This window comes from Alphaproteobacteria bacterium 33-17, from assembly GCA_001897445.1.
GTDB lineage: Bacteria > Pseudomonadota > Alphaproteobacteria > Rickettsiales > 33-17 > 33-17.
This window is the reverse complement of sequence record MKSX01000014.1, coordinates 1-57,671: the sequence shown is the minus strand read 5'-3', so window position 1 is coordinate 57,671 and position 57,671 is coordinate 1. Positions and strand designations below refer to the sequence as shown.

General features: G+C 33.0%; 40 protein-coding genes and 2 tRNA genes (1 of these 42 running past the window's edge). 10 read left to right on the top strand and 32 right to left on the bottom strand.

The features are described from left to right. Positions 1 to 1,054 carry the 3' portion of a hypothetical protein gene (locus BGO27_06665; protein OJV15103.1) on the top strand. The gene continues 62 nt to the left of window position 1, outside the view, so the window shows 1,054 of its 1,116 coding nt (coding positions 63–1,116); its start codon lies beyond the left edge, outside the window; it ends in the stop codon at positions 1,052 to 1,054. 77 nt (positions 1,055 to 1,131) lie between these two features. On the opposite strand, the gene BGO27_06660 is transcribed toward BGO27_06665, so the two are convergent. The 3 genes from BGO27_06660 to BGO27_06650 form a co-directional block, all read right to left on the bottom strand. After that, complete coding sequence (locus BGO27_06660; GenBank protein ID OJV15102.1) at positions 1,132 to 4,530, bottom strand: hypothetical protein; 3,399 nt, start codon at positions 4,528 to 4,530, stop codon at positions 1,132 to 1,134. 112 nt (positions 4,531 to 4,642) lie between these two features. Beyond that, complete coding sequence (locus tag BGO27_06655; protein ID OJV15101.1) at positions 4,643 to 5,389, bottom strand: hypothetical protein; 747 nt, start codon at positions 5,387 to 5,389, stop codon at positions 4,643 to 4,645. A 1,013-nt stretch (positions 5,390 to 6,402) separates the two neighbouring features. Further along, positions 6,403 to 11,067, bottom strand: coding sequence for a hypothetical protein (locus BGO27_06650; protein ID OJV15100.1), 4,665 nt, complete (start codon positions 11,065 to 11,067; stop codon positions 6,403 to 6,405). A gap of 78 nt (positions 11,068 to 11,145) precedes the next feature. Here BGO27_06650 and BGO27_06645 point away from each other — a divergent pair, with 78 nt between their 5' ends. Next, on the top strand, positions 11,146 to 12,444 hold the full coding sequence (locus tag BGO27_06645) for a tRNA uridine-5-carboxymethylaminomethyl(34) synthesis GTPase MnmE (protein OJV15099.1): 1,299 nt from the start codon (positions 11,146 to 11,148) through the stop codon (positions 12,442 to 12,444). Positions 12,445 to 12,940: 496 nt separating this feature from the next. Here BGO27_06645 and BGO27_06640 read toward each other — a convergent pair whose 3' ends face one another. The 10 genes from BGO27_06640 to BGO27_06595 form a co-directional block, all read right to left on the bottom strand. Continuing rightward, positions 12,941 to 14,740, bottom strand: coding sequence for an elongation factor 4 (locus BGO27_06640; protein OJV15098.1), 1,800 nt, complete (start codon positions 14,738 to 14,740; stop codon positions 12,941 to 12,943). Positions 14,741 to 14,775: 35 nt separating this feature from the next. After that, entirely contained in the window at positions 14,776 to 15,219 is a 444-nt protein-coding gene (locus BGO27_06635; GenBank protein ID OJV15097.1) for a hypothetical protein, read from the bottom strand. A 21-nt stretch (positions 15,220 to 15,240) separates the two neighbouring features. Continuing rightward, a complete protein-coding gene (locus BGO27_06630) occupies positions 15,241 to 17,181 on the bottom strand; it encodes a hypothetical protein (GenBank protein ID OJV15096.1) in 1,941 nt (646 codons plus the stop codon). 1 nt (position 17,182) lies between these two features. Beyond that, positions 17,183 to 19,168, bottom strand: a complete 1,986-nt coding sequence (locus BGO27_06625; GenBank protein OJV15095.1) for a hypothetical protein — start codon at positions 19,166 to 19,168, stop codon at positions 17,183 to 17,185. Between the two features lie 365 nt (positions 19,169 to 19,533). Further along, positions 19,534 to 20,001, bottom strand: a complete 468-nt coding sequence (locus tag BGO27_06620; protein OJV15094.1) for a hypothetical protein — start codon at positions 19,999 to 20,001, stop codon at positions 19,534 to 19,536. 171 nt (positions 20,002 to 20,172) lie between these two features. Next, positions 20,173 to 20,985 carry a hypothetical protein gene (locus BGO27_06615; GenBank protein OJV15093.1) on the bottom strand — a complete coding sequence of 271 codons (813 nt, stop codon included), beginning with the start codon at positions 20,983 to 20,985 and terminating at the stop codon, positions 20,173 to 20,175. Next, entirely contained in the window at positions 20,985 to 22,136 is a 1,152-nt protein-coding gene (locus tag BGO27_06610) for a hypothetical protein (GenBank protein ID OJV15092.1), read from the bottom strand. Before BGO27_06610 ends, BGO27_06615 begins: the two co-directional genes overlap by 1 nt. An 8-nt stretch (positions 22,137 to 22,144) precedes the next feature. Next, positions 22,145 to 22,516, bottom strand: coding sequence for a two-component system response regulator (locus tag BGO27_06605; GenBank protein OJV15091.1), 372 nt, complete (start codon positions 22,514 to 22,516; stop codon positions 22,145 to 22,147). Positions 22,517 to 22,547: 31 nt separating this feature from the next. Continuing rightward, the gene (locus BGO27_06600; protein ID OJV15090.1) at positions 22,548 to 23,033 is read right to left on the bottom strand and encodes a hypothetical protein; all 486 of its coding nucleotides are present in this window, start codon (positions 23,031 to 23,033) and stop codon (positions 22,548 to 22,550) included. Between the two features lie 4 nt (positions 23,034 to 23,037). Next, complete coding sequence (locus tag BGO27_06595) at positions 23,038 to 25,728, bottom strand: hypothetical protein (GenBank protein OJV15089.1); 2,691 nt, start codon at positions 25,726 to 25,728, stop codon at positions 23,038 to 23,040. Positions 25,729 to 25,901: 173 nt separating this feature from the next. Here BGO27_06595 and BGO27_06590 point away from each other — a divergent pair, with 173 nt between their 5' ends. Then, the gene (locus BGO27_06590) at positions 25,902 to 26,081 is read left to right on the top strand and encodes a hypothetical protein (protein ID OJV15088.1); all 180 of its coding nucleotides are present in this window, start codon (positions 25,902 to 25,904) and stop codon (positions 26,079 to 26,081) included. Here BGO27_06590 and BGO27_06585 read toward each other — a convergent pair. Both BGO27_06585 and BGO27_06580 read right to left on the bottom strand, forming a co-directional pair. Then, the gene (locus BGO27_06585) at positions 26,076 to 26,519 is read right to left on the bottom strand and encodes a hypothetical protein (GenBank protein OJV15087.1); all 444 of its coding nucleotides are present in this window, start codon (positions 26,517 to 26,519) and stop codon (positions 26,076 to 26,078) included. The genes BGO27_06590 and BGO27_06585 overlap by 6 nt on opposite strands. A gap of 362 nt (positions 26,520 to 26,881) precedes the next feature. After that, entirely contained in the window at positions 26,882 to 27,286 is a 405-nt protein-coding gene (locus BGO27_06580) for a hypothetical protein (GenBank protein ID OJV15086.1), read from the bottom strand. Between the two features lie 114 nt (positions 27,287 to 27,400). Here BGO27_06580 and BGO27_06575 point away from each other — a divergent pair, with 114 nt between their 5' ends. From BGO27_06575 to BGO27_06560, 4 genes are read left to right on the top strand one after another with little or no spacing between them, the layout of a single operon-like run. Continuing rightward, positions 27,401 to 28,357 carry a hypothetical protein gene (locus BGO27_06575; GenBank protein OJV15085.1) on the top strand — a complete coding sequence of 319 codons (957 nt, stop codon included), beginning with the start codon at positions 27,401 to 27,403 and terminating at the stop codon, positions 28,355 to 28,357. Further along, entirely contained in the window at positions 28,350 to 30,299 is a 1,950-nt protein-coding gene (locus BGO27_06570) for an excinuclease ABC subunit B (GenBank protein OJV15084.1), read from the top strand. Before BGO27_06575 ends, BGO27_06570 begins: the two co-directional genes overlap by 8 nt. 2 nt (positions 30,300 to 30,301) lie before the next feature. After that, positions 30,302 to 31,636, top strand: coding sequence for a hypothetical protein (locus BGO27_06565; GenBank protein ID OJV15083.1), 1,335 nt, complete (start codon positions 30,302 to 30,304; stop codon positions 31,634 to 31,636). 3 nt (positions 31,637 to 31,639) lie between these two features. After that, positions 31,640 to 33,355: a hypothetical protein gene (locus BGO27_06560; GenBank protein OJV15082.1), complete on the top strand. Its 1,716-nt coding sequence runs from the start codon at positions 31,640 to 31,642 to the stop codon at positions 33,353 to 33,355. Positions 33,356 to 33,373: 18 nt separating this feature from the next. On the opposite strand, the gene BGO27_06555 is transcribed toward BGO27_06560, so the two are convergent. From BGO27_06555 to BGO27_06545, 3 genes are all read right to left on the bottom strand, one after another. Further along, positions 33,374 to 35,236, bottom strand: coding sequence for a hypothetical protein (locus tag BGO27_06555; protein ID OJV15081.1), 1,863 nt, complete (start codon positions 35,234 to 35,236; stop codon positions 33,374 to 33,376). A gap of 125 nt (positions 35,237 to 35,361) precedes the next feature. Then, positions 35,362 to 37,473, bottom strand: coding sequence for a hypothetical protein (locus BGO27_06550; GenBank protein OJV15080.1), 2,112 nt, complete (start codon positions 37,471 to 37,473; stop codon positions 35,362 to 35,364). A 9-nt stretch (positions 37,474 to 37,482) separates the two neighbouring features. Beyond that, entirely contained in the window at positions 37,483 to 38,190 is a 708-nt protein-coding gene (locus BGO27_06545; protein OJV15079.1) for a hypothetical protein, read from the bottom strand. 226 nt (positions 38,191 to 38,416) lie between these two features. On the opposite strand from BGO27_06545, the gene BGO27_06540 reads away from it, so the two are divergent. Continuing rightward, positions 38,417 to 39,448 (top strand): hypothetical protein, encoded by a 1,032-nt coding sequence (locus tag BGO27_06540; GenBank protein ID OJV15078.1) that lies wholly within the window; start codon positions 38,417 to 38,419, stop codon positions 39,446 to 39,448. Beyond that, the gene (locus tag BGO27_06535) at positions 39,426 to 40,994 is read left to right on the top strand and encodes an MFS transporter (protein ID OJV15077.1); all 1,569 of its coding nucleotides are present in this window, start codon (positions 39,426 to 39,428) and stop codon (positions 40,992 to 40,994) included. Before BGO27_06540 ends, BGO27_06535 begins: the two co-directional genes overlap by 23 nt. Before the next feature lie 225 nt (positions 40,995 to 41,219). Here the strand turns inward: BGO27_06535 and BGO27_06530 are convergent, their stop codons facing one another. The 14 genes from BGO27_06530 to BGO27_06465 form a co-directional block, all read right to left on the bottom strand. Next, positions 41,220 to 42,923 (bottom strand): hypothetical protein, encoded by a 1,704-nt coding sequence (locus BGO27_06530; protein OJV15076.1) that lies wholly within the window; start codon positions 42,921 to 42,923, stop codon positions 41,220 to 41,222. Between the two features lie 60 nt (positions 42,924 to 42,983). Further along, positions 42,984 to 43,853 (bottom strand): hypothetical protein, encoded by an 870-nt coding sequence (locus tag BGO27_06525; protein ID OJV15075.1) that lies wholly within the window; start codon positions 43,851 to 43,853, stop codon positions 42,984 to 42,986. 4 nt (positions 43,854 to 43,857) lie between these two features. Next, positions 43,858 to 44,946 carry a phospho-N-acetylmuramoyl-pentapeptide-transferase gene (locus tag BGO27_06520; GenBank protein OJV15074.1) on the bottom strand — a complete coding sequence of 363 codons (1,089 nt, stop codon included), beginning with the start codon at positions 44,944 to 44,946 and terminating at the stop codon, positions 43,858 to 43,860. A 23-nt stretch (positions 44,947 to 44,969) separates the two neighbouring features. Next, a complete protein-coding gene (locus tag BGO27_06515) occupies positions 44,970 to 46,343 on the bottom strand; it encodes a hypothetical protein (GenBank protein OJV15073.1) in 1,374 nt (457 codons plus the stop codon). A gap of 2 nt (positions 46,344 to 46,345) precedes the next feature. Beyond that, the gene (locus BGO27_06510) at positions 46,346 to 47,776 is read right to left on the bottom strand and encodes a hypothetical protein (GenBank protein ID OJV15072.1); all 1,431 of its coding nucleotides are present in this window, start codon (positions 47,774 to 47,776) and stop codon (positions 46,346 to 46,348) included. Beyond that, positions 47,754 to 49,436: a hypothetical protein gene (locus tag BGO27_06505; GenBank protein ID OJV15139.1), complete on the bottom strand. Its 1,683-nt coding sequence runs from the start codon at positions 49,434 to 49,436 to the stop codon at positions 47,754 to 47,756. Before BGO27_06505 ends, BGO27_06510 begins: the two co-directional genes overlap by 23 nt. Positions 49,437 to 49,548: 112 nt before the next feature. Then, the gene (locus BGO27_06500) at positions 49,549 to 49,923 is read right to left on the bottom strand and encodes a hypothetical protein (protein OJV15071.1); all 375 of its coding nucleotides are present in this window, start codon (positions 49,921 to 49,923) and stop codon (positions 49,549 to 49,551) included. Next, positions 49,924 to 50,814, bottom strand: coding sequence for a 16S rRNA (cytosine(1402)-N(4))-methyltransferase (locus BGO27_06495; protein OJV15070.1), 891 nt, complete (start codon positions 50,812 to 50,814; stop codon positions 49,924 to 49,926). A gap of 4 nt (positions 50,815 to 50,818) precedes the next feature. Continuing rightward, positions 50,819 to 51,274 carry a cell division/cell wall cluster transcriptional repressor MraZ gene (locus BGO27_06490; protein OJV15069.1) on the bottom strand — a complete coding sequence of 152 codons (456 nt, stop codon included), beginning with the start codon at positions 51,272 to 51,274 and terminating at the stop codon, positions 50,819 to 50,821. A gap of 176 nt (positions 51,275 to 51,450) precedes the next feature. Beyond that, positions 51,451 to 52,734, bottom strand: a complete 1,284-nt coding sequence (locus tag BGO27_06485) for a hypothetical protein (GenBank protein ID OJV15068.1) — start codon at positions 52,732 to 52,734, stop codon at positions 51,451 to 51,453. Between the two features lie 117 nt (positions 52,735 to 52,851). Then, complete coding sequence (locus BGO27_06480; protein OJV15067.1) at positions 52,852 to 54,132, bottom strand: hypothetical protein; 1,281 nt, start codon at positions 54,130 to 54,132, stop codon at positions 52,852 to 52,854. 169 nt (positions 54,133 to 54,301) lie between these two features. After that, a complete protein-coding gene (locus tag BGO27_06475) occupies positions 54,302 to 55,534 on the bottom strand; it encodes an MFS transporter (protein ID OJV15066.1) in 1,233 nt (410 codons plus the stop codon). A gap of 197 nt (positions 55,535 to 55,731) precedes the next feature. Continuing rightward, complete coding sequence (locus tag BGO27_06470) at positions 55,732 to 56,502, bottom strand: hypothetical protein (protein OJV15065.1); 771 nt, start codon at positions 56,500 to 56,502, stop codon at positions 55,732 to 55,734. A 709-nt stretch (positions 56,503 to 57,211) separates the two neighbouring features. Then, positions 57,212 to 57,288, bottom strand: a tRNA-Arg gene (locus tag BGO27_06465). Positions 57,289 to 57,428: 140 nt separating this feature from the next. Between BGO27_06465 and BGO27_06460 the strand changes: the two genes are divergently transcribed. Beyond that, positions 57,429 to 57,505, top strand: a tRNA-Asp gene (locus BGO27_06460). Positions 57,506 to 57,671: the final 166 nt, after the last annotated feature.

Below are 57,671 nucleotides of genomic sequence, written 5' to 3'. Positions count from 1 at the left end.
CAGTAAATTTTTTAAAAATGTAAGTAACACACTTGAAATATTATCTTTATTTGGCTTTACTAATACTTTAAAAACTTTCTTTAGTCCTTCTGCAGATAAGTTTATATGCGAAGTTATCTATGAACTTCAAAGCGCTTTTGATAAAAATCCAGATAATATAAATAATTATCTTAAAGAATCTCCAGACGTACCCATAAAAAGCATGTTATCCGGACAATTTGAAATATTACTTGAAACCTACATGGGGATTACTAAAAAAAATAAGTTCATATCCAAGATTAATAGCTGGCTTTATGAAAATGGCAAATCACAAAGTTCATTGTACACGCTAGTAAATGCTACTTTATATTCCTATCAGCAAGCCTTAAAAGCAAAAGATCGTAAAGATAGAGAAGAACTTACGGTATCATTTCAGAACTTAAATTTTCTTTCAATGTGCTGTATGTCGTACATATATTTTGGCTCTGAAAAATTTGATCGATATACCAGGAAAAATAATACTGTGAGAGTGGAAACAATAATCAAGTTTTTTCCTCAAATTTATAACTTTATTCAGATTAAGATTGCCGAGGCATCTTTGCACACCTTCGTTTTAGATTACAAACTAGAGCAACAATTTGATAAAACATCACCAAATATAGTATTATCAGTAGCTGAAAAAAATTGCCTTCCGGGCTTTTTATCATCCAGGACTATTCTAACATTTAAGATGTACTGGGCAACAGAATATAAAGACAAAGTTATAGATATTGGCAAAAGCTGGATTAATGAACCCATAAATAGTGCAATAGAATCCGTAAAAGGCACAGTTGCATCCAATCTCAATAAACTTACTGGGCTATCATACTATACAGCTTACGCATATTGCTATTTACAATCATTTCTTGGATCTACCTTTAAAATGGATCACTATGAGAAAAAATTTGAAGATCACCAAAAATGTTTCCAGGAAATTAAGACAGCATACTCAGACTACCAGGATCCCTCATATAGGTTTTTAGATGAGGATTTACTTGCTAGCAAAAGTTCACAAAATATACAAATGAAATTTTAAATAAATAAGCCCTGATTTGCACTTTTAAGCTTAATGATTTAAGCTGCAAAATATGCAAACCAGGGCTTTTACTTCAACTACATACTGCGTTTAGTGTGTCCAAGTCCCTTTTCTAATCTGTCGGCAATAAATACTCTAACAGTATGCCCTTTAATATCTACAAATTCGTAGTGTTCAGATGAATAAAGTCTAGCATCACCCTTAATTTTTACGTAAGGTCCCTGAAGATTTCTTTTTGCTTTTTTACCTTCATCAAGAAGTTTAATTCCATTTGATCCAAACTCACGCTTTGAGAAACCTTTCTCAACTGCGCCGTGTAAAGCAGTTAAAGTGTCGTTTGATTTTATTCTTGACTCATCAACATAAACATAAGTTGGCTCAGGACAAAATATACTGTCAATTTGGATAAGATTTTCAGGATTAAACTCCCAGTTAGGTCTTCTATTACCCCACCTTCTTACCATTATTTCAGCAATTTGCTCCGAAGTTTGAAGCTGAAATTCAGGATCGTTATAATTATACTGCTCTGAAACTGGCATCCAGTCATTACGATGCACTTTCATTCTAACCTGAGAAGATCTTTCATGTTTCTTTTTATTTTTAAGTTGTGAGGTAGTCACTATTTTACCTTTTGCAACTTTTTTAGGCTTGTTCTTTTTGGATGAATTTGCTTTTTCAGAAGCTTTTAAATCCTCGTAAGACAAATTATCATTTTGCTTTGCTCTGTTTTTTGGTCTATGATCTTTTTCGTCATCTTTTTCCTCATCTTTTTCAGGCAATGGTTCTATACCACGAGAAACTGTTTCTACAGGGTCAATATTATTATTAGGACCCCTATTAGACTCTGCTTTCTCTCTTTCAATCCTTTCGCGTATACTTTCTGCTTTTGCCTTTTCTAATTCAATTTCCCTGTTTAATCTTTCGATTTCAATCTGATAACGATTTATTAAATCCTGACTTAACAGCGGCGATCCATTAAGTCTTTCGTTTCTATTACGACTAAAATCAATAACACCTATATTATGATATTTTCTTCTATCAACATACACACCACTTTGAGATATAAAATTAAAAATAGCTTCAACAATTTTATGCTCATCAATATTATCTTTGTTAGCTATTTTAAAAAACTCTTCAAACTGCTCAGCAAATTCTTCGTCCATTTGAAAATAGAATTGCCTTGTATTTGCGTTAGATTGCTTAAATTCTTTTTGCAGAGCTAGCATAAATTTTTCTAAAGCTTCTTGCTTGTATGCGGCTTTTTTACGTAAGTATAGCTTGTTAAATTGTGCAATATGCTCATGAAGTCTAAAGGTTAAACAATTACTTATAAGATGGTTTGCATCTACTTGCTGATTTTCCGGATTTACCGCTTTATTTTTTAAATCATTTAAATTTAAAAGCATTCCCTCAGCTTTATTTGCTGCTGCACCATAATCACCCATTGTAAATAACAAGCAATTATACATATTCATAGTAATTAAAGAAGTTGAGTTTTCGGGAACAAGATCATACTTCATGAAAGCTTTAAATTTATCAATATTAGCGTAAACTTTTAAAAACTTAGGAGTTGCAACTTTATGATCAAGAACTGCATTTTGATCTTCAGCTTTAACTTCAGATTTTTCTGTATTTTGATTGCTATCCTTTTTATCTTCTGGCTTTTCTTTATTTTTATCATCAACTACAGGATTACGCTGAATATACTGCATTGTCTGCATTAGCAATACATACTTTAGCCTATAGTACATAATTGCTTCGTAAGCTCTGTATGCACCGTAGTTTCCAAATCCATAGAATCTGTCATTAACTTTTTTAAAATCACTTTTTTCAAGAGACTGTTGAAGAGCATCTTGCTGTTTTGGTGTTTTGGCAGAGAATATTTCAAATGCAGTTTTTTCATCATCATTTGATAATATTCTAAATTTTTTGCCTGTAACTTTTGAAGCAGCTTTCTCAAGTAACGAAGGTTTTGTTTCTGCTATATAAGAATCTTTATCACTTGACATAGCATCTATAAAACGCTCCCATTGTTTTATTTTATGTACAAAATACTTATTGAAATTTAGCATTGTACCAAATTTCTCTATATTAAATAAGTTTTCATTAAACCATTCTATTCCTGAAACTGGAACAAACTTTTTTGATAAATTATTTTTTTCGATATATTCCTGCAAGTGCTTAAAGTTTGCAGGTGGCTCAAAGCACATAAATTCGAGTAAATCATATATTGTGCCATATCTTTGGGTAAATTTAACTATTGTTTCGGTATGCTTTTGCATTGTTTCAGGAGTATCTTTGTTTTGAAGCAATCCTATCGCTGCATCGCATACATTTATAAACTTTTCAAGTTCCTTAGCATCTAGATTTATTGAGTTTATATTTAAAAACTTAGGACCAATATTTTTTGGTTTATTTCTAAAGTTAAGTTCTTTTTCTAATTTGTCCTTAAAATGTGTTAAAACACTTAAATCCGAACTTGCATATGTATAAAGCACAACTAACTGCATATTTTTTGACACATTTTCTAAGCTAAATTCCATACTATTAATATGTTTTTTTAGCTTGTCCCTTATAACTTTAAACTGCCTCATATCTTCTTCATCCAGCTGATCTTTATTAGCAAGTGAGAATATACGTGCTTCAATTGATTTTGTCTCAAGATGCGTTTTTCTACCTTCATTTTTACTAATTTCATCATCAAGCTCATTAAAAAACTTAATATCAGGATTAGCAATATTATCCTTTACAAGACATCCCTCAAGACTCTCTATAATATTCATACATTTCTTGTAGAGCTGCGGACTATAATGTTTATCAACATATTTTAAAACATGCTTTTTATAATCATCTAAAACAGCTTCAGCATTATAATCATCATTACCCATCATCATTCGAGATATATTAAAAGCATTAGTCATTGAAATAATATGCGCTTCAAAAGTCTCTTTCCTGTTAGAAAGCTGATCATTTAGTTCAATGGCTACATTTTCAGAAAAGTTTGCCAGATTTTCAGGAGTATCTTTACCAAAACAACTTATAAAACCCATATAATATTGTGTAATACTCAAATGAAGATATGGCGTACCTATCATAGATGTATTTTGCTTTAATAAAGGTAGCATTTTTAAAATATTAGCATTTAATTCCTGAATGCGTTCCAGTAGTCTGCTATCTTTTTCACATAATGAGTTTAAATTAGAAGCAGTAAGGATCTGTAGCATCATAAACATAGATTTACAGTATGCTTCACTTTTTAAATGATTTTCGTCAATATCTCGTGTTAGCTGCACTAAGAGATTAATTGCCATGGTCATTTTAGCAGATGAAATATTTCTAAGTTTCTCAAACTTATCTATGCTAAAATCTTTTATATCAAAGTTTTGTAATAAAGCTTCATTTATACGTTTAGCTTTATTTTCCATTTCTGCGTTAGTTTGATTGTTTATTCTACCGTTATTATCATTATGCATCATGATAAATACCCTTTCATTACGTTAATACATTAATTATAACATAACGATCATTTATTCGAATAATAATCAAGTAAAAAATATTAACAAATGGTTAATACACGCAATAAATTAACTATTTCAAAGAGATATTATCTAGGAAAGTGTTTCTTGCTATGATTTTGCCTTGTCTATCCTCTACAACCCCACCAGATTCCCTAATGGCTGTTAAAAATGGCTCATAAGCCTTATCATGCATTACTAAAACGTCAAATTTACCATTTGCGCAGTAAAGAATATCTAAAAGTGGTGAGCGACTAATAAAGCTCGATATTTTAAAGTCTTTAACATATACATTTGATGCATTTGTGAGTAATTCATCAGGAAGTTTACGCTCTGAAACTCTAAGCCTTGTTGGCTTTGTATTGCCTTCAGTGTATGTCTCACGCCATGCAGCAGATCCCTTTTCACAGTAATAGAATTCACGCTGAACAGGAACGTCTATTACTATTGATAAAGTCTCGTACTCATCTTTATAGTTAAGTTTTTGATATGCAATAGCGGTAGCAAACATAGGTATGCCGTGCATAAAATTGTCAAAGTTATCAACAGGAATAATTAAAAATCTGTTTTCACTGTCTTTTTCGCCGTAAATACTATTTCCTTCATTATCAAATACATAGCACTCACTTTTAGCTTTAATAATTTCCTCAACCAGTATTTTTCTAATACGGTTTACAGAGTTTGTAGCAAATCTTAAGGTTCCAGCTTTTGAGTTTTGAAGTAGGTCAATTTCAGAAAAATCCCTGTGAACAGACTTTGTAGCAGCTCTTACAGCTCTCATCATAATATTGGTTACGGGAGAATGTATATCCAAAGACATGAAATTACCTATTTACGAAAAATTATAGATAGGATTACCCTACCTAAGATATTGATTATTGTTAAAAAATAGTTACTATAACTAAAATATTATAAATTTGAACTGCTTTTATAGCATAAATTGATGGATTGGTCTAGTATATTCAATACTTAATTAAAAAAATATACCTTAATAAATTGTATATTAAAATATAAAATAGCTTTTATATCAGAATCAGTAACTTGTTTGCAGTATAGCACTGCAAAGTTTACATATATTGACGCACCAATTTCTTAGCAATATAGATTAACTCTAAAAATAACAACAGCATAATTTAATTAATATGGCAAAATTTTGGGATCAAGTTCAAATTACCCTTGATAGATATCACTTTTACCATGATATTTCATAATTTAAAAAATATGCAAAGTTCAATTGTAATATCCAGCCCTGCCTTTATTTTAATTTTCATATAAGAATTATTATCTTGTTTTAAATTCAGCAGATTGCTGCTCAGCAATTTCTCTAAAATTATTAAAGTTTGAACCTACTAAATTACTGAAAATAATACCTTTAATCTCACTTGGTAGATGCGTTAGGTTTCCGTCTAAAATAACCTCAGGATTAGGTTTAACAAAATACCTAGATACTAAATTATTCCTTAAAGTGTTTTAGTGGAATATCTGGAAGGTTAATTTGGGCAAGAAACTCAGTAAAATTCTTATCGTCAATTATATGGTTTTTTCTAAATTTATAATCAAAACTATTATATTTAATTTGAAGGTTAGATACATACCAAATCACCTTTTTTTACAGCTTCAAACAGCCGTTGTTCTTTACTCATTTGTTATTACTTGATAAGTTGTTAAATTTTATAATAATAAGTGTATGGTTATGAAAAGCTCGCTTTGCAATGTAATTTGCACGCTTAATTAAGATCATCCCAATAAATCTAAGTAAAAAATAGCCGCCCTACCCTAGGGTGGTTGGCTATTTTTCTATCTTTACTTTATGACTGGTAAGCAATGATTATTTTACACCTCAAACAGCTTTTTAATCCTCTTCGCCATTACGTAGAAGCCAGAAATATCAATACTCGACTTTTTAATAAATATAATCTGGTCGTGGTAAAGCTGAATTGCCTGCTCGTATTTCATAACCCATGCATTAAACTTATGCTCAATTGCATCGCCTGTGAAGTTCATAGCCTTTAAGCAAATCTCAAGCTGTATGCTGTCAATTTCGTATGAAAGTGTTTTTATAGCGCTTCTGTCCCAATATGAGTGCATATTAAGTGTGCCAAGTTTACTTTTAAGCCACACACCTTCAATTGCTTCATCGATAAGGAAGTACATTTTAAGCAGCTGCGAAATGTTATATTGCGTTTTCTTAGCAAACTTAATAATGGTAAAGCATTTAGACATTGCATCAAGCATTGCAATTTCAGATGCAATACCGTTATGAACACCAATATTTTCAAGCTCTTGCATGCTGTTTGTATAAAAATCATGTGCTTTTGATTCTTTATCGCTGGTAATCGAGTTTTTAACATCTACAATCACGCCTGCAAAATTTTCAATAATGCTCTCAATCTGACTACTTGAATCCATATTATGAATAAACCATGAAATTGCTAGCTGAATAAAGCTTTGAAGCTTATCAAATAACTTGGTTTTTTGTTCATATATATCTTTATGGAATTCCATGTGGTCAATTTTATCCCAAATGCTATCTATATTAAATATCTTAAACGTAGCTTCAAAAGCTTTAACAAAAGTGTCTACAGAACATTCAGTTTCCGCTGAAATTAAGTGATAAAAACTTACACCACATTTGTTAATAACTTTATTTGTAACAACTGTAGCAATAATTTCTTTTCTTAACTGATGCGATAGTAACTTCTCGCCATAAAGCCTTACCATTTCCTTAGGGAAATAATCCATAAAATAGTGGTTAAAATATGGATTTATAAATACATTTGACGCACAGCTTTTGTTAAATAACGACATTTTTGCATAAGCAAGCATTACCGCAATTTCAGGACGGGTTAAGCCTAAATTATTAGTAGTACGCATCTCCATTTCTTGATCGCTAGGTAAATACTCTACTGCTCTGTTTAACAAACCTTCTTTTTCCAGAATACTAAGTAGCATTGTATGTTCAATTGCCATATCACTTGAGAACGCATATTCGTTACTAATAGCCAGGCTTTGTGATTTGTTATCAGATAAAACTAATTCCGATACTTCGTCAGTCATTTGCTCTAAGACTTTATTTCTGGTATTTATATCGACATTTCCTGCTCTCATAAGATCAGTAAAGGCAATTTTAATATTAACTTCGTGGTCTGAACAATCTACACCTGCAGAGTTATCAATCGCGTCTGTATTAATTCTTCCGCCTTTAAGTGCATATTCTACACGCCCGCGCTGCGTAAAACCAAGGTTTCCGCCCTCACCCACGATTTTAGCGCGCAAATCTTCACCGTTAATACGTACAGCATCATTGTTTTTATCACCAACGTGTTCTGGGTGTTCTTCCTTTGCCTTAACATACGTTCCAATACCACCATTCCAAAGCAAATCTACTTCAGCCTTGAGAATCTCTCTAATTAAAGCATCTGGTGTTAGAGCATTTTCCTCAACGCCCAATGCTTCTTTGATTTCTGGTGTAAGCTCAATAATCTTAGATTTACGTTCAAATATACCACCACCTTTAGAGATAAGGGCTTTATTATAATCAGCCCAACTTGTACCTGGCGTGGTAAATAAACGTTTTCTTTCTTCAAAGCTTTTTGCAGCATCAGGATTTGGATCAATAAAGATGTGCATATGGTTAAATGCAGCAACAAGCTTTATTTTATTTGATAGTAGCATAAAGTTACCAAATACGTCACCAGCCATGTCACCAATACCAACTACTGAGAACTCATCTTTAAATACATTCACGCCCATTTCTTCAAAGTGACGGATAACGCAAACCCAGCCACCTCTTGCCGTAATACCGATTTTTTTATGGTCATAACCGTTCGAACCACCAGAAGCAAAAGCATCATCAAGCCAGAAACCATAATCCTTAGAAATTGAATTCGCAACGTCTGAGAATGTAGCTGTTCCTTTATCGGCAGCAACTACTAAATATGGATCATCACTATCATGCCTTACCACCTGATTAGGGGCGATAATATGACCGTCCTTAACGTTATCGGTAATATCTAAAATACCACGCAGAAATGTTTTATAAGCTTCAACATTTTCATGGTGAATTTGCTCACGTGTTGCGCCCATAATAACTTTTTTAACAATAAACCCACCCTTAGATCCCACAGGAACAATAATAGAGTTTTTTGTCATTTGGGTTTTCATAAGCCCCAGAACTTCGGTTCTATAGTCATCATGTCTGTCTGAAAGCCTTAATCCTCCACGTGCAACAGAACCACCTCTTAAGTGGATACCTTCCATTGTTGGTGAATACACGAATATTTCGGCAAATGGCTTAGGTAATGGAATTTCAGGAATATCAGACGACCTAATCTTAAACGAGATATAATTCTTTTGCGCACCATCTGGATGAAGTTGATAGAAATTAGTTCTAAGAACAGCTTTTATAAAATAAAAGTAGAATCTTAAGATTTTATCTTCAGAAACATCAGAAATACTAGATAAATCAGCTAAAATTTCATCATCAAGTTCATTATATTTTTCAAGATCAGTAAGCTCTGGATGGAATTTGTATTCAAATAGCCTATAAAGCTTTCCAACAATTTTTGAATGAGTCTCTAACACTGTAGCTAAGAAGCCTAGGTGATAACTTACTCCAATTTGCTTTAAGTATTTTGAAATAGCTTTAGTAAGCAAAATCTGTCTTGGGGAGAAATTGGCTGAAATTGACAGAGCAATAAATCTGTCTTTTTTAATAATGCCTTTAGTAATTTGATCAAGAAGACCTTCGATATTAGCTTTATAGGTTGCAAAATTTTCTGTATTAACTTTATTTGATTTAAGCCTAAAATGGTGCAGAACTAATTGAGCATTATCAGAAGAACGGTTAATATTAAAATAACTACTGTCATCTGTAAAGAAACCCATGTTATCGAACACAGGCATTAAGCTTGAAATTGAAAGCTTCCCATTTGGAGAATAAATTTTAAGATTAAAACAACCCTGCTCTTTCTGGCACATGGCAAGGTCATATACGTGCTTTTGAAGCTTAATAGCATCTTCAATTTTTTCAGCGTCAAACGCAACTGACGTAATACCATAAAATTCCTGATATGATTTAGGGAATGAATCTTTAAATTCAGTAAATAATGCCATACCACGTTCAAAACCAAGTTTTGATACCAGTTCATTTTTGGCATCTTCATCCCAAAATGAAGCAAGTGAAATAATTTTGCGTTCAATATCTTCTACTTTAATATCTGGTATCTTTTTATTATCAAAACTTAAAATCAGGTGATATCTGGCAAGCTTTGATTCGTTTAAATGGAGGTAATCTCTGTCTACATTACAACCAAGCTCACTTTTTAAAATATCCTGAATTTGTGAGCATACTTTATCACTAAAGCGCTCTCTTGGAATAAATACGATGCTACTGATAAAAATATCAGAAAAAGTCTTATGAATGAAAACTTTAGTACGTGGCCTTTCATGAAGAGCTAAAATATTTATAGCTGTATCATATAGAGTATCTGCATCTAAGTGAAGAAGCTCATCCCTTGGGAATGCTTCAATAATAGCAACAAGCTCTTTATAGTTATGCGTTGCCTGCCTAAAGCCTGATTTCTTAAGCACTGCTTTAATTTTACTATCAATAAGCGGGATTTTTAAGGCACTTTGGTAATAAACACCAGATGTAAACAGCCCAACAAAACTGTATATTTTATTATTAATTTTAATTGAAATAAGGTCTAAATTCACAGTTCTATGTACTGGAGAAATATACTTAAGCTTACTAATCACAATACTATCAGGGAGTTTAGAGAAATTGTTATTTTCTCTTTCAATTTCTTTATAAATATCAGGAGACTCTCTAAATATACCAAGGCTATTATGCTCACCTGATGCGTGATATCCTAGTAAAGTAAAGTTATTAGCCTCAACCCACTTTATAAACTCTGCATTTTCTGGGCTTGCAATAGCGGCAATTTCGTTAGCTTTTGCTAGCATTTCTTTCCAGTCGTTTACTGCTGCTCTAACATTATTTAAAATGCGCTCTACCAATGTTTTAAGATCAGCCTTTCCTTTATCATCAAGCTTAATATAAAGTCTAAAATACATTAAACTTTCTTGCGGGTTTGCTATTTCCTGAGAGTTCTCAGAATCAATTGCGGTAATCTTTCCATCTTCTCTTTTTACAAATACAACAGGATGAATTACTTGTGAGAGTTTGTATCCAGCAATGTTCAAACCACCTGTTACAGAATCCACTAAGAAAGGAATATCCTTATGATGTACCATAATATTTGTAGCATCTTGATCGTCATATACTTCTATTTTTAGACCGCTATCTATTGGATTACTTGCAAAAAATTCGTAAGCTTTCTTAGCTATATTAAAATAAAAATCGTTATCTTTACTAACAAGATCATCATTAGGAACATGAAGAAAAAATGACTTAATAAATTTACTAAATAAAACGTCAGAACCAGCAATCGAAGCTATTTTTGAAACAACTTCTGTATTATTGTAAGCGACCATTTAAAACCTTAGAAGAATAGTTGATATACATTTGTTATGTGGTATATTCTATTTCAAATTTAGCAAAAATCAATTAAAATGCGCACATCAGACACTATCTATGCTTTATCAACTCCCTTTGGAAAATCAGGGGTTGCCGTTTTTCGTATCTCAGGACCTAATAGTTTAAATGTTGCAAGCTTTTTAGGGTTAAGTAACGAATTACTATCTGAGAATGGTAAAACTTATGGCAAAATCACCAACCCACTTAATGATATAATCATTGACCACGTGCTTGCATTATATTTCAAATCCCCTAAAAGTTTTACAGGCGATGACGTAATTGAAATCCATACGCATGGGAGCATTGCCGTTATCAAAACTTTACTTGAAGTATTATCTAAATCTGAAGCACGAATGGCAGAGCCAGGTGAGTATAGTCGCAGGGCTTTTTTAAATGGTAAAATTGATTTAACTCAGGCAGAAGGCATTGCCGATATTATTGATGCCGAAACCGAAATTCAATTAGTATCTGCAAACCAAAATCTAGGCGGTCAACTTAAGGATTTATACGAAGGATGGAGGAAGGAACTTCTTGGAACCTTATCACTAATAGAAGCCTTCATAGATTTCCCAGAAGAAGATATCCCAGAAGATATTGTTAATGATATCGTATCATCAGTAGATAACTTAAGGAACGACATTCATGGTCATTTAAATGACAGCAACCGTGGTGAAAAAATCCGCAGCGGTATTAAAGTTGCAATAGTTGGCGAACCTAATGTTGGTAAGTCCACACTTATTAATGCCATTACCAAGCGTGAGGTTGCTATAGTTTCCGATATTGCAGGTACAACGCGTGATGCAATTGACGTTATAATTGATATTGAAGGCTACCCGTTTATTTTTACAGATACAGCAGGAATTCGGGAAACAGATGATACCATTGAAAAAATCGGCGTAGAGATCGCTCGTAAAAAACTTACGGAGGCCGACCTTGTTCTCGAGATCCTCTCGCCTAATAATATACAGCCCATAGCTCAGCACGATAATAAACTTGTTGTGATTAATAAATCAGATACTATTAGCAAAAAAGACAATCCTGACTATATTTATATATCAGCTAAAAATAATGATATTTCAAATTTAATAGAAGCAATTAAAGATTTTGCATCTCAGTTTGAACCTTCAGATGATCCAGTCATCACAAGAGCCAGATATAGGGAGCATTTGCAAAACGCCCTTTATGAGCTTGAAGAATTTACTTTAGATCTACCCATCGAACTTGCGGGCGAGCATCTGCGCAGGGCAATGTATGAGATTGGCAAGATTACAGGCTTAGTAAAAGTAGACGAAATACTGGATATTATATTTAGCAGCTTTTGCATTGGAAAATAGATATATATAATTAAGTCCTTATAATAATTCTGGTATGCGTCACTTCTTTACTTTACCTGGGTTTACCAGGCTTCGCTCATCGTTCCTACATCATAATCAAATACTTTAACTATAGCGCTTTTGGGTATAGGTGCTTTGTCTTCCTGTATAGACTTTGAGTATCGGTGACGGTATTTGCCACATGGTCTATTAGGGAAAAATATGAAATACTGCGAAACAATCTACCTCAGGCTTTTAATTTTAATATAGATTGCCGCGGAATGTTAACATTCCTCGCAATGATCGTTACCGAAACTTTGAACTTATACAGCAGCAATGACGAGAGTACTTACTGGCTGTCATTGCGAAAAATGCAAAGCATTTTGTGGCAATCTATTTGTCTGTAAGTTATTATGTATTGCTTCGAGGTTAAAACCTCTCGTAATGAACGTCACCGATACTTTGAACTTCTACAATCCCGAGAGGCAAGTTTTTTACAAAAATCAAAATACTAAAACTACTCGTCTCTAATCTTCAGCACTTCGATGAATGCGGATTTTGGAATATCAATATTACCAATACTACGCATCTTCTTTTTACCTTCTTTTTGCTTATCCAAAAGCTTACGTTTACGGGATATATCACCACCATAACACTTGGCAAGTACGTCCTTACGCATCGCTTTCACTGTTTCTCTGGCAATAATCTTACCGCCAATAGCAGCCTGAATAGCAACCTGGAACATTTGTCTTGGGATAAGGTCAACAAGTCTCTTACAGAACTCACGTCCTCTATATTCAGCTTTAGTACGGTGTACGATTGTAGATAAGGCATCAACTGGCTCACCGTTTACCAAGATAGTAAGTTTTACAAGGTCTCCCTGACGGTATTCGTCCGATGTCCAGTCAAAGCTTGCATAACCACGTGATACTGATTTCAGTCTATCGTAGAAATCAAAGATAATTTCATTAAGCGGGAACTTATAAATTACCATTACACGGTTACCTACATATGTCATATCAACTTGCTCACCACGCTTTTCTGTACATAATGATAGCACGGCTCCTAAATACTCATCCGGAACCATAATTGTTGATCTAATCCATGGCTCTTCCATATGATCAATTTTTACTGGATCAGGAAGATCAGCAGGGTTATGAATATGTAATATCTCACCATTTGTACAGTGGATATCATAAATTACGCTTGGAGCAGTTGTAATAAGGTCAAGATTAAACTCACGCTCTAATCTTTCCTGAATAATCTCAAGGTGTAACAGCCCAAGGAAACCACATCTAAAACCAAAACCTAATGCAGATGAACTTTCCGCCTCAAACTCAAAACTTGCGTCATTAAGCCTGAGTTTAGCTAAAGACTCTTTAAGGTTTTCAAAGTCAGCCGATTCTGCTGGATATAGTCCACAGAATACAACAGGAAGGTTTGGCTTAAACCCTGCTAAAGCTTCGTCACAGGGGTTTCTTTCATCGGTAATTGTGTCACCCACCTTACAATCTGCTACTTGTTTAATAGATGCGGTAATAAAACCAACTTCACCTGCTTCTAATGTGTCACAGTAAACTTTTTTAGGTGTAAAATAACCCACAGTATCAATTGTGTTAATTGCATTGTTAGACATCATCTTAATTTTCATACCTTTTTTTAGCGATCCGTCAACGACTCTGACTAAAATAATAACGCCAAGATATGTATCATACCAGCTATCTACTAAAAGCGCCTTAAGCTTTCCTGATCTATCGCCTTTTGGCGCAGGAAGTCTATCTACAATTGCCTCAAGCACGGTTTCAATACCTAGACCCGTTTTTGCCGATATCATTAAAGCATCACTTGCGTCAATTCCGATAACGTCTTCAATTTGCTGCTTTACTTTGTCTGGCTCTGCTGCTGGCAGGTCAATTTTGTTTAGAACAGGCACAATCTCATGGTTTGCTTCTATTGCCTGATAAACGTTTGCAAGTGTTTGCGCTTCCACACCCTGACTAGCGTCTACTACTAAAAGCGACCCCTCACAGGCTGCAAGAGATCTACTTACTTCATAGGCAAAATCCACGTGACCTGGAGTATCCATAAGGTTAATAGCATATTCTTTGCCGCCCTTTTTATAATGAAGCCTCACAGTTTGGGCTTTAATAGTAATTCCGCGCTCTTTCTCGATATCCATTGAATCAAGCACCTGAGATGTCATCTCACGCTTTTCAAGCCCGCCACAAAACTCGATAATACGGTCGGCAAGGGTTGATTTCCCATGGTCAATATGGGCAACAATTGAGAAATTTCGGATAAGATTAATGTCTGTCATAAGGAATCGCTAAAAATATATGAATTTGTCGCAGATTACCCTAATTTACCTCTTAAGTCAATTACAGCCTTCATATATTTCTTGTGCCATTCAGGGCAGTTTGGCATGGATATCATTTCCTCATAAGTAAGCCAGAAATATTCTGGAACTTCCCTTTCATTTGGCGTAACATCAAAATTATCAACTTTTGTGTAATATATTACATCGGCACATGCTTTACCTGTTTTAGTATCCATAAAGAAATTAGATGTAACATAATGAATTTCGCCAGCTATTTGAATGCCGACCTCTTCAAAAGCCTCACGAATTGTGGCATTTTTAATAAAATCACCGCCCGCTTCGCTATCAATTTGTTCAACCCCACCACCTGGAAAGGCAAGCAGACCGCCAGCATGTGAGCCACTGGGGCGTTTTATGACCAAAAACTTACCCTCACACTCAATCGCACATTCAGTGATTAACATAAACTCTTTAGCCATAAAACAACCTCTTTAAATAAATTATACTTGTGGCGATGGTAAAGCTAAATTTGAAGCATTAACCACCTGATCTTTGGCATCCCGCCACTTTTCTTTGGGCAAATCTTTACGTAACGTATTATTAACCGCCCTGTACCTTGCCATACTTTCCTGCACTTTCTTGTAGCCTTTGTGATGCATTGATGGTTGCCATCTTGGAACGTCTGCATCATGATGATTTGCTCTAGATAGTAATTTAGGGGCTAAAAGTGCATAACTTATTATCACTCCTCCTAATAATTTTAAGCCATTTTTGAGTACTGTAGAGTTTGCCATTGGTCCATATCCCATTAAACTACCAACGATACTTACTATACTACCTCCACCCACTAAAAGCTTTTTAACAAACTGCCTTGGATTAGACTTGATATTATTAACCTCTTTCTCAACAGCCAACTTCCAGTATGTAATTGGATTTGCAGCGGTTCTGCGAATTGCCTTAGTTGGATCTTCTGTTATTTGAAACTCTTTATCACATCTAATCTGATTATGCGCATGATATAAACCAAGAATTAGCAAAGGCCCTACTATTTCCTTTTCCTCGCTATATACAAAATCGCCAGTTGCCAGCCTAGTTGGATTATTTTTATATAAAACTTTAGGATCAATTGCCATAATATTTTGCAATATATAGTTCATGGAATAAAATGAATTTGCGTATTGGCAATAAAATTGTGACCACCCAAAATGGTTACCTCTAGCTAAAAAATCAACAATTTCATCTGGATATCCTGGTAAAATCTCTTTAGCTATAAATTCTATATAATTATCAAGATAAACACGTTCTACAGGTCTGTCATCTGAATTGTACTCAAATTTATAACTAATAGCATTAATTAAAATCGTTTGAAAATCAAGATTATTAATATTTAAGCCTATTTGCCTATTATAAAACGATATAGGCTTACCTATTTGAGCCATCCCCTCTTCAATAACACGCATTGTATTACTGTATATGTCAGTAAACATATCTTTGTGCTTATTATATACGCCACCTTTTTTAAACCAATACACTTCTTGTGTTTTATCAAAATTATCACAGTACCTGTCTAATACCTCTACAAGACTAGCATCTTGAATATTTTCAACATTGAAATTTTTATTAATATATTTAATTGCATTTTCCAGAACAAACTCTCGACAAAACGGACTAACTGGAACAGGATTACGACTCAAGTCAAAAATTTTTTGCAAATACCATTGAATACTCATATCGTTATAATTAAACAAAAAGAAACTTTCATCGTTTATTAGCTTCAATAACTTTGTTTTAGTAATACTCTCTGGCTCTTTAGATAAAATTTCATTTTTAAAGTGTTCAATTACTTTTTCATACACCCAGTTTTTACATTTAAAAGCAGCAACATTACTCATCATTAAAATGGAATATTTTTCTAGTATGTGCATACCCTCGCCATTTGGGTAACCTAATTGCTCTAAATAAAGATTATAGCCTTTAATAATTTCTTGGAATTGACTCTCATTTAAAGCATCATCTTTACCATCATAATCAACGCTTGTTAAAGACTTTTTCTTACTCATTTTAATACCCTTTTTCTTATTATATAAATACACAAATGTATTTGGAACTATTGTAATAAACTTACATACAAAGTTTTTATAAAAGCTACTTACTGCTCTATCTGCTATGAATATTGGGGCAGCTAAAAGCACCCCAATATCATAATTGCTAACATTAACGCCAAAAATGCCCAAACACTTTCTAGTAAAATTAGCAAGCAGCAAACATACATTAGTAAATAAGCTGGCTAATTTCACGGCAACAAACTTTGTAAATCTTAATACTTTTCCATTGTGAATAGGTTTGCTAAGTTTATTAAAAACTACAAATATTTTTGACATTATAAAATTTATCGCTTTTTCCTGAATATTAACTAACTTTTCTTTACTAACGTATTGCATTTTATAATCCTTTTGCCACTTCTTTGGCTTTACTGTTAATTGAGTTTTCAGCAAAACAATTAATTTTTGACTGCTCTATACTACCCTGTTTATCTAACTGCTCACGCTTTTCATTTAAATAACCACGCGCCACAACTATGGTTTGCCCTGATAAATGCTGATACATTTCAGTCATTTTTCCGTTCATTTCTTCAAGCTCTACACCTTGCTTTTTATGATTGGGATACATATCGATCAACTTACTATGCTGATCATTTTGATTATTTCCTATTACAAACTGTTTCTGACTCACATCAACTTTATACCTCATAAGTATATGCACAAACATAACGGGTCTTTCGAATACTGCTTTCATAATGCTTTTATAAGATGTAAAATTTTGATCATCAGCTAATGTAACTCTACCATCAGCTGTTAAGTCATTGGTATTAGCATTTATAAAATCGTCAACTTTTTCAAGATTTAAATTTCCGTTATCAGCTATATACCTTAAGCGCATATTATTATTTTCAATAATGTTCAATAATTTTGCAAAGTTTCTATATAATTTAGGTTTACTAATTGTCTTAAAAGCATTGATAAATGGGTTTAAAAAATTGACCTGTAATATTTCATAGTTCACCCAAAATTCCTTTTTATACCTCGAACGTAATACATCATATGAGTTTAACCAGTTTGTTACACCCTGACTAGTACTATTAGATAATACATTAGTATTATTTAGTAGCTTTACGGGAGCTTGCGCAATCTTTAAGCCAGCATGCACTATTTCATCAACGGGTCTTATTACTGTTAATGCAACTTCCTTTGCCTTTACAAGGTTAGTATTACTTTCTCTTGTTATATAATCAAAACCCGTAGGAATTTGAGCAACCCCATCCTTAATCCATTCGGTAATTTTTCCTTTTGCTAATGTATCTACAGAACTGTAAATTGTAACTGGAACCTTCATCCAATTTGGCAACATTCCTGTTACCCCTTTTTTAATCAATGTATATGTTGTACCAGCAATAGTAGCACCAGCGGCAACCCTACCAACATTATGACTATTTACCTTTTGATTAACTCCACTTAAAGTTGTCGGAACAGATGTTGGAACTATCGGCTTTCTATCATTCTCAGTTACTTTATACCATCGATCCTCTAATTCTGAAGCCCTTAAAATTTCTTTAGATTGAACTACCTCTTGTCTAGCCAAAGCTAGTTGATTTTGCAAACTTTCAATTTGCCCTAAAACGGCTGCATTAACTTGTTGAACTTGATTTTGAAAACCATTTTCATGAGGATTTGCAGGAGGAGCATTAATTATAACAGCCACAACCTGATTCTGCATAACATTTGTTAATATATTGGAAGCTTCCTCTAATACTGGTATATTAGCAGCTACAACCATATTATTAAACTGCTGTAAGAAATTTACTAACAAAACTTCTTTTTCTTCAATATCACGATATGCCGCTGCTCTGGTATACCTTACTATTTGTTCATATGTTAATCTTATTGATCCATGCTCCCTTACTAACTCCCTTGATGTTTGCACCATATTTCGGTAGTGTGCATTTAAACTTCTTTCAATAACATAATGGCTTTGATTAATTTCACCAGAAACTGCATTTATAAAAGAATACAAAGCGTTAATAATTTCATTTTTAGCCAATGAACCTCTTATTTCCCCCGCACTTTTTATATAGTCAGAATACAGACTGAAAATATTATATAGATTGGCAGCGTATGTTGTGTACAAAGCATTTTTAGCAATTGCATCAACTAAATCTAAATCTACGTTTCTACCATTAATTTGATAAACATGAGCATTTGGATTAGTTCTAAATGTATCCCTAATGGATATTTTTAATGCTTCTAATGTTGTATTAGCATTATTAAAAATATTTGTGTCTATTATTGGTTTTTGACCATGCATAATATAATCAAATGACTTGGACTGTAAAAGATTAACTACTATTCTATTAGTTGGAGACTCTAGCAACCTACTACTTGTTATATAATTAACATCCCTTTCATAAACCTTTAATATATTTAATTTTTCATCTAGTACAGGACCTCTTTTAATATCATATGGCTGACCAAGAGCATAAATTATCGATATATTATTAACAACTAGCTGAGATAGTAAGTTTTGAATACGAGTAAGCTCCTTACTTAAAGAACCTTTTTGCTTTAACGCCTCTAATATAGTATTTAAACTATCAATTTCAGTTGAGAATACAATGCAACTTTCTGCAAACCACTTTTGAACTTCTTGATTTTGAATTTCAGATTTAAATGAAAGAACATTTTCATTAACTTTTATTATAAAACTTTTAATTGCTTTAGCTCTACTTATAGCAAGATCTATACATGATCCATATCTAATACTAATTTATAATACGCTACCTTAACAATCCAAAAAACTGTATTTTTAACATTATATATACTAGTTGTATTAGATTTATATTTAGCTTTAAGCTTATCATAGTTTTCAGATATTAGCGCACTGAGACTATTAAAATGTATACATGCAGCATCAACACCCCCTACATTATATATCTTTAAGTGTCTAATTCTTCTGAGTTCATCTATTAGAGATTTTTCATCTGAAATCTGATCTTCTTTTTTCTTTTTATTTCTACCTTGAATAACAACCTTTGCATGCTCTATCATTGGAAAACTAGCTGTATCAAATTTATTTTTTCCCAATAAGCACTCTTCCATTGCTCTAACTAATTTATCTAATTGATTATAAAGATGCTGTTTCCCTTTATAATATGATTTCTTTTCTTTAGACATTTCTTTTCCTTCAAAAATAGCAAACTTATTCACGAGGTTGAGTTGTATCACAAAAATTAATAAAAAGCAACCTTTACACGAAAAATTAACCTATTGATAAACAAGAAAAAAGAACGTTAAGATGAATATTTTTCTTAACGTTTTATTAAGGGTTTTGGAATATTTGAGATAAGTTATTGATTAGATTTACTAATTAAAATAACCCTAAATTGATTTAAACCAGCATGTGGTGTTTGGTACTGGCTCGAAAAGCGATTCGCAGCCGAATACGTTTTCTGCGGTTCCTACACATATGAACCCACCTTTACGCATTGATTTATGCACGTTATTCAGCACCATAACTTTTGTGGATTTATCAAAATAAATAAGCACGTTGCGCATGAAAACAACATCAAAGTCGCTCCCTATGCTTGCAGCATTTCCAATTAAATTATGCTGCTTAAATGTAATTGGGGCTTTAATATTTTCCTGAATTTTCCAGATTTCTCCAACGTTATCAAAGTATTTCATAAGATAACTAATCGGCATACCGCGCTGAACCTCAAACTGAGTGTACTCACCCTGTTTAGCTTTTGCTATAATCTTTTCTGATATATCACTTGCAACAACCTCATATTTAAAGTCCCTAAGGTTTGCATTTTCCATCATCTGAATCATTACCGAATATATTTCCTGACCACTTGAACAAGCTGCACTCCATACTTTTAACTGCTTTGTTTCAGATTTGTCAGTAATAAGCTTTGGTAAAACTTCACTTTTAAATTGATCAAATACTTTAATATCCCTAAAAAATAATGACTCATGGGTTGTCATAGCCTCAATAAGACCGGCAATCATTTTAGGATTATCATTAGCAAGAAGCTTTTCAGACAAGTTCTCTATAGTTTTTAAACCATAATCCTGCATTAAAGTTTCTAAACGAGAGTCAAAAAGGTAAAATTTATCCTCTTCAATATTTATACCCGAGTGCTTTTTTACAACTTCTGCAATTTTAGCATAATATGCATTTTTACCCATCATGAAGCTCCTATCATTTGAATATAAGAAGGTATTTGATCTAGCGGAATCACCGCATTACATAATCCATTATTAGCAACCGCGCCAGGCATGCCCCATACAACACTTGATGCCTGATCCTGTGCTACTATTATAGCGCCATTTTTAGCGGCGTATCTTGCGCCTTCAAGACCGTCCGAACCCATACCAGTTAAAATTATTACCAGTAATTCTGCTCCATAGATATCTGATAGCGTTTCAATCATAGGATCTGCAGAAGGTCTGCAAAAATTAATTGGTGCTGACTGATCAAGTCTTAGGACTTTATTACCATTTTCAAGCAAAACTATCATATGATGATCACCTGGCGCTACATAAACCTTGCCATTTTCAACAGGCATTTTATCTTTTGCCTCTATGCATTCTCTGCCTGTAACAGCACTTAAATTCACCGCAAAATAGTTAGAAAAATTTTGTGGAATGTGCTGAGTTATAAATATAGGCTGCTCGATTTTCTCGCCTTTTAAATCAATGAAAAGTTTATTCAGAGCCTGAGGCCCACCAGTAGAGGCAGCAATGGCGATAGCTTGTGGTTTGTATATTTTTGAATTTCTAAGTGTAATAGGCAAATTTGAAGGATTAGCATCAAAATCTTGAATAATTAACTTACGCTTTGAAATAGGAATATTTTTATTAGATTTAATGGTGTTTAATTTAAATTCTTCAGGATGTTTTTCTTTATAAATTACAGATAACTGCTCTATAACTTTACTTTCAATAGCTTTAGTTGCTTCAATTTTAACTGGCATAGACGTAGACATTATACTGGGGATTTCTACATAATCATTTGCACCGTTTGAAATTGCCTTAAGAGCTGTAAATGCTTCTGAACTATTATCTTTATCAATCGCAACTATAACTTTAATATGGGAACCTGTATATTTTTTAATCTCAGGGAGTTTTTGGATTAATTGATCTATAACTTTAACGCTGGCTATAACAAGATCAACAGTCTCTTTTTGAATATGATGAGTTAAATCGTTTAGATTTTGGAAAGATAATAAATTACTCACCTCACTAGATTTTTTTAAAACCTGCGCTATAAAATCTCTCGTTACCGAAAGATCATGGATAATTGCCACGCTATAAGTTACATCAATCTTGTGAGTCATATAATTATTTATTGCTCGATTAAACCTAATTGAACAAACTTGCCTTTTACAATTTCTGCATCAAAAGGCTTCATAATATATTCATCCGCACCAGCAGTAACTGCTGTTTTGATTTTTGCGACTTCATTTTCAGTAGTACAGAATATTACACGTGTCTTTACACCTGCATATTTATCTTTAAAGCCTTTTAAAAACTCCATACCATCCATAACTGGCATGTTCCAGTCAAGTAAAATAACGTCAGGAATTGACTTAGAGCAAATTTCTAATGCTTCTTTTCCATCCGCGGCTTCACTAACCTCAAAACCTAATTCCTCTACTATACTTCTAGCGAATTTTCTAATTACCTTAGAATCATCTATTACCAAACAAGATCTCATATCAACTCCCCTTTATAACAATCAATCTAAATTAAACACCTTCTTCATCTTCTGATGGAGCAGTATCTTTAAAAATTTTATCAACATCTAAAATTACAAGCAATTCCTCAGTTAATGGATATATCCCTTGCGCAAGTTGCCTCCATTTTTCTGAAAGATTTTCCTGACTTGTAAGTATTTTACTTGTTGCAATGTTTAGAACATCTCCCACACCGTCAACAATTAAACTATACATATCGTCATGTACTTCTATTACTATATTCATTGCATCCTGAATCTGTACTTTTACTGGCAAATCCAGTACTATTCTAAGATCAATAGCAGTAATAATTCTACCACGCAAATTAAGTGATCCTGCAACCTGATGTGGTGCAAGCGGAATAGGCGTAATCTTCTGTTTTGCCAGAATATCCCTAATTTTATTAACAGCTAAGCCAAATTTTTGACCAGCTATGTTCATAGTTACATATTCATTCACATCTTTTTCAACAGAAGCTTTTAATGATGCATGCCCCATTTTATTATCCTCTATTTGTCATAAGTTTCTGAATTACCATAATAAGTTCCTCATGATTTGTTTTAGAAACATAAGCATCAAGACCACTATCTTTAGGATTTTCAGCCACGCTATTAAAGTTTGACGAAAGTGCAATTATTGGAATGTCTTTATATCTGTCATCGCTTTTACAATTCATACTAAACTGATTACCGCTAATTCCTGGCATATTAATATCAGTTATAATCATTGAAATATTTGAGTTTTTCTCTAAAAGCTTCATTGCAGAATCTGCATTTTCCGCTGTTATAACTTCATATCCTAGTTTATTAATCGTAGGTGGAATAAACTTTCTGAAGAACGGGCTATCATCAACTAGCAAAATTCTTTTAGCATCCTGCGCAATTTTAACCTCGTGATCTATATCATCTGCAAATGTTTTATGGAAAAAGTAATTGATATCTATAATATCTGCTGTTTTACCTTCATGGACAAATGAGCCAATGTATCCTTCGCTATGTACAGCAGTAATTTCATCAACTCTTGTTTCGACAATATCAATTATATCCTCTACCACTAATCCTAAAAATCTATTTTTCTCGGCAAAAACTATTACCTGCTGAAGACCTTCTTTCGCCATTTGATAGCTTGTATCAATTGATGCAATCCTCATAAGGCTTTTACGATATTGAATCACCATTTTATTAATAGACGTCTCAATTTTAGAAACATCTATTTCTTCTAGACGAGATATAAGATCAAGTGGAACTGCGCGTGGTGAAGTACCGCCTGCTCTAAATATCAGGAAGCTAGAACGTTTTTTTGCATCTTCACTATCGCCCATCATAGATCTGTCACGGTTAATAAAGTTATTATCAGAACTAGATGTAGTGTCAGAAAGATATTTAAGCAGTCCTGTAGGGTCAAGTATCATTATAACGCCACCATCACCAAGAAGAGTACTACCTGAATACACGTCTATATGCTTAATAACAGGAGATACTGGCTTTACTACTATTTCTTCCGTATCATAAATTTTATCTACAATAACGCCAAAACTAAATGAACCAACCTGGCAAACAACTACAAAATATTCTTTTTTCTCATCGATCTCTTTTTTATTAGAAGGAAATAATACATCATTTAACGGCACAAGTGGCAATATAGAGTTTCGGAGCCTGATTACCATACGATTATCAATATGCTCTATTTTATGCTCAAGATTACCACCACCCTTTACCATTTCTGTTATAGTGATCTGCGGAATACCAAACTTACCTCCATTGCACTCTACAATTAAAATTGGCATAATAGCTAGTGTAAGTGGTATTTTAATAGTAAATGTTGAACCCTTACCAAATACCGAGTTCATCTCAACTGTACCGCTGATTTTCTCAATATTAGTCTTAACAACGTCCATTCCAACACCCCTGCCTGATACAGCGGTAATTTTTTCTGCAGTAGAAAAACCAGCTCTAAATATAAATTGCTGAACTTGCTGATCTGTCATCGCATCAAGGTCAGCCTGCGTTGCCAAGCCATTTTCTATAACTTTCTTTTTAATTTTATCGATGTGAAGACCTTTACCATCATCACTAATTTCAATAATGATATGACCACCCTGATGATAAGCTTTAAGAGTTACCTTACCAACATCACTTTTACCCGCCATTTTTCTTTCTTCTGGCTTTTCAATACCATGATCGGCTGAATTCCTTACCATATGAGTAAGAGGATCTTTAATAGACTCAATTAATTGCCTATCAAGTTCTGTGTCCTCTCCTATCATTACAAGCTCAATTTTTTTACCAAGTTCAACTGCTAAATCTCTTATAATTCTTGGAAATTGCGCCCATGCATTACCAATTGGCTGCATTCGGGTTTTCATCACTCTTTCTTGCAGCTCTGATGTAATATGATTAAGCCTTTGTAATGGCATTGTAAATTCACTATCTCTGTTTCTACGTGAAATTTGTAGCAACTGGTTACGGGTAAGTACAAGCTCACTTACCATTTGCATTAGCCCTTCTAATGAGTCAAGACTTACCCTAATAGTTTGCTGAGCAGTAGATTTATGGTCTTTATGCGCAGCAGGAGCCGCTTTTTTAGGATCAGCCGCAGGCTTTTTCATTGCCTCAGTTTCAGTTTTAAATTTTTCAATCTTAGCTTCTGTTTCATCTTTTTTAGTAATTAAAGCTTCGATATCCTTAATAACATCAGTAAAACCACCTGAATCTAATGACTTTTCTTCATTTTTTATTTCAGGTACAACTTGCTCAGAATGTTCAGCTTCAGCTTTTGGGGCTTCTGCAGGTTCAGACGGAACACTTGAAACCGCGCTATCTACTGTCGCAGCATTAAGCCTGTTAATCAAGTTTGATACGTCCATATCAGACTCGCTACCAGTTTCCTCTAAGGACTTAACAAGCGTTTTAATAACATCTATCGACTCAAGAATAATTGATATTCTTTCAGGATTAATTGCTATTTTGTCATCTCTAACCATATCGAGGATGTTTTCAGAAGCATGAGCAACTGATCCTAGCTTAGCTAATCCCAAAAATCCACAAGTCCCTTTGATAGTATGCATTATTCTAAATATACTACCTAAAAGCTCCTTATCGTCTGGAGTTTGCTCAAGCTTTACCAGCTCTACGTCAAGTTTTGCAAGAGATTCATTAGTTTCCGCAAGGAAATCATTGATCAAATCATCCATAGCGCCCAGCCCTACTATGCTCAATTAATTGTAATATATTAAAATAATAACCTTTTTTAAATACAAAAACAAGTAGATATTAATAGGATAGAAATTTTAATAAATCAAAAATAGATTTACAAATCGTTACTAAATGCTATTATCCAGCACAAAAGTTAACAAATGGTTAAAACATGTCATTAGATAGTTCAGAAAAATTTAGAGAAAAAATAGAGCAAAGTCATCAAAATTATCCTTACAAAAACCTTCCAAAAGAACTGAAAAGAGAAGTTTTAAGATTACTAGGGGATCCTAAAAATGGGTATAAAATATTGGATAACTTTAAAGACGACTCCAAAATGGAAAGGTTATAAATCTTGATTATAACCCGACTTTTGCTCACAATTATCATCTTTTATTATAAGATCTCTAGTATTTTTGTGATTACCTGAAATGTACCTATTAAGCAAAACTGATTGATCTTTATCAAGAAAAATTCTGAAATTAAATGAATTAACAATCCTTTCTATAGTATTTTCCAAAAGCCTCTTAAATTGCGATGGATCCTTATCAAGTATGTTATATGTGTTAACATCAAATAAATCTTTAGGATTATACATTTGTGTAATAGCTTCTTTGTTCTTTAAAACAAATTTTTTAAGCCCTTCAAAATATAGGTTCGTAGTATCGTTGACAGTCATTGCTAGAGCTTTTAACCCAGAAGCAATCCATAATAACTTACAGACAAATAGATCGCCACAAAATACTCCGTATTTTTTACTAACAGACCTTTCGGCAAGATCTGTCGTCATTTCAAGAAGTATGCAATACCTCTTGAGAATCTAAAAAAACTCAAGATATTAAATAGATTGCCACGCAAAACTGCATTTTGCTCGCAATTGTAGAAGTTCAAAGTATCTCTGACAAAACTGCTTGTAATAGAAGCCAATATTTATAAAAATAAAAATGACTGACCACCCCCGGGAAGTCATTTTTCTTCCATTTATTTGGGGTTACATTGAACATATAAATTACTCCCCTCGTTTTTTTCAAAAACTCGCCCCCTGGTCGTAATTTATATGAGTTTTTTATTACATTCAATTAGATTGCCACGGTGATGACCGTAACCTAAACTCTGAAGTTTTACAGCAATGACATACCGGATTACAGTCAATTACAACTTTGCCATTTCAACTTCTAACCTTAGCTCTATATCACTGATAATCTTAGATAATTTAGGATCTGTGTGCGCAATGTCTTTAGCTTCTAAAAGTAAGTCATTGATATTGCTTAATTTATCTTGAGATACTTCACCATATAATAGCATAAGTCTTATTTTTTTAAGTTCGTCTAGTAATTTCTTACCATATGCTATTTGCTTTTTTCTTTGCTGATCGGGCAGGTCTTGATTCATTTCTTCTATATAATAGAACTGGAGACCGTTTACTGATGTAGTTTGCTCGGATTTTGAGCCAGACTTTGCACCTAATATTTCCTTAAACTTACCATCATTTGCCGTTTTAGTTGCAGATTTAGCATTATTTACAGGATTTATAGGAGTTATGACTTCTACTTTCATATTTTATTTGGGTAATTAAGCGATGTGATGTATAACGTATCCCATAAGCACAAATGCTCCGAAATACAAGAATAACATCATAACTAACATAACAATTTTGGTTTTTTGAAGATTATGAACCATAAAATTATTACCTTCACTAATATTAAACTAAGCCAAAAAAACAGGCTGGATAAAACGTTAGCAGATTTATTAGAAAAAGAAAATATTTCTCGTACAAAAATTAAAAAAATTATTGAGGAAAAGGGAGTAATAGTTAACAAAGAGTTAACCAACGACCCCAAATTTATGGTAGAAGTTATTGATTTTCTTGAAATAGTTGTAGAAGAAGAGGTTAAAAACCACCTAATCCCAAAATCCAGCAAAAGTTTTGATATAATATATGAAGATCAGGATTTAATAGTTATTAATAAATATGCTGGAATTACCACTCACCCCGGAGCAGGTAATTATCAAGATACCTTAGCCAACGAACTTTCCTTTTATTCCAAAGAGTTATCCAGTATTAATGGCGACTTCCGCCCTGGTATTGTTCACAGGCTCGATAAAGATACAAGTGGTCTTATGGTTATAGCTAAAAACGACACCACTCATTTTAAACTCTCAGAGCAGCTTAAAAGCCGCGAACTGTCTCGTAAGTACATTGCTATTTGTTATGGCGTTCCTATGCCTAGATTTGGAACTATTACTACCTATATTGCGCGTGATCCTAAAAACCGTGTAAAAATGGCTGTTTCTAATAATAAAAATGGCAAAGAGGCTGTAACCATTTATAAAGTATTAGAAACCTTTGACGATCAGTATTCACTTGTAGAGCTTACTTTAAAAACAGGCAGAACTCACCAGATTAGGGTTCATATGACGCATTTAAAGCATAGCCTTGTAGGTGACGATACATATAAATCAAGAGACATAAACAAGTATAAAAAACTTGATTTTCCTAGACAAGCCTTGCATGCTTACTCAATTGGGTTTATACATCCTAATAAAAATGAGGAAATGAGGTTTGAAATACCGCTGCCCTCAGATATGGCGAGTTTAATTGCGAAGCTAAGGGAGCCAAATGAGTAATAAATTTGAAATTGTATCACAATACAAACCTAGCGGCGACCAGCCACGGGCTATAGAAAAACTTGTAAACGGCATTACTTCTGGGCAAAAAGAGCAAGTTTTGCTTGGGGTTACTGGCTCTGGCAAAACCTTTACCATGGCTAATGTTATTGAAAGACTTAACCGCCCTGCCCTTATTATGGCGCATAATAAAACCTTAGCATCCCAGCTCTATGCTGAAATGAAAGAATTTTTCCCAAATAATGCCGTCGAATATTTTGTATCTTATTACGATTATTATCAGCCTGAAGCATATATCCCAAGAACCGACGTATTTATTGAAAAAGACGCCCAGATAAACGAAGTGATTGACCTTATGCGTCACTCAGCAACCCGCTCAATTTTAGAGCGCCGCGACTGTATTATAGTCTCGTCAGTATCATGTATATATGGCTTAGGCTCGCCTGACTTATATTCTGAAATGTCTTTTACAGTTAAAGTTGGTGATACATTATCAAGGGATGATTTAATCAAAAACCTTATTAAGCTTCAATATGACCGCAATGACTTTGAAAATAAGCGCGGTACGTTTAGGGTTAGAGGGGAAAATGTAGATATAATCCCAGCTCACTATAGTGAAAAGGGCTGGTCGATAAACTTTTTTGGTGACGAAATAGATGCTATAAATGAGTATGATATTATAACGGGGCATAAGCTTGCAAAGCTTAAACAAGCTTCTATTTATGCATGCTCTCACTATATTACACCTCAAGATCGTATGCAGGATGCTATAAAGCAAATTCAGAACGACCTGCGCGAAAGGTTAGAATTTTTAAGAAGTCAGGATAAGCTCCTAGAAGCACAGCGCTTAGAACAACGCACTATGTTTGACATCGAAATGATGTTAGAAACAGGCTCATGCAAAGGCATTGAAAACTATTCAAGGTATTTATCAGGAAGACCTGGCGGCATGGCACCTCCTACATTATTTGAATATTTACCAAAAGATGCCTTACTATTCATAGATGAAAGCCACGTAACTATCCCGCAAATTGGCGCAATGTATAATGGTGACAGAAGCCGTAAAACTACTTTAGTTGAATACGGATTCAGGCTACCATCCGCTATGGATAATCGCCCGCTAAAATTTGAGGAATGGGATGCAATTCGCGGATCTACCGTCTATGTATCTGCAACTCCTGGAAAATATGAACTTGAGCGTACAAATAACGTATTTGTTGAGCAAGTAATCCGCCCAACTGGTCTTATTGACCCAGTTTGTACCATAAAACCCGCAACCAATCAGGTTGATGATTTACTTGAAGAATGCCGCATCGCTATTGAAAACGGCGAAAGAATTTTAGTTACTACTCTTACCAAAAAGATGGCGGAAGATTTATCAAAATATATGCTGGAGATTGGTATAAAGGTTACCTACCTACACTCCGATATTAAAACATTAGAACGCGTGGAAATTCTGAACCAGCTTCGCCGTGGTGATATTGATGTTCTTATTGGAATTAACTTACTTCGGGAAGGGCTTGATATTCCAGAGTGTGCTTTAGTTGCGATTTTAGATGCGGATAAAGAAGGATTCTTACGCTCAGAAACATCTCTAATTCAAACAATTGGCAGAGCTGCACGAAACGTTAATGGACGCGTTATTTTATATGCTGATAAAGAAACAAAATCTATTACAAAAGCTCTAAGCGAAACAGAAAGACGTAGGAAACTTCAGCTTGAATACAATGAAAAACATGGAATAAATCCGCTAGGTATTTTAAAAGCAATAAGAGAAAGCGAAGAGAAAAAGCTAAAAGAAGAAATAGATGTTGATAAAGTTGCAAAAACTATAGAAAATAAGCGAAAAGAAATGTTTACTGCAGCTGGCAATTTAGAATTTGAAAAAGCCGCAAAATTACGTGATGAAATACATAAACTTGAGCAAAAATTACTAGGATAAATATGACGGATAATTTACTGAACTTTTTAGACGATATTAATAAAAAAGCACTAAAACATGGCGCAACTGAATGCGACAGCATTGTAATAGATGATGCGACAACTCAGGTAGGCGTAAGGGTTGGTAAATTAGAAGAATGCGAATATTCACGCGGCAAAAGCTTTGGAATCAGAGTTTTTGTTGGCAAAAAACACGCTATTGTATCCTCAAGTGATTTCAGCTTAGAAAACACTGATAACATAATAAACAAAGCCATTCAAATGGCGACTAACTCTCTAGAAGATCCACTCTTAAGTTTAGCAGAAGAAGGTTTATATAACGGTAATATTGATTTAGACTTATTTGATTCAAGCGAAATTACAACCAAGCAAATGCAAGAAAAAGCACTTGAATGCGAAAATGCCGCTTTGCAAGTTAAAGGCATTGTAAATTCAAGCGGTGCAGAAGTATCGCAAAGTAAGACTTATATTGCACTCGCTACATCTAAAGGCTTTGCAAAATCATATAAAGCATCAACATTTAGTATATCAACCGCAGCTGTTGCAGGTTCAGAAAATGGGATGGAAACAGATTATGATTATCACACAACAAGATACTTAAGCGACTTAAAGGATGCTAAAATAATTGGCATAAACGCAGCTAATAATGCAATACAAAAACTTAATCCTAAAAAAATTGCAACAACAGAAGCTCAGGTAATTTACCCTGCCCGTTTTGCTGCAAGATTACTTGGTGAGTTTGCCTCATGTATAAACGGAGCTAGCATAGCTAGAAAAAGCTCTTTCTTATTAGACATGATGGAAAAGCAAATATTCAGCAGCGATATTAATATTTTCGACGACCCACTCATGGTTCGTGGTCAAAGATCAAGAATTTTTGACTCTGAAGGTCTGGCCACACAAAAACTTCATGTTGTTGAAAATGGCGTATTAAAAACATGGATCATGGATTTAAGATCAGCGAAGCAACTTGGGCTTAAATCTACAGCATCTGCATCACGGGGCATTGCATCTAATCCATCTCCATCTACATCAAATTTCTACTTACAAAATGGTAAAGCAACACTTGAAGAGATGATCAAAAACACCACAAAAGGCTTGATTGTGACCAGTTTATTTGGTGGCGGCGTAAATGGACTTACAGGTGATTATAGTCAGGGTGCATCTGGTCTGTGGGTTGAGAATGGTGAAGTACAATATCCCGTTAGTGAAATCACTTTAGCATCAAATTTAAAAGATATATTTATAAGTATGATACCAGCAAACGATCTTGAATTTAAAGCAGGTACGAATTCCCCTAGCCTGATGATTCCTAAAATGACAATTGCAGGAAGCTAAACTATGGACGGATCATACAGCATTTTAAAAAGGCTAATTTCTACCTATGTTTTTAAGTATAAAGCCCTAATCATTTTTAGTACAATTGCTATGATTTTTGTGGCGATTGGTAATGGTATGAATGCCTACCTTATACAGCCAATGCTAGACAAAATCTTTATTAATAAAGATATGAGTATGCTTTATTCAATAACATTTATAGTATTTGGACTTGCGGTAATGAAGGGCTTTGCAAGTTTTTTCCAGAACTATCTTATGAAAAAATTAGGTCAAAAAATCATTACCGAAATGCAAATTGACCTATATGATCATTTAATTAATTCTGACCTAGCCTATATAAATTCATTTTCTTCTGGTAAGCTTATTTCAAGGTTTACCATAGATATAAATACAATGCGTAACTCTGTTTCAACGGTACTTACAGGTATTGCCCGCGACTTTTTATCATTAGTATTTTTAGTTGGCGTAATGATTTACCAAAATTGGTTATTATCAGTTTTAGCTTTGATTGTTTTTCCAGTAACTATCCATCCTATAATAAGGCTTGGTAAGCGTATGCGTAAACTTGCAACCCGTACTCAGGAAGAACTTGGAAACTATACGGCTCAGCTTGACGAAACGTTTAAAAATATACGTATTATAAAGTCATATAACCGTGAAGATTATGAAATTTCAAGAGCCAGTAAAATTATAAATGGCATTTTGGGATTATATTTAAAAGCTGCCAGAACAGAATCTGTTTCTTCACCTATCATGGAATCATTTGGGGGCATTGCTGTAGCACTTGTTGTTTGGTACGGCGGAAGCCAAGTTATGGAAGGCGTCACAACAGCTGGTAGTTTCTTTTCATTTATTGCAGCATTGATTATTGCGTACAAACCACTTAAAACTTTGTCAGACCTAAATACAAATCTTCAGGAAGGTTTAGCTGCCGCAAAACGCTATTTTGCACTTATTGACAACAAACCAGAAATTCGTGAAGAATCAGATGCCAGTGATTTGAAAGTTTCTAACGGTGAAATTGTATTTAAAGATATTACCTTTAAATATGGCGAAAATAATATTTTGAAAGATTTTACATTAATTATACCACCTGCAAAAACCATTGCTATTGTTGGTGAGTCAGGTAGCGGTAAGTCAACACTTATCAATTTATTACTCAGACTTTATGACCCAAATTCTGGTAGCATTTTTATAGACAACCAAGATATCAAAGAATCTTATTTAAGATCCGTACGTGATAATATAGCTATAGTAACACAGGAAGTAGCTATTTTTGATGATACAGTAGAAAACAATATTGCCTATGGTAACTTAAGAGCATCAGTAGATGAAATTACACAAGCAGCAGAAAATGCTTTAGTTACTGACTTTTGCTCACTTGATGCTCAAATTGGTCAAGGTGGGAATAAACTTTCGGGTGGCCAGCGTCAACGCATAGCTATCGCCAGAGCTTTACTCAAAAATGCAGCAATCATGATACTCGATGAAGCAACATCAAGCCTTGATAACATCGTTGAGGCTAAAATCATGGAAAATATTAAGCGTATAAGGCGTGGTAAAACTAATCTTATTATTGCTCATAGACTTTCAACTATTATCGATGCCGATCTAATTTATGTTATGCAGCACGGTAAAATAGTAGAATCAGGTACCCACGAAGACCTTATGAAAAAAGAAGGATACTATTACAAGCTATATTTAAGGGGCGAGGAATAGCCCCTTTTATTTTAGTAATTAATTTGCTAGATCCATTGAAAGACTTTCATCGTTGCTTGTTATACTGCGATCGTCAAAATCTATTCTATAAAATGCATACCTATCTTGATTTAAAGGACGAGTTTCCATTTGATATCCATTAATATAAAATAGTATATTTTGCCAATTAATATGTGAATTAAGCATCATAATATATTCCTGTATATTTTCATTATATACATAATCATTTATATTATTAATAATATTTAAAGTTCTAATATTTTTGGATAATTTGATGAAGCTAAAGTTTGAATAATCTGCACTTACAAATTTTATGTTATCGTTATTGATAACCAAGTTACCTGTGCAATTGATAAATTCAAAGCATTCAACGCCTGATGGAATATTTTCAAATGAAAAATTTGTAAGATCACAGCCTTCAAATACAATTTTTCTAGCTAAAGGGAAGATTGCTTCAGCGTAATCTAAGGTACTTATACAATATTTAAATGACTCTAAAAATGGACCTTTAACTGAAATTTCTTCATTTGTAATTGATGAAACTTTGCAGCTATTACCTAAGTTAACTTGCACTTTAACTAAAGAATTTGGATTATTATAATATATATCAGAGGATTTAACATCTGAATCTATTGCCAATGTAATAACATTAACATTATTATTAATTTTTGAAACCTTTTCAAGATTTAAGCAGTTTGATAAATCTACTTCAGCAATTCGTATATTATTAAAATGGGCAAGTTCTACTGCTTTAGTATCAGATGGGTAGGTTAACTTTTGCACTATATTATTATCTGAAATATAAACTGGAACAATTTGATAACCTCTGTAAAAGAATACACTAGGGATTTTTAAGTCAAAAGTTTTATTATTATGTATATAAATATTTATGTTATTTTTAAGAATAATTTCTTTAAAATGATTCTGTTGGTCATTAGTTAATTGATTAAGTATATTGATATCTTCTAGCGTTACTAATAAATTATAGGTAATATTTTTTAGATTTGGATTTTTAAAAATATTATCCAAAAATGTTGTTAGACAATCCTTAACATCTAAGTAATATTTATTATTTTGAAGTTGATTATCTGGATAAATAATTTTCAATTTTTCTGTTTTGTCATGAATTTCAATTTTGCATACCTGATTAATCATACTAAAATCAACCTTTAAGTGTTTCTTACATTCTGAAGATATATTTATTGTTTTAAGCTTATCTCCAAGATGAAGAAAAATCTGATTTATAGAGTCTATATTTTCAATATTTTCACCAATAATAATATTAATATTCTCTAACACTGGGAATAATTTGAAATAATCTATATTTGCAAATTCCTTTTTGCCCATAGCACAACATAAAGTTAAAGTTTTAAGATTTTTAAATACTATATTTTTTTTCTCAATTGCATTTTCATTATGCTTTAATATTGAAGTATTAATCGTTATTTCCTGTGCATTTTGTATAAAGAATAAAGGAAATATGCCAGAGCTATTATCACTCCAAAACTTTTTCAAATTTAATGCTACTCCGTTATAGCTATTGGCTACTAAATTAGCGTTATGTAAGTTTAATTCTTCAATTGAGTCTGGCAACATAGGTAATTCAACTTTAGTTGAGTGTAAAGTAAGTTTCTTAAGTTTAGAAAAGTTCCTTAAGTTATTATAAATCCCATAAAATTGGTTACCACTATAAGATAGTATTTCCAATTCTTTTATTCTTGCAAGATTTGGATTGTAATTTGTATATTCAATAAATTTTGATGATTCAATTACTAAAACTTCAGGTATATTTACTGTTGAAGCGTCTTCATTTTTATGAGTAGGCTTGCTATTCCACTTATTTATTTTAAAACTAGATATGAAAGATTTACTTAACGACATAAAAATTACTCATTATTAATAATATATTAAACTTTTGAGACCATAGTTAACATATCGTTAACTATTTTGCAATATATTTTGTTAATATTTTTGTAATCTTTTGATAAGTATTTGAAATTTATAAATTAATTTATAGCTATTGAAGATAGATTTTGATCTTTGGCAGGTATATCTACAAGAGTTACCTCTCTCCAGTTAATGTGAGAATTATTTAAAATTAGAGTATTATAATACACAATTGTCTCTGAACTCTTAACTTCTAAATACTTAAGGCTAGCTGGTAATATTATATTTTGTATATTATTACTCTGTATCATAATATGCTCAATATTTGTTTCACTTAAATCTAAGTCATTACCAAAATAACAATTATAAAAAGCTATATATTTGATTTGATTAGAAAATTTATTAAACATAACATTTTGAACATTAACCTCATAAAAGGCGAATGACTCAGCAAAACGGTAATATTTAGCAAAAGACTCCTTTAGCATGTAAGGGTTTTTAAGATGAGCAATGCTATCGTTTGTTTTAAAATCAATTATCTGAAACTTATGAAAAAAATCTCTTTTTTCATAGGTTTGCTGATTTTTAACAAAAATCTCAAAGTTTACATGCAAATTATACCTAACAAGGTGGTGGATACTTAGATTTTGACCTTTAGCTAATAAAACGCTACCAGTAAATAATGGGAGAATTGGAATAGATTGCAGGTACTCGCATTCGGACAAATCAAGATAACGAATCTTAAACTTACTAAAATTCTTAAGGTTTATTTCTACCATACTATGGGGTTTATTTCCCACAGAAAGACGTTCAATTGTATTATCAGCAACATTAATCAGATTAATATCAGGTACATTACCACATTTTTCAAGCAGTATATTCGGAATTAATACCTCTAATGGCTTAAAATGAGAATGACAGTCTACCTCATAGGATATACTTACTGTTCGAGAAAGGGTTTCTAAAACGCATAGTAAATAATGATTGTTTTGTAATTCTGTCCATTGCCTGTATGAGAATACCAATTTTAAGCTCAAATCATCGCTAAACTTGTGGCTTTTGATTACAGTTATATCACCTATACAATCAATAGTATTTAGGGTCAAAGCTTTAAGATTAATAAAATCTCCATAGGTATAAGTTCCATATGGATTTAGCTGAAAACTCTCAAATGATCTTTTATCGCTTACAGGAACCTTAAGACTTTCCGTAAAAGTAGGATCTAGGTTGTAAAAATAACACTTATCAAAATTTAAACTCACTTCCAAAAATTTAACTCTTAGAGGCCACTTTACATTTGAAAGCTTCGTTTCATATGATTTGTCTTGTAGCTTTAAAAACTTTAGCTCCTCAAAATGACTAAGATCTAATAAAAAATTTTGCTTATAATTATTGCAAAATATAATCTCACAATAATCTATTTCACTAAAAATCTCGCCAAGTTTATTGGCATAAAATGGGATATCTAGACCAGGCTCAATATTTAACATAACTTTTTTAAGATTTGGAAAACATGCCTTGATATTTTGCATAGGCTTAGCTTCATTAACATAAATACTTAATTTTTCTGCATTTTGAAAAATAATTTTATTAGTCAAATAATTTAAAAAACTTACATCAACGTCTAGGCTTTTGGCATTTATAAGGTACTTTATGAAATTTTCAATATTAGAATATTGGAATTGAAGTTTTCTTACATATAGATGATTTAAGAACTTAAATTGAGTAAATTCTGGCTTTGTTTTTCCCTTACTAATTATAACAATTTGTGTCAAACTCAGATTTTCTACATCTTCAGAAATATAATCATAACCAATTTTCACCCTATGAATATTTAAATTTTTTACATTTTCAAGGCTCTTTACTATCTCACCCTCAGATATACCATCTTGCTTTTTGGGGATAATTGTAGCATTAAGTGTTTTGGATAATTTATTTTTTTCTAAATATCTTTGCCATTTTTTTTGATCACCCGTAATTCTTTTAAATGCATTTTTAAAATAACCAGGATCTTTTTGCAGAGTGATATTTACAGGTAGTTTCATACCCCTAAAAGTTCTGTTGAGCTTAGAAAGAACAGGAGTTTCTAAAAATTCAGCAATTTTTTGAACAATAGACTGGTAATGTTGTGCAATACTATGAAAATCATACCTAAATTCCTGAGGGTGATATGCCTTAAACTTCTTTTTTATTGCTTCTCGAAGTTCATTACTACTTGCTTTTCTCTTCATATTAGTTAGTTAACTATAAATATAATCTTTAATTTCTGTAAAATTTGGAGAATCAGCATAAATTCCCATATTTTCAATATATTGTTTTTCCTTTTTCCAGCTGTTATACATATCATCAACAAATTTGTCAGTATTTTCTAATACCAATATCTCGTCAAAATAACACTCACCATTAATATATTCACTATAATTATCAGCCATATATTTTACTAAAGTTTTCAAATCTTGCTTCACATTATCTATACTATCGTAAAATATACCCTCAAACTCACCAATATTTGCGTCAAAATATGCCAAGACATATTTATTATCATATTTTTCAATTGAATATACAGTTGCATGACCATAATATTCATAATTGTTATAAAGGGCTAAAATACCATGTTCTGGCAATGTTTTACATTTATCAATATCTGTTAAAGTATAATTGTTAATCATCTGATTACCGTAAATCTGGTAATAATTGATTCTGTTGTAAAAATTTTTTGAAGTTGTATATTCATAAGGAGTATCAGTATCAAAATCATAATAATCATCTGAATAATTAACAATATAGTTATATTTATCAGTTATGTATTCACTTCCATGGTATTTAGATATATACCTCAGCCAGTCAATTGACAAACCTAAACAAGCGCCTTTTTCGTTCATGTAGCCGTTATGTACAAAAGCATACTGGTTAAACTTTACCTTTCCAGCCGTCCAATTTTCTATCATTTAAGTACTTTTAATTATGTGAATACCTCAATGTTACAAAAAACCTGTAAATATAGCAAAACAAAAATAATGAACACATATTTATATCTATTCGGGCGTTGAAAATAATTCAAATTGTGATATCATCAAACTGCTATAAATTTATCAAAGTACCCCTAATATCTAAGCTGTATACTGAATTTTATTTAGGTGCAACTTTGTCGGCGCAATTTTAGAAAGGAACATCATGAAGCAACTGGACGATTTAGATAAAAACAGAATTAAAAAATCTATACCTATTATATTCGGGCTTATTGCTGTATTTTTAGTATTTTACTGGTTGTTATTTTCACGCCATTTTGAAAGCACAGACAACGCATACATCAAAGCCGAAACAATTGTAATACGCCCTAAAGTAACGGGTTATATCGAAGAAGTTCTGTTTGATGATAATAGTGAAGTTAAAGCAGGCGACATACTTGCAAAAGTTGATAACCGCGACTATATGGCGGCTCTTCAAAAAGCGGAAGCTAGCATAGGGTTATCTCAGGCTAAAATTGAAGAAATCAATCAGCAACTACAGCTTCAACAAAATAATATTAATCAGGCCAAAGCATCTGTAGCATCCTCAGAAGCTAGCTTTAAAAGAGCGAACAATGACTACACCAGGGTGATAGACCTTGTCAAAAGTGGCAATGCTTCCCAGCAAAGACTTGATGTTGCAAACGAATCATTAAAAGGTGCACAGGCAGATTTTGATATTAAAAATCTTCAGCTAAGCAGTAGTGAGCGTCAGCTTCATATATTAGAGTCACAGTTAAAAGAGGCTAAAGAGCAGCTGAATATTGCTACCGCTGACCTTGAGCTTGCGAAAATTAATCTGGATAATACAGAAATTAAAGCAAAATTTGATGGTATACTTGGCAAATCTATTATGAAAAAAGGGCAACTAATACAGCCTGGTATGGCTTTAGGTTATTTAATCAGCAAAGATAAAATATGGGTAGAGGCTAACTTTAAAGAAACTCAGCTAAAAAAAATGAAAGAAGGTCAGATGTCGATTATTGAGGTTGATACATATAAAGGCAAAAAAATGTATGGTAAAATTCAGAGTATTTCACCTGCTACAGGAAGCGAGTTTAGCTTACTTCCAGCTGAAAATGCTACTGGTAACTTTACAAAAGTTGTGCAGCGTATTCCTGTGAAAATTGTGTTTGATGAACCTAATAATCAAGTAAAATCAGGGATGTCTGCTTATGTCACAGTCAGGGCAAGATAATTCATCGCCAAAACTTAGCAGGTCAGACTGGATTGGATTTATAAGCATGACAGTCGGCATGTTTATGGCAATACTTGATATTCAAATTGTAGCAAGTTCTTTACGTGAAATTCAGGCAGGTCTTTCTGCTTCGCTAGATGAAATCAACTGGATTCAAACAAGCTATTTAATCGCCGAAGTAATCATGATTCCAATATCAGGCTGGCTTGCCAGGACTTTTTCAACCAGATATTTGTTTTTCTTTTCATGCCTTGGCTTTACGCTTATGAGCCTTTTATGCGCCGTATCGTGGAATCTTAATTCCATGATTGTCTTCAGAACGCTTCAGGGGGCTTTTGGCGCGTCGATGATTCCAACTGTGTTTTCTGTAATATTTATAATATTTCCACTTAAGATGCGTCCTATGATAACCGTAATGGTAGGGCTAATTGTTACCATGGCACCTACTATTGGACCTATATTAGGTGGGTATCTTACCGAAAGTTTTTCTTGGCACGTATTATTTTTAATGAATGTTATACCAGGTGTTTTTGTTTGTTATTCAGTATGGAATTATGTAAACGTTGATAAACCCGACCTTTCATTATTAAAATCTATTGATTACCTTGGAATATTTTTAATTACCTTAGCTTTAGGATGCTTACAATATGTTATTGAGGAAGGTGCAAAAGAAGACTGGTTTGATAGTAAAACAATTGTTCTATTTTCAAGTATATCAGCTATTTCATTTATATTTCTGATGTATCATGAACTTAAAGCCAAAATGCCAATCATTGACCTGTCAGCTTTCACAGACCGTAACTTTACTACAGGCTGTATCTTTAGCTTTATTATTGGATGGGGTTTATATAACGTAGTATTCCTGATGCCGTTATACCTGGCATCAATTAAAGGCTTTAATAGTTTAGAAGTTGGGAGCTACATGTTTGTTACAGGTGCATTTCAGTTTTTGTCAGCACCACTAGCAGGTATTGCATCTAAGAAAATTGACCTTAGAATAATGCTATCTTTTGGGCTTTTAATGTTTGGCTTAGGCACATATTTAAATTCCCAGCTTACCGCTGAATCTGCCTATTGGGAATTTTTCCTACCTCAAATGATTAGGGGTATGTCGCTTATGTTTTGCTTCTTACCAATTAACACTATTACATTTGGAACGCTGCCTAAAGAAGCAGTAAAAAATGCTAGCGGGCTTTATAACCTAATGAGAAACTTAGGTGGCGCTATAGGGCTTGCAATTACTAATACACTTCTAAATAATGGTAAAAAAATCAATTTTGATACAATGCGCAAAAATATAACAGAAGTATCAGATGTTACAGTGAACCTGATAAACAACCTATCTAGTAATTTTAGCCAATACGAAATTACCGACCCTAATCTTGCTGCTATTAAACAGGTATCAGGCTTAGTGAGCAGAGAAGCTTTGATTATTTCATTTAACGATGCATTTGTTTCAATATCTTTGATTTTCCTGTTTGGCTTTTGTTTAATGGGCTTTGTTGCAAAAGTAGATCCAAACGCTGATACTGGTGAAGCACATTAATTGTTGATATGAGTTATTTTCTGGATCGCCACGGAAAATTTCATTTTCCTCGCGATGACAACAGAATGTGCCGGCAAGGTCATTGCGAAAAATACGTAGTATTTTGTGGCAATCTATTGTCCCTTTATAGTGAATTAAGTTGAATTTTGCACAGAAATAACGAGCGATATGTAGAAAAATCTACATAAGTGAGGAAATGACGCATGCAAACCTCAACTTAAAAAACTATAATAAGTCGATTCCCGATATAACCCTCTCCATTTCAGCTTTACTTCTAAAAGTAAATCCCAAGTAACCTGATATTTCTTTTTTAATATCATTTGGTAAGTTTGTAAAAATTTGCTCTTTACAAGGCTCTGCAAATACTGGGCTGTTAATAGATTTTGAGGCTCTATTGATCTTTGTATACCTTATACACTGCAAAGCTTCATAAAACTCCTCAAATAATAACACATGATCTTTATTTTGTTGTAAGGATTTAAAAATATCAATATTTTGCTGTATAAAATCTTTTGCAAGCCTTAAAGTTGGAACTTTATGCAGTGCCCATTCCTGATGATTTTTAAATCTATCAATATTATGAGCAATATATACTCCAACTTTTTCAATATTAATTGAAAATTTCATTGAAATATTTTGTCGAAAAAACTTTTTAAAAATAACTCCCTCATTTGATATATATAATCTATCCCATCTAATATCTTTTTTATACTTTCTTACTAACTCAAATAAGTAATCTTTAAGCTCTAAAGGATTATCATCTCTGCCTAATATATTTTTATAACATTCACTTTCAGTAAACTTTACTAATAGATTATTTGATATAATTTCATCTAATAATAGCTTCAAGCATTGATAATATTTACGACATATATTTATATGATTAGATTTGGCATGACCGAGCTTTGATTTTAATGAGCTAAATAAACATTCCACATAACCAAAGCTTTTTTCCTCACTCAAGTTATCTTTATCAAATAAGAGTTTACTTAAAAAATTTCCAGATTTAGCAATTGATATTATATATTTCAGCATTTTAATATTTCCAGTTTTGCATGCTGATCTTAGCACTTCATAACAGTGTTCCTGATAATCTTTTTCATGAACGTCAGATAAATACCAGCCAATAAGCTCTAAATTTTGTGTACTACAAATTCTCTGAAAAGTGAGTATTGATTTAAATTCAATCTTAATATCTAAATTCCAATTATTATCTTCGCTGAATTTAAGTAGTATAACTTTCGAGGGTTCAGAAATTTTATCCTTATGTTCAAATTTTCTAACAAACTCTGCAACCCCTTCAAAACAATTATTACATATAAATTCAATTGTTTTTGCATCAGATTTAAAAATAAAATAATTAATATCACTTTCAATTAGCTTAGTAATTGCATGTTTATCGTATTTATCAAAAAAATTTATGTTATTGTTGTCATAAGATAAATGTTTATTTGCAGCGTTAATAAGCATTTTAAGATAAGGCTTTTCAATTCTGTCATGCAGGTCATTAATATTAAAGCCACTTGAAATTTTTAATATCAATTCCTTATAAAGTATAAGAGCTACTTCAAGATTATTTGCTTTACAACATATAGTTATAGTGGTGTCATTAGAGGCATATTGTATTAAATAATCAAATATTTTCATGGAAACTTTATTTGATTCCTCAATATCCTGCCCAACTTCAAAAGAATCATCATTTCGTCTTGATTTTAAAATAAATTCATCTTTTTGCCATTTTGAAAAATCTATTAAATATTGCAGTATTTTGGGGTTATTGTTAATTATTGAGCATTCAAATAAAGGTAGAAAAATATTTTTATAAACCTCAGTTTTTTGCTGATCTAGCGCCTGTTTAAAATTATTTTCAAAACTATAAAAATCATTATTTATAATTGAGTGTTTAAGCTCATCTATTTTATCCTGCATAATAATCCTTAAGTTTGATTTCAACTGGAGTTATAACATTACAATAATAGTTGTCAAAAGTTAAATTTTTATATTAATATCACGTGGGTTTTTAATCCAGTCGACTACAGGCTTAATTTGATACTCTGCCATAAGTGGTGGCAAATGCCCTACTCCGCTTACTTCAATACCAGATACTTTAGGCTTAGATAACATTCTGTTATAGGCTTCATGAGTGAGAATATCAGAGTCGCTTCCTTTGATAACAAGTGTTGGAACTTCAAAACTTTCCCAAAGCGACCACATTTCAACATCAGTTGTAATATTTAAAAACTGCGCAAAATTTGCACCAATTCCGCCATCATATGCAAGCGTAATTTTACCGTTATCAAGCACCCTAAAACTATTTTTTGCTAAATGCCTCCAGTGATCAGGATTCTCTATACAAAATGGTTTAAGCACCATTTTTAAATGATTTTCCAATGATTCAATTGATGTAAACTCAGGTAATATATCAACATATTTAGCAATTCTTTGCAGCGATTCAATAGGAATATGAGCGCCAACGTCGTTTAATACTAGCTTTTCAATAAAGTTTGGAACCATTCCCATAAGAGTCATTCCAACTAGTCCACCCATAGATGAGCCAATCCATGTTACTTTGCTAATACCAAGCATTTCAGCTAACTGAATCACATCAGATGTGTAGGTTGCATATTCATAACGAATTTTATCATTTAAAAATGTACTTTGACCACGCCCTACAAAGTCAAATGCAATCACTCTAAAATCTTTTGCTAGTTCTTCCGCTATAAAGTCAAAGTCCCTGGCGTTTCGGCTAAGTGCATGTGCGCAAAATATTACAGGGGCATCCTTTGCCCCCCTATCATAATAGGCAATTTTACGACCTGGCTGCAGTAAATCTACTATTTCAATAAACTTAGGTTCCATTACATTACCTTATTTTCAGTGTACTCATCCCGATAATGGCAAATATAATGCTTATAATCCAAAACCTTACCACTACCATTGGCTCACTCCATCCTTTTTTCTCAAAGTGATGATGAATTGGCGCCATCAAAAATATACGCTTTCCTTTGGATAATTTGTAGTAATACACCTGAACAATTACAGACAATGCCTCAATTACAAACAGTCCGCCGACCATTGCAAGCACTAACTCATGTTTGGTTAGCACACTTACAATACCAAGGCTTCCGCCAAATGCTAAGCTTCCTGTGTCACCCATAAATATTTTAGCTGGAGAGCAGTTATACCATAAAAATCCAAGCCCAGCACCAATCATACATGCAAGAAATAATGATAATTCCCCCACTCCAATTACATGATGAACTTTAAGGTATTCCGAAAATATGCTATTGCCCACAACATAAGCTATAACACTAAAACAAAATGCTGTAATCATTACTGGCACTATTGCAAGACCATCTAGTCCATCTGTAAGGTTTACAGCATTTGACGCTCCAATTGTTACGCATGCAATAAATGGAAAGTATAACCATCCAAGGTCAATTAAAACTTCTTTAAAAATTGGTAACGCAAGCTTGTTATCAAGTGCCGATGGCATAATTTTTTGAATCCATAAATAAGCAACAAGACTTATAATAAACTGATATGCCAGCTTAAACTTACCGCTAACGCCCTTACTGTTACGTTTAGTCACCTTACGGTAATCATCAATAAATCCTAAAAGTGCATATGAACCTGTAACAAACATTGTAAGCTGAAGGGAGCTATTTGAAAGGTCACCCCATAAGATAACACTTACAAATATACTAATCATCATAAGCAGCCCACCCATTGTAGGAGTACCACGCTTTTTAAAGTGGCTTTCAGGACCATCGTCTCTAATTGGCTGACCTCCATTTTGTATTTTTTGCAAATAAGCTATAAACTTATTCATAAATAAAAACATTATTAGCATCGATGTTATAGCCGCGCCAAATCCTCTGAAAGTAATATACTTAAAGATATGAAAGTAATGCACGTCTTTGAACACTTCCTGTGTTAAATAATAAAGCATCTTGAATTCACCCGAATAAATCGTTAACTGCTTAGTTTTAGGCTATCTGCCATTTTATATAATCTCATAGAGTTTGAGCCTTTAAAAATCAGCACATCCCCATCATTTATTTTCTTTAGTATATCTGAATTCATCATTTCATCAATATTAATAAAATAACCAAACCTATAATTTTCTTCCAGGTTGTTATAAAGGTTCTTCATCATATCACCCACACATACAACAAGGTCAATGCCACTTTGATAGATATCGTCTGCCAGATTCGCATGAAAGTTTTGCGCGCTCTCACCAAGCTCTTTCATATCACCAAGTACTGCAATTTTACGAGATTGAGCGAACTTTTGACCATATGCCATAAGCACAGCTTTTACTGCCGCTGGACTTGCATTATATGCTTCATTAACAATGGTAATTCTTTTACCATCGATTTGAGATGCAAAAATCTCTCCTCTTCCCTTTGCAATCTCCATATCTTTAAGTGTACTAATACCTGCCGAAGGATTTAGACTAAGGCTTGATGCAGCCAAGATACAGACCATAGAATTATAAGCCTGATGCTCGCCAACCACAGGAATTTGGTACTCATATTCATTTTCACCATATAATACTTTTACAAATGTATGGCTATCAATAATTCCACATGATTTTAGTTTAATATCTGCTTCTTTGCTTTTACCAAAAGTTTTGATATTTTTAACGCCATATTTCTTAGCATTAGAAATAAGTCTGGGCGCATATTGGTTATCTATATTAATGACTGCAATTCTGCTCTCATCAGTACCCATAAATATCTCAGACTTTGCATCTGCAATACCTTCTACTGAATCAAAAAACTCTAAGTGAACCGCCTCAACATTTGTAACAATGCAAATTTTTGGATTTACAATTTTTGTTAGCTTTTCAATTTCACCTTTAGAACTCATCCCCATTTCAATAATGGCATATGTAGCGTCCATTGGCATTCTTGATAATGTTATGGGTACGCCCAAATCGTTATTAAAATTACCTTCGGTCTTGGTGGTTTTGCCATAAGCAGAAAAATAAGACGCTAGCATTTCTTTTGTTGAGGTTTTACCAACACTGCCTGTAACGCCTATATAAGTTGCTTTAACGTTACTTCTTTTAAAATGAGCCATCTTATAAAGCGCATCTAAAGTATTTTCAACTACCACAATACGCGGATCATTTAAATCATTTTTCTCAGCAATTACAACAGACGCGCCATTATGAAGCGCGCTTTCGATATATAAATGACCATCACCATTTTCACCTTTTAAAGCGATAAAAACATCTCCAGCTCTAACTTCCTTAGAGTTAAAATAAAAACCCTTAGCTTTAAATTCAAAATCTATTTCAATACCTAAAGCTTCTGCAAGTAGCTTATTATCCCAAATCATCACTAAATCTCCTCGGCTATTTTTACATCGTCAAAATCTAATTTTGTATCACCTATTATCTGGTATTTTTCATGACCCTTACCTGCAATTAATACTATATCGTTTACACCAGCCATACTTACAGCTTCCTGAATTGCAAGTTTTCTATCAGCAATTTCAATGAATTTATGACTACCTATCACCTGTTTCCTTATACTTGCTGCATCTTCAGATCTTGGGTTATCATCTGTTACAATCACAGCATCTGAAAGTTTTGCTGCAATATCACCCATTATTGGTCTTTTAAGCGCATCCCTTTCCCCGCCACATCCAAAAACAGTAATAATTTTATTAGGTTTATGATCTTTAATTACTTTTAGAGCTTTCTCAAGTGCATCAGGTGTATGAGCATAATCTACGTAAATATTTTTACTGGAATTTACTTTTTGCATTCTGCCAGGTACTGGTGATAATTTTGGAATAATATCTTCAGGATTGTTAATGTCATTAGCTAACATAGCAAGTGCAGTTATAAAGTTGTATAACTGAAAATCTCCAACTAAACTAAGCTCAAATGACATTTTTTTACCAAAATATTCAAGTTCAACAGCCATACCTTTAATATTAGGAATACAGCTAATAATTTTTATTGCCTTAGCTTTATAACCAAAATCAATAAGTTGCAATTGTTTTTGGCTAGTCTTTGCAACAATTTCATTAAACTGCGCAATGTCACTATTTACCGCCGCAATACTGCCTTTTTGAACCAAATCAAATATCCGCATTTTAGCTGCAAAATATTCTCCCATAGTTTTATGATAATCTAGGTGATCCTGAGTAAAATTGGTAAACCCTACAGCTTTAACCTTAACCATATCAAGCCTGTGCTGATCAAGCCCATGACTTGAAGCCTCAAGCGCGGCATAGTTATAATTATCTGCTAAACTATCTAAAATTCTATGTAAATCAATTGCACCTGGCGTGGTAAGCGAGGCATTTTCTTTTGATAAATCATAGTTATTTTCATCATACCCCACCCCCAAAGTACCTATGCTTATGGCTTTTATACCTGTAAAGTAAAGCATTTGCCTTATAAAATGCGCGGTAGAAGTTTTACCATTTGATCCTGTAACAGCATAAACATTTTCGGGCTGCTTTGGATACATTGCTTTTGCAACATGCATTTTGGCAATTTTATCATCTTCCACCTGAATAATTGGCACACCAAAATCTGAATAATTATTTTTAGGAGCAATTACAATCTTTGCGCCTTTTTGCACGGCCATTTTAATAAAGTTTTCAGTTTTAGAAATTTCAAGGTTTGGAGCTAAAAACAAAGAGTTCTGGCTTACTTTTCTAGAGTCATCGGTTAGATTATCAATTTGTATATCTTCCTGCAAATTATGTTTAATATTTGCCTTTTCCAGAATATTAAAAAGACTCTTTGTTGTCATAAAGCGACCTGTCTATGTATAGTTTCTTTGATATATTTTTGTCTTCTTCGTCAATTGGTTCGATGCCTAAAACAGCCGACATTCTGGTTATAATTTTACTGATCACGGGTGCTGCCGTCCAGCCACCTGTAGCATATCCGAATGTTGCTGCATTTCCTTTAGGTTCATCAAGGATAACGAACAGTGCATATTTAGGTTCGTGTATTGGAAAAGCCGCCACAAATGACGATATATTAGCTTTTTTACTATATCCGCCTTTTATACTTTTCTCGGCACTTCCGGTTTTACCACCTACTATATAACCCATAGCTTCTGCTTTTTTACCCGTACCTTCTTTAACTACCAGCCTTAGCAATTTTTTTATCTTATCCGCTGTATCTGTTGCTATGATTTTTGTAGGAATCTTTCCTTTATTCCCATCTAGTAATAAGGTTGGTTCAAACATTTTTCCATCATTTAAAATACCTATAAAACTACGCATAAAATGTATTGGCGTGAGCATCATGCCATGCCCATATGATATAGTCATTGTGCTTAGCGCGCCCCATTTGCTACTTGATGGATATAAAGCCTGCCCTTTCTCAGGTATTTCAATTGATACTGGATCAAAAAGCCCAAACTTTTTTAGGTATTTTTTTTGAATGTCAATACCCAAATCCATAGCAATTTTTGCAGTCCCAATGTTAGATGAATTTAAAAATATTTGAGGGATTGTTTGCACCCCCCCTTTAGCATGATAATCTTTTAGCTTAAACCTTGCGTATTTTATCGGTTCGCTTACATCATAACTTGAAGCAAGGTTCACCGTTTTATTATCGATCCCCATAGCCATAGTTACAATTTTAAATACTGAACCCAGCTCTTGAGAAGCATGGGTTGCGCGGTTAAATAACTGCTCTGATGATGCCTTACCTGGATTATGGGGGTTAAAATCAGGAAGGCTCACTATACTTAAAATCTCACCATTTGAAACATCTGCAACTATTGCCGCAGCCCCTATTGGCTTAAATTCATCAAAAGCAGCCTTAAGCTCTTCATATACAATAAACTGTATTCTTAAATCTATTGAAAGCGCTAAGCTATCATTACTATCTATTCCTTCATCTATTATAAGCTGTTTATCAAAGTTTTTTTCAATACCGGCAAGCCCCATACCGTCTATACCCACATAACCTATTATATGGCTTAGCAAATTATTATGCGGGTAAAATCTTCTATGACCGTTTTCATACATTACACCAGGAAGCCCAAGCTTATTTACTGCGTAAACTTCTTTTGGCGTCGCATTTCGTTTGATCCATACAAAGCTTTTTTTCTTTGATGTTAGGTCTTTATATAAAGTTTGAGAATTTAAACCAGGAAATACTTCTTTTAACTTCTTCACTGCTTCTTTAGCATCCAATATTTTTTTTGGATTTGCATAAATTGAAGATATTGCAAGGTCAACAGCCAATACCTGTCCATTTCTGTCTACGATATTTTTACGATGAAATGATGAGCTATTGTAATGTAATTTATCAACTGCAAAGTCATCATATTTTGACGAAACAACATTATATGCTTTAATAGCAACTATACAAAATCCAATAGCAAAGCAAATACCAACAAAAAAAGATCGCTGGGCGGTTTGATTGAGATTAGGGTAAAAAAGCGGGAATATTTTAGTTCTTATAAACCTTTTTCCAATTACCCATAATTCATGTTTATTCATAATGAAATTCTAGATAATATATAGGATTTTCAGATTAAAACATGCCATTATAAGCCTCCCCTTATTCATCGTTAGAATAAGATGAATTCTGAATCTTAAAAGACACATTGTCAACAGTCTTTGCAGCTTTTTCTTCAGCAAATTCTGTTATAACTTCTGGGGTAGATTTATATTTTTTGAAACCAAGCTGAGCAACATCAATAGGCTTTAGAGCTGGATAATATTGCACAACAATTTTTCTTAGTCTTTCAGGCTGATTTAAATATGACCACTCTGCATTTAAAACTTTAATTTCACTTTTTTCCTGCAGAATTTGCTTCTGTATTTCAACCATATCTTTTGATAAATTTTGCACCTGAAATTTTACATGAAACATTGCAACGCCGCTTAAAAATAATAAACTTAAAGAAACAAATAGGTGCAAAGGTATCTTCATTTAAGCTACCTCCTCCACTTTTTCAATAACTCTAAGCTTCGCAGAGCGTGATCTTGGATTTCTATCTAATTCTTCGTCACCAGCGCAAACTGGTTTTTTAGTCAAAATTTTGAAGGCTTTATCTTCAGCTAGCTCTCTAAAATAATGTTTAACTATTCTGTCTTCAAGAGAGTGGAAAGTTACAACGATAATTTTTCCGCCTACAGGTAAAATTTCTGAAGCGCTTTTTAGAGCATCCTTAAGCACTTCTAATTCTCTGTTAACTTCAATTCTAATTGCCTGAAATGTTCTGGTTGCAGGATCAATAGGGTTTTTAAAAGATTTTCTTACGCATGACCTTACAATATCAGCAAGCTTAAATGTTGTATCAATTTTTGCTTTTTTGCGCTCAGCGATAATTCTTGCTGCTATTCTACGTGACTTTCTTTCCCCACCATAGTTGTAAATAACATTGGCAAGATCTTCTTCACGGTAATAGTTTACAACATCGAATGCGGATTTACCTTTATCACCCATCCTCATATCTAATGGACCATCTTTCTGAAAAGAAAACCCACGTTCTGCATTATCAATTTGCATTGAAGAAACGCCAATATCCATAACAATAACATCAGCAGGAATAAAATCTTCTCTGTGAGCAATCTGCTTTAAATCTTCAAAATTTCCTTTTGCAAACTTAAAACCTTTATATTCTTTTGAAACCTTATCAGCGAAAGGCGCAACACTAGGATCCTGATCAATACCAAGAACAATGGCTTTTTCCGCAAGCATAGCTTTTGTGTAGCCCCCAAACCCAAACGTACAGTCAATTGCACGCTTACCTTTTAGCGGAGATGCAAATTCTATCACCTCTTTAAGGAGTACGGGAATGTGTTGGTCAGCTTCTTGCATTTTATTAAAAGCCTCCCTTTATCTTAAGACTTGAACGTTTTTCTTTGGCAAGTGCCCGAGCTTTTTCTGCATATACCGCAAACTCATTAGGGTTCCATATCTCAAATGTATCACCTTTTCCAACAAAAGTCACGTTTTCTGATAAATTTAAGTTAAAAATGTAACTTTCTGGTAACAATACCCTACCCTCGCTGTCGAAACTTAGTTGCTGACTTCCGCCTAAAATAGCTGCTGCAAATGCATCTCGCTCTTCTGAAAAAGGATCAAGGTTCTCAATAAATTCATTTAATTTTACAAATCTGTCAATTCCGCTAGCTTCAATGCAGTTATTTATGAATGATTCGTATGTGATTATCCCACTAAATTCCTGATTCACAAGAACTGTGCGATACTGTGCAGGTACAGACACCCTGCCCTTTTTATCGAGCTTGTTAGTGAAGTTGGACAAAAATAATTTCATTTTATTTTGGTTTTTTATGGGATTTTATGGTTCAAAATGGATGATAGCTGATAATATATGGTAAGTCAATCGCCTAAAATATAAATATTAGGCATTTTTTTAATTTTTTTTATTACATGGCAACAGTTAACGAAAAATGGGGTAAATACAATAAATATTTGCCCCATTTTTTGATATTATGATTTTTCTTTAATATTCAAGTTACAAGCTTTATCAATATTTTCAAGCACGACTTTAACTGCTTTCTTATTTTGTATAGTTCTATCTTGATTCCAAGCAGTTTTAAAATCCTTTACAAGTTGTTTTATTTCTTTAGAAGCCTGCTCTGGTGTTTTTCCTTTCCAAAATTCTTCTGTTGTAATTTTTTCAAGCTTTATGCCTTTGTTAGTAGCAAATTTAATCATTGTTGATTTTTCTTGATTATTAAAACATGAAGCAACATTATTTCTTAAAGTTACTAAACTTTCGTCTGCTTTCATATTTACTAAATTTTCAAACTTCTTAACCTCATCATGTACAATACCATCACCACCTGTGTTCTTAGGGGGTTTTTCTGGCTTAATAACTTTCGGTGCTGGCTCAACAGCTTTCATCAATTTCTTTTGAACAGATTTTGCTGTTTTAGATTTAATTTTATCTTTTTTATCAGATGTGATTATGGATTCCTGTGCTTTAGTAGGATTACTTACTATACTTGCATTCTTAGCTTCCGCCATTATTGCATTACACAACTCATTTACAGCTTTCGCAGTATTATCTTCTTTTGATTTTTGAATTCCTGCTATCTTAGCTTTAGTATCATTAATTGTTTTAGTAAATTCTTTGGACTTTTTTACAAGTTTCAAATCAACAGCCACAGCACCAATTGCTGTAACTGCCGCACCAACATATGCTATTGCTTTAGCAGCAACTAAACTAGATACAACATACTTCGTAACTAATGCAACCGCCATACCAGATATTAATGCTTGCGAAAGCGCCAAAACCACACCAACAGTTGCCACAACGCACACAACAATACCAACTCTAGTCAGATTTCTCTTAAATTGAGATGATTTTAAATTCTTTCTTTCAACACCAGAATTTAAATTAACATCAACATCCTGATCAAAAATCTTTTTCATAGCCTCAAGAGTTTTAGTCGCGGTTTTTCTAATAGACTCTTTTTCAGCTGGCTTAAATGTTTTAATATCGTCTTCTATTTGACTAATAAAATCATTTACAAACTCATCTGTTGACTTAGGGTTACTCAGCGAAGTAAAATTCATCATTGCATTTTTTAAGAATTTCTCATCTGCCATTAGTGCAATTATTTTTTTTACAGCAGGATTATTACTTGCTTTAATACTAGCATTTGGCCCCTGATCTAACATAGCTTTAAACATGTCCATTACCGGTGTAATTACCGTAACTTCATATGTTTTTTTATCGTTACCTATATTATTATCTTTCATTTCCATAACAAACCTCTAGTTATCGTTAATATTAATATTTTAACATTATTTAAACTTAATATAAATAGGTTTGTATATTTTATTAAATAAATTATTGCAATTTATTAATTTTCAATGACTTATCTATATAGATAAATTCGGGGATTTACCTTCTATAATTGTTATTAATGCCCGAATATCCAGTATTGATCTATGTAAGTTTTTATCACGTGAATCATTAATGTTAACAACAACTTCACTAAAGAAAGCGCCTTCAAATTTTTTCAAATCGACACTTAGTATAAGCTTAGCAACTCCCGCTGGCATGTTTTCATACCTTGATATATCAAAAACTTTTTTATATTCTGATGGAATTTTATCAAAAAGCTTTTTTATATCTGGATCTGAATCAACATATATAGCCTTCCAGTTACTTAAAGCAAAATCCACTTGTGCAACTTCTTCTTGAGTTACAATCTTTTTTGATTTTGTCTTTGTATGATCAACAAATTCTATTTTAGGATAAATTTCTTTAATTAAATTTATAAAGTCTTTCTGCTGTTTTTTATCCTGAATTTCTGAAACAAGATAAGCCGCAGCTTGAACCACAACATTTTCAAAACTTGATTTTAAAATACTATCTCTTAGAAAACTGCCTTTAAATATATTACGTTTTTCATTATATACATCAGAAATTATATCATCTTTTAAGTCTTTAATCTCACTTTTTGATTTGTAAAACTTGATTTCATTATCACTAAGTATTCTTAGTGATTTATAACCCAAAGCACCAAGCCCAAATGCTGCCAATACACCGCTAACAACTGCAAATCCTTTAGCAACTCCCATTGTAACTGCAAGGTACTTCGTAATAAATACAGCAGCTGAACCTAATATAACAGGAGAGCTAAGCCCAGCAAGTATGCCAGTAGCAACCGTAACTAATACTATAGTAGCTACAGATGATAATACCATCTTTGGTACAAGTCTTGATTTTCTAAAATTATCTTCAAGATCTTGCAGCTTATCTAAATTTACTTTGTTTTTATTATTATATGCTAAAAATCTTTCGTCTTCATTATAAACAAACGAATAATTTTTTAATACAGCTAGATCATTATAAAAATCCTCAAACTCCTTAGTATTATATGGAGGTTTTTTTAGTGGATTATCAGAAGCCTCGCCACCTGATAATTTGTGAATATGGGAAACCAGCTTTTTAAGCATCATTACTGGTGCTTTACTTATCGGAGTTTCGTTTGTTATTGAATCCAGAATAAATTTCTCAAGTTTTTTAAACTCTGTATCATCTTGCAAAATCTCAATCAAATTTTTTAATGCCATATTATTTGGTTGCTTCTCAGCTACCAACTTAGCAAAATCCTGCAAAGTTTTTCTTACTTTGATTTCTCCTGAAGCTTTCATAAAATCACCCAATTTATTAAAAATTTAATTAAATTGCAAACTATATCAATATTAATTTCAATTAACTAAATTGGGCGATTAAGACCTTTTACACAAAATCTGCTATAAGTTACTGATTAATATAACAAATATTTTTTATATACAAAAAGGTCTTATAACTTTTAGAGTTTTATTTATGCTTGTTTTTCAATAACATTACAATTAAGCTTCCTGCAACAGCACATACAGGTATTACACTAAGAGCCAGCTGGCAGTTTAAGGATGAATAGAATTTAAGTCCCGATTCTAACTTTTCACCATTCCAAAACAGATCCATGAGTGATCCAACCATTGTATGGAAAAATGACCCACCAAGCATATTTATTGAATTTAAAAAAGCAATTGTAATCCCAAGCAGTCTGTGATCGACCATATCCGCACCCATAGCAAATACTATAACCTGGTAACAGCAAAATACACCTATTAAGAAAAATATACTCGCTAAAAATACCCAGCTGCTACTTACACCATATATCACTAAACTTAGCAATACAGCAAGCATAAAGCCGCTAGCAACTAAAACAGTTTTTTTACCCAATTTATCTGAGAAAAAAGCAAGAATTGGTCCACCAAAAAGCATTCCTACAAATATAAAGGACGTAAGCTCAGCTGCACTAGATTTACTTAAATTATAAAACTGCATTAAGAACGACACGCCCCAAACGTCAGCAAAACCCTCTAAGCTACCAACCATAAGTAAATTAGCAAATGCAAAGACCCATATAAACTTTGAACTTAGCAACTCTTTTAAGTCTTTAAGAGATATCGGGTTTTTCTCAGCCTCTTTTTCAAATTTCTTAGGTGATTTTAAAAATAATAGCGCAGCAAAAGATATAGCTATAGCTATTGATCCTAATATATAAGCTACTTTATTGTTACCGTATGTTTCTATTAGCGAATTTATTGGCATACCACCATATACAGCACCTAGCAAACCAACACTAAAGCTATAACCAACCATTTTAGCGTACATTGTCTCACTAAACCATTCTGATATAACTTTAGATACTCCTAAAAATCCTATCGCAGAACCAGCGCCAATTAAAAACCTACTCAAACACGCTAGCATCCAATTATCTGTATAAGTAAATAAGAATGTTGCAAGCCCGCACATCATAGCGCAGAAGAACAAAACTGTTTTTGCCCCAAATTTATCCAATAAAACGGCAATTGGCAGCTGCATACCAGCATAACCATAGTAATATAGCGATGCCAAAAATCCAAATCCTGCCGCAGTTATGTTAAATTGAAGCATAATGCTTTCCATATTAAGACTTGGCCACAGCCTTAATATAAATTGAAACGCAAAAAAGCTAAGGGGAACAAACCACATTAAAAGTGGCATAAATCTATGTTTAAACATTGTTTATCTCTTTGTTTATGTTATTTAGTAAAAATTAAATTGTAGAATTTTGGGTGTAAGAATATGTTTCGGCTTTTCAGCCGATAATAATTGAAGAGATAATAATGTTTAGAAGTAAGTTATACATTATAATATAATTAATAAAATTTCACTTATAATAGCATTATTTCATACTAAAGTCAATAAACCTATAGAATTTATCTACCAATCATATGGTTTATTAAGCTATTAGCCTGATTAACAATACCTGTATGTAAATTATCCTTTTTTGTTTCAACCAGCGAAGCAAGTGGGTTAAAAGTACGCTCTAACCATGAAAGCTCACTACCTTTAAACTTGATTGCTGCATCATTGACTTGCGCGCAACCATTTGTATAAGGCTTTGCCAATTTTTCGATAAGCTTTGCAGATTTCACTTCAAACCTAGCGCCAGGTACAATCTTTTCATTAAGAAAATATGCGCAAATCCTTTGCTCGGCCTCAAAAAATGCATAACCTGCCAGAGCTATGATTGGCAATCTTAAGTATGCAGGAAAAGTAGCCGCACCAATTCTTGGTAAAACAAATTTCATAAATATACCAGCTCTGCAAGCAACTTCAAAAAAATGCATGATAGACGGATCATTAGCTTTCTTAAGCATCCTGCTTAATAGCCCTCCAAGTTTACCCGGAAGACCAATAGCCACAGTAAATACGGTATGGAATATAGCCGAGTGAAGAGTCCTTGCAGGCTCAAATTTGTTTGGCGTATTAGGCGCTAAATTATTCCATATTCCCGCGCTAAATACGCTCCATAGCAATACTTTACGAATTCCCATTTCAGGAGCAAGGGCAAATAATACTAAACTGCTAATACTGAATTTACCAATTAGAGGCATAATATTAGAGGATATTAGCTTTGCGGAATATTTTGACCCTCTAAAGTCTAAGCTTAACTCTAAATTAGATTTATCTAATGATATTGCCATGGTATTAATCCTTTAAATTTTTGATAGATGAATTTAGCAACATACAACCTAAAAGTCAATTAAAAATTGTTAATTTTATAGCAAATTATTAATTTATTATTATACATCGGACAATATACATGCCATTATTTAGAGGAATTAATATATTTTTCCTGGATTACTTCAAAATATTTCATACTTTTCGTAATTGTATAGGTTCAAAGTATCGGTGATGGAATTTTAAGTGAAAAGGTTTGGTAATAGACGTCATCAATGATAAAAAAAACAAAAAATGACTGACCACCCCCGGGAGGTCATTTTTTTTCTATTTATTGGGGTGTTAAATCGAACATATAAATTACTCCCCTCGCCTTATTTTATTAGGCTCGCCCCCTGGTCGTAATTTATATGGATTTTAATTAAATTCAATTAGATTAATACGGAAATAGCTTTATATTCCTTGTAATGACCGTTACCGATATTATGAACTTCTACAATTGTGAAAAATGCACTGCATTTTGTATGCTGAATTAAGTTGAGTTTTGCACAGAAATAACGAGCGATATATAGAAAAATCTACATGAGTGAGGAAATGACACATTCCATATTTAAAATATCTAAGTTATAATATTTTAGGTTAGATTAGATAGAGAAATAACGAGTGAAGCCTAGTTTTAAACCTAGGCGAACGAGGAAATGACGCATTCCATAATTCAAAGCCTTAAGTTAATGGTGCACTTGGCGGGAATCGAACCCACTACCTTTGCCTTCGGAAAGCAACGCTCTATCCTGGTGAGCTACAAGTGCGCAGAGTATAATATTAATTTTCTTATAGCTGCTAAACAACCTTAAAACAATGATTTTAAAAAATTTTTGCATAAAAACGAAAAAAAGACTTGATTATACGAAAATAATTGCTTATATATAGCTTCATCCGAACGAAATGCGGGGGTGTAGCTCAGTTGGTTAGAGCGTCGGCCTGTCACGCCGAAGGTCGCGGGTTCGAGCCCCGTCACTCCCGCCATCCGCATTTCAAATCTCTATACAATACTTTCATATATTTATCAATATTTTAACTTGGCTTTAGTTCAAAACTTTTATCAAAAATTATAATATTTCACTTGACTTAGTATAAAATTAAATGCTATAAGCAACCCGAAAATGATGTAACTTGATAAGTTTTCAAAGTC

Excerpts from the sequence above, each read along its gene's own strand:
- BGO27_06660 (OJV15102.1), bottom strand. The coding sequence starts at position 4,530 with ATGATGCATAATGATAATAACGGTAGAATAAACAATCAAACTAACGCA.
- BGO27_06655 (OJV15101.1), bottom strand. The coding sequence starts at position 5,389 with ATGTCTTTGGATATACATTCTCCCGTAACCAATATTATGATGAGAGCT.
- BGO27_06650 (OJV15100.1), bottom strand. The coding sequence starts at position 11,067 with ATGGTCGCTTACAATAATACAGAAGTTGTTTCAAAAATAGCTTCGATT.
- BGO27_06645 (OJV15099.1), top strand. The coding sequence starts at position 11,146 with ATGCGCACATCAGACACTATCTATGCTTTATCAACTCCCTTTGGAAAA.
- BGO27_06640 (OJV15098.1), bottom strand. The coding sequence starts at position 14,740 with ATGACAGACATTAATCTTATCCGAAATTTCTCAATTGTTGCCCATATT.
- BGO27_06635 (OJV15097.1), bottom strand. The coding sequence starts at position 15,219 with ATGGCTAAAGAGTTTATGTTAATCACTGAATGTGCGATTGAGTGTGAG.
- BGO27_06630 (OJV15096.1), bottom strand. The coding sequence starts at position 17,181 with ATGCAATACGTTAGTAAAGAAAAGTTAGTTAATATTCAGGAAAAAGCG.
- BGO27_06615 (OJV15093.1), bottom strand. The coding sequence starts at position 20,985 with ATGGGTAAAAATGCATATTATGCTAAAATTGCAGAAGTTGTAAAAAAG.
- BGO27_06610 (OJV15092.1), bottom strand. The coding sequence starts at position 22,136 with ATGACTCACAAGATTGATGTAACTTATAGCGTGGCAATTATCCATGAT.
- BGO27_06605 (OJV15091.1), bottom strand. The coding sequence starts at position 22,516 with ATGAGATCTTGTTTGGTAATAGATGATTCTAAGGTAATTAGAAAATTC.
- BGO27_06600 (OJV15090.1), bottom strand. The coding sequence starts at position 23,033 with ATGGGGCATGCATCATTAAAAGCTTCTGTTGAAAAAGATGTGAATGAA.
- BGO27_06595 (OJV15089.1), bottom strand. The coding sequence starts at position 25,728 with ATGGATGATTTGATCAATGATTTCCTTGCGGAAACTAATGAATCTCTT.
- BGO27_06590 (OJV15088.1), top strand. The coding sequence starts at position 25,902 with ATGTCATTAGATAGTTCAGAAAAATTTAGAGAAAAAATAGAGCAAAGT.
- BGO27_06585 (OJV15087.1), bottom strand. The coding sequence starts at position 26,519 with ATGACGACAGATCTTGCCGAAAGGTCTGTTAGTAAAAAATACGGAGTA.
- BGO27_06580 (OJV15086.1), bottom strand. The coding sequence starts at position 27,286 with ATGAAAGTAGAAGTCATAACTCCTATAAATCCTGTAAATAATGCTAAA.
- BGO27_06575 (OJV15085.1), top strand. The coding sequence starts at position 27,401 with ATGAACCATAAAATTATTACCTTCACTAATATTAAACTAAGCCAAAAA.
- BGO27_06570 (OJV15084.1), top strand. The coding sequence starts at position 28,350 with ATGAGTAATAAATTTGAAATTGTATCACAATACAAACCTAGCGGCGAC.
- BGO27_06565 (OJV15083.1), top strand. The coding sequence starts at position 30,302 with ATGACGGATAATTTACTGAACTTTTTAGACGATATTAATAAAAAAGCA.
- BGO27_06560 (OJV15082.1), top strand. The coding sequence starts at position 31,640 with ATGGACGGATCATACAGCATTTTAAAAAGGCTAATTTCTACCTATGTT.
- BGO27_06555 (OJV15081.1), bottom strand. The coding sequence starts at position 35,236 with ATGTCGTTAAGTAAATCTTTCATATCTAGTTTTAAAATAAATAAGTGG.
- BGO27_06550 (OJV15080.1), bottom strand. The coding sequence starts at position 37,473 with ATGAAGAGAAAAGCAAGTAGTAATGAACTTCGAGAAGCAATAAAAAAG.
- BGO27_06545 (OJV15079.1), bottom strand. The coding sequence starts at position 38,190 with ATGATAGAAAATTGGACGGCTGGAAAGGTAAAGTTTAACCAGTATGCT.
- BGO27_06540 (OJV15078.1), top strand. The coding sequence starts at position 38,417 with ATGAAGCAACTGGACGATTTAGATAAAAACAGAATTAAAAAATCTATA.
- BGO27_06535 (OJV15077.1), top strand. The coding sequence starts at position 39,426 with ATGTCACAGTCAGGGCAAGATAATTCATCGCCAAAACTTAGCAGGTCA.
- BGO27_06530 (OJV15076.1), bottom strand. The coding sequence starts at position 42,923 with ATGCAGGATAAAATAGATGAGCTTAAACACTCAATTATAAATAATGAT.
- BGO27_06525 (OJV15075.1), bottom strand. The coding sequence starts at position 43,853 with ATGGAACCTAAGTTTATTGAAATAGTAGATTTACTGCAGCCAGGTCGT.
- BGO27_06520 (OJV15074.1), bottom strand. The coding sequence starts at position 44,946 with ATGCTTTATTATTTAACACAGGAAGTGTTCAAAGACGTGCATTACTTT.
- BGO27_06515 (OJV15073.1), bottom strand. The coding sequence starts at position 46,343 with ATGATTTGGGATAATAAGCTACTTGCAGAAGCTTTAGGTATTGAAATA.
- BGO27_06510 (OJV15072.1), bottom strand. The coding sequence starts at position 47,776 with ATGACAACAAAGAGTCTTTTTAATATTCTGGAAAAGGCAAATATTAAA.
- BGO27_06500 (OJV15071.1), bottom strand. The coding sequence starts at position 49,923 with ATGAAGATACCTTTGCACCTATTTGTTTCTTTAAGTTTATTATTTTTA.
- BGO27_06495 (OJV15070.1), bottom strand. The coding sequence starts at position 50,814 with ATGCAAGAAGCTGACCAACACATTCCCGTACTCCTTAAAGAGGTGATA.
- BGO27_06490 (OJV15069.1), bottom strand. The coding sequence starts at position 51,274 with ATGAAATTATTTTTGTCCAACTTCACTAACAAGCTCGATAAAAAGGGC.
- BGO27_06485 (OJV15068.1), bottom strand. The coding sequence starts at position 52,734 with ATGGAAATGAAAGATAATAATATAGGTAACGATAAAAAAACATATGAA.
- BGO27_06480 (OJV15067.1), bottom strand. The coding sequence starts at position 54,132 with ATGAAAGCTTCAGGAGAAATCAAAGTAAGAAAAACTTTGCAGGATTTT.
- BGO27_06475 (OJV15066.1), bottom strand. The coding sequence starts at position 55,534 with ATGTTTAAACATAGATTTATGCCACTTTTAATGTGGTTTGTTCCCCTT.
- BGO27_06470 (OJV15065.1), bottom strand. The coding sequence starts at position 56,502 with ATGGCAATATCATTAGATAAATCTAATTTAGAGTTAAGCTTAGACTTT.